Here is a 55,539-nt window from a genome sequence, read left to right as displayed (position 1 = left end):
GTGTTCGGCATCGACGAAGGCGCAAACGCCACCCAGTTTCTGTTCCTCCGCGACACAATGCAGTGTAAGCGTGGTCTTGCCCGAGCTTTCCGGGCCGTAGATCTCGACGATCCGCCCTTTGGGCAGGCCCCCGATTCCAAGCGCAATATCCAGGCCGAGCGATCCGGTTGGCGTCGCTTCAATTTCAGCGACCGGATTGTCCGCGCCGAGTTTCATGATCGATCCCTTGCCAAACTGCCGTTCGATCTGCGCCAGTGCGCTATCAAGCGCCTTTTGTTTGTCACCATCACGTTTCATGTTAAAAATGTCCGCCGTTGCCATTTGCTGCCTTCCCTTATTTCACACCAGAGAACGGGCGGCAATCATGCACGTGTTCTCTTTACGTTCCTCTTCTTACTTATGGGCACAAAATAGGAACATTTCAAGTAAACTTTTCAACAATGACTTTGCCACCAAATAGGTAACCAAAGGATTAACGGGAACAATGCTGGGTCATTTTTGATCCGACCCAGGGAAAAACCGCTTAATGCAGTTGTCGCTGAACCGTCGTTGTGAGGTCTGTCAGGGAAAACGGTTTGGGTAGGAAAACCGAATTCGGAATGCGCGCTTGATGCTCTGAGACCGAATCCTCCGCATAACCGGAAACGAAGACAACCTTCACACCCGGGCGGTCTTCCAAGGCTTTCGCGACCCATGTCGGACCGTCCATTCCCGGCATAATCACGTCGGTGACGAATACATCAACCGAAAGAGAGGTGTCTTCAAGCGTTCGAAGCGCTTCTTCAGCGTTCTCCGCTTCCAACACCGTGTAGCCACGCATCCGCAAAGCACGCGAAGCAAATGCGCGCACCGGGGCTTCATCCTCGACCAGCAAAACAATCCCGTCCTCCGATGCACCGGAAGCGCCATGCGTCGGTTTTGGCAAACCCGGCACCTGCTCGTCGCAAATCGTTTTCACCTTCAAGGACAAGTCACCCTCAGATGCGCTGGTCGAGGCAGACATATTGCTGTTTTGCCCCTCAGCAGGTTGGGGCCACGGGGCCTGCTCGGCATTTGGGGTTCGCTTTGATGCAAACATGCCGGAGGGCACGTCTTCAGGCTCAGCCTCTCCTCCTTCCGGAAGAGAGGTCTCAGTTTCAGCCGATCTCAGGCCCGGTTCTTTGTCTTGCCCACGATCTTCGGTGATCGGCTCGGGCAGTTCTTCGCCTGCCATCTCGGTCGACGACAGTGAAGGCTGCGAAGAGCTGTCTTCAAAAAGCTCGCGATCACTGCAAACCGGGAAGTAAAGAGTGAAGGTCGACCCTGTTCCCGGGATCGAATCAACAAAAATGAACCCCCCCATTTGCTTCACAATGCCATAGGCCATCGACAGGCCCAGTCCGGTGCCTTTACCCGCGCGCTTGGTCGTAAAGAAGGGTTCAAAGATCTTGCCAATCTTCTCGGAGGAGATGCCGGTTCCCTGATCTGTCACGCGGATGGTCACATAGTCCCCGGCGGGAACGGTCGCGCGATCACGAACGAGGGGGTGCTCTAGGATGACATTGCGGGTTTCGACCCGAACCAGCCCGCCTTCGTCCATGGCATCGCGGGCGTTTACCACCAGGTTCATCAAGACCTGGTCCAACTGGCGACGATCCGCACGGATCGGCAAAAGGTCCGTGTCATGGTCCAATTCCAGGGTGACTTTTTCGCCCACCAAACGGTTTAGGAGGTGGGTCAGATCAGACAGCGATTCCGTCAGCGCGAGCTTTTCGGGCCGCAATGTTTGTTTTCGCGAGAACGCGAGCAACTGGCGCACCAACGCGGCAGCCCGATTGCTGTTTTGGTTGATTTGCGACAGGTCTGAGAACTCGGGGTCGTTTTGATCACGCCCCAGCAGCAACAGATCGCAATGGCCGGAAATGGCCGTCAGAAGATTGTTGAAATCATGTGCGACCCCGCCCGCCAACTGACCGATGGCTTCCATTTTCTGGCTCTGAACAAACTGCGCTTCGAGTGTCTTAAGCTCAGTCGCATCTTGCAAAACAGCGACAAGCGCCGGTCCAGTGTCTTCCAATACCTGACCAAGCGAAATCTGCAAAAACACATCATCCGTTGGTTTGACCGCGCGCACAACTTCGACCCGCCCCAAATGGCGGCCGGCATGTGCTTCGCGCAACCATTCTGACACCGGACGCCCCAAGCCTTCGACCTGATCTGCCAGCCGCGACCCAATTGCCGCTTCGTCTGCCAAGAGCGCGCGCGCGCGTCGGTTCGCCATCGTGATAACGCCGGCTTCATCCAGCTTTACCAATGGCACCGGCAAGCGATCGATAAAGGCCCATTCTTCGGTGGTGATCGCGGGCCCGGCGGGGGGCGGCAGAAGATAGAGCTCTCGTCGACCGGCGGAGATCTCCAGATCGCAGACCAGAGCCGGGACCGGACCTTCTTTGCTGGACACCTGCATCACCGACCCTGCACGGACCGGCAGCTCGGTGAAGACCCGGTCCAAGGTCGTTTCGCGCCCGCCCAACAGGCGCCTTGCGGCTTCGTTCATGAACAGAATGGTGCCGGTTTTGGACACGGTCATCATCGGCAAGCTGATGTTTTCGCCTGTGCGCCCTGCCGGTCCCCGGTCGCCGATTTCTTCGAGCCTCCACAAAAAACCATCGTCGCCGACCTGATGCACCGACAAACGGATATGCCCGCGACGCAACACCACATCTTCACGAGCGGCCCCCTTGGCCTGTGCCTTGTTTTGCAAGCGAAGCAATACCGCAGCAGGCGAGGCAAACATGTCTTTCAGGGCCGCAGCCAGTGTGTCGCCTTGCCGCGGACCGAAATCTTCAATCGCCGAGGCGTTTTGATAGAGGATCATCCCGTCCGCATCCGTGGAAAACGAGGCGGCCGCGTCGTTGGCAAGAAAGCCTTCAACAGTCCTGAACAGTCCCCCCCGTTTTCGGGTGTGAAACAACGCCAAGACCCGCACCGTCAGCGCGAGGAACAAGAAGGTCAAACCGCAAACCAGCAAGACCAGTCCCAGGACCGGAACGCCGACAAACCAAGCCGCGCCCAGGAAAAAGACGGACAATGCCATCAAATACCCGATGCGCGGAGACAAGCGGATCGCGGCTTGCGTCAGTGGCGTTGGCGACAATACAGGATGCGACACGTTGGTCCCCTTTTCAGAATCGGTCCCCCTCTTTTCGCAAACAGAGGGTTAAACACCGATTAACAGCGCCAAGGTTAACAACCTGTAATTGTTTTTGCCAAGCTTTACTTTCGCCTAAGTCGGGCCACATAAAACCCGTCACCGCCATCAAGGGGCATAAACTGACGTTCCTCGACGCAGTCATAGGACGGGTGCTTCAGCACGAACTGCGCGACCTGCTCGTGGTTTTCCTCGACCAGAACCGAGCATGTGGCATAGGCAATCTCGGCAGTATTCCCGGCCTTTCGATGCGTCAATTCAGACAGTTTCGTCAGGATCTCAGACTGAATTTGGCAAAGGGACGACAGACGTTGGGCATCCAGCAGCCACTTGCCCTGTGGGGCGCGGCGCCACGATCCGCTGCCCGAACACGGTGCGTCGGCAAGAACAAGGTCGAAGTCTCCGAGCGTATTAAGCTTTGGCGTGGTGACCATCTTGATGTCGCACCCTGCGCGCTTGGCACGCGTGGGAAGGTCTATCATGCGAGCAGGCGCGATGTCGTGCGCGACCACATCAGCCCCAAGCGCGGCCAGCGCAAGCGCCTTGCCTCCGCCACCGGCGCAATAGTCCAGCACCCGCATTCCGGGCTGGACATTCAACGCTTCGATCACCGCCTGAGAGGCGGCATCCTGCAGCTCGACCAATCCCTCAAGAAAGGCACGTGACCCATTGATTTTACGTGGATTCTCGTTAACCAGCAATGCAGTTGATGCCAGATCATGTGGCGTGGTTGAAATCGCGTCCTGCGCCAGCAACGCCTGCACCTCTTCGCGGGTGGCGCGCGCTGTATTGACGCGTAAGAACACTGGTGCCCGGTGGCGCAACGCGTCAAGCACCGCATCGGACTGGTCCGCAAGGCTTTTGTCAAACCGCGCCAACAGCCAGTCCGGACAATCCAGCCGTTCGCCGCGTGTCAGGTCTGCCTGATCTTTCAGCGAGGCGTATTCTGCGGGCGAAAGGCGCGCCGGGGCATGACCTTCACCGGTGAACAGACTGTCCGGGTCAATTCCCTGTCCGCGCAGCAGCCCGATCATGGTGGCGCGCCCATCCTGCCCACCGCCTAGTGCTGCCGACGACCTGAGCCGCCTGAGCGCGTCGAACACATGGTCGCGAAGCGCTGCACGATCCTTGGAGCCTGCAAACCGGTGGCCACGGGTCCACCCGCTGAGCGCCTGTTCAGCAGGGGTGCCGGACAAGTAAGCGTCAAGCACCTCGATCGCGGCGGCAACGCGCGCGCCGGGCGTCACAATCCACCCCTGATGACATCAGCTTCGCATGATAAGGCCATGACTTTATGAGCCAATCCGGTAGTTTGGAGACTCCCGCGTGATCTGCACGTCATGCACATGGCTTTCCTTTAGCCCAGCCCCCGTGATCTTCACGAACGTGCAGTTCTGGCGCATCTCGGCGACCGATGCACAACCGGTATAGCCCATTGCGGCGCGCAAACCGCCAACCAATTGGTGGATCACCGCGCCAGCGCTGCCTTTATAGGGCACCTGCCCCTCGATCCCTTCGGGCACCAATTTGTCGGATGCGGCATCTTTCTGGAAATAGCGATCCGCCGAGCCGCGCGCCATGGCGCCCAGCGACCCCATACCCCGATAGGCCTTGAAGCTGCGGCCCTGATACAAGATCACCTCGCCCGGGCTTTCATCGGTGCCGGCAATCATCGAACCGACCATGGCACAGCTGGCTCCGGCCGCGATGGCCTTGGCGAAATCGCCAGAAAACTTGATGCCGCCGTCAGCGATCACCGGCACATCACCCGCGGCTGCCGCGCAATCCCCGATCGCCGTGAGCTGAGGCACGCCGACGCCCGCCACCATCCGCGTGGTGCAGATAGACCCCGGCCCGATCCCGACCTTCACGGCGTCGGCGCCTGCGTCGATCAAGGCGCGTGTGGCGTCACCGGTGGCGACATTGCCCGCGATGACCTGCACGGCGTTGGATTGCGCCTTGATCCGCTTGACCGCCGCGATCACGCCCTCGGAGTGGCCATGCGCCGTGTCCACCACCACGATGTCGACGCCGGCATCAATCAGCGCCTCGGAGCGGGCAAAGCCGCTGTCCCCGACAGAACTGGCAGCCGCAACGCGCAGTCGCCCAAGGTCATCCTTGCACGCCGTCGGGTTCAGCACCGCCTGTTCGGTGTCTTTCAAGGTCAAAAGCCCGGTCAGCTTGCCGTCCGCATCGGTGACCAGAAGCTTTTCGATCCGACGCGCTTTCATCAGGCTTTTCGCCTCTTCCAGCTCGGCAGGTTCTTGCAGCATGGCAAGGTTGTCCGAGGTCATCATCACCTTGACCGGTGTGCTGTCATCCGAGGCAAACCGCATATCGCGGTTGGTCACGATGCCGACCACCCGGCCCCCTTCGCCAACCACCGGAAACCCGGTGACGCGATAGCGTTCCTGCAGCGCCTTGGCGTCCGCCAAAGTCTGGTCCGGTGTCAGCGTTATCGGGTTATAGACAATGCCGCTTTCGAACCGCTTCACGCGGCGCACCTGTTGGGCTTGTTCTTCGATATCCAGGTTCTTGTGGATCACCCCCATGCCACCCGCCTGCGCCATGGCGATCGCCATGCGCGCTTCGGTCACGGTGTCCATCGCCGAGCTGAGCAGCGGGATGTTCAGGGCGATCGAGCGGGTCACGCGGGTGGTCGTATTCGCCGTGGACGGCAGAACATTGCTGGCGGCTGGGACCAGAAGGACGTCATCAAAGGTGAGCGCCTCGCGAATCTCCATGGGCTTTCTCCTCGGGAGTGTTCGTTTGGCACGTCGATATCTCATGGCGCGGGTGTTTTGGAAAGGGGCAATCGGGTTTTTCTGCAGCAGGCCGGTGATCGCCGACGCCCCACCCCACCCGACCCCCGCGCAAATGAGGCGTCAGGCGGCTGGAACCAAGCAACGGGTGATTTGACAAACAGGCAGCAAGGTGGCGTTGTCGGCACAAACACTTGGGCCAGAACAGCGAAGTCTCAAGAACAGCGAGGGCCAATGCATCTTTCCAAACGCATTCAAAGCATTCTGGGCGATGGCGACGATGGGTGGGGCGTGTTTTACAAAGCCCGCGCGATGTTGCGGGCCGGCATCGACATCACAGAGCTGACCATTGGCGAGCATGACATCGGCACCGACAGCTCGATCCTTGACGCGATGCACCGCGCGGCCACCCGTGGCCATACGGGCTATGCCGATATCGCAGGCGTGCCGGCGCTGCGCGATGCGGTTGCAACACGCCTTCAGGCCCGCACCGGCACCCCCACCAGCCGCGAGAACGTGTTGATCACACCGGGCGGGCAAGCCGCGCTTTTCGCCAGCCATATGGCAGTCTGCGACGAAGGCGATACGGCGCTGTTCATTGACCCGCATTATGCGACCTATCCCGGCACCATCCGATCTGTCGGGGCCAGACCCCTGGCCATCCCGACCCAGTCGTCGCGGCAGTTCCAGCCTGACCCGGATCGCCTGCGCGCATCCGCGAAGGGTGCCAAAAGCTTGCTGATCAACTCGCCAAACAATCCGACCGGCGTGGTCTATTCGCAAGACACGATGGAGGGGATCGCCGCGGTCTGCCGACACGAGGATCTTTGGCTGATCTCGGACGAAGTTTACGACGGTCAGGTCTGGCAAGGGGCTCATCTTAGCCCCCGCGCCCTGCCGGGCATGGCTGAACGCACGCTGGTGGTGGGGTCGATGTCCAAAAGCCATGCCATGACGGGCAGCCGGGTCGGCTGGGTCGTCGGGCCAGCGCCGGTCATCGAAGCTGCGGAAAACCTTGCGATCAATACAACCTATGGCGTGCCGGGTTTCATTCAGGATGCAGCGCTTTTTGCATTGCGGCAGGGCATTGCGTTTGAGCAAAAGATTGCCGCACCGTTTTGCCGTCGTCGCGCCGCCGCGGCCGCAGTGTTCAAGGATCAGGACACGGTCCGACTGATCCCCTCGGGCGGGGCGATGTATCTGATGCTGGATATCCGCGCCACGGGCTTGTCCGGAGAGGCGTTTGCGCTCAGACTGCTGGAAGAGCAACACATCGCGGTCATGCCGGGCGAAAGCTTTGGGCGGGCCGCAGCCGGGCACCTGCGCGTCGCGATGACGGTTGAAGATACGCGGTTTCTTGACGCGCTGGAGCGCCTGATCCGTTTCGCCCAGATGATCAGAAAGGATCCGATCAGATGACAGACCAGACCCGAGGCGAGGCGTTTCGCGCGCTGCACCAGAAAGGCAATCCCTTCATTCTGGCCAATGCCTGGGACATTGGCAGCGCCAAGATGCTGGCGGGGCTGGGCGCACAAGCCATCGGCACATCGTCGGCCGCGCATGCCTTCACCTTGGGTCGGCCCGACATGGGCCACGTCACCCGCGACGAGGCCTTGGCCCATGCCCAGGACCTTGTGGCGGCGGTGAATGTGCCGGTGTCAGGGGACTTTGAAAACGGCTTTGGTGATGATCCCGATACCTGCGCGCAAACTGTGCGCCTGTCCTATGAGGCCGGGCTGGCGGGGATATCAATCGAGGACACCGCCCTGCCCACCAACACGCCCTATGACCGAGCGCTTGCTGTCGAGCGGATCGAAGCCGCAGTGGCAGCGGCGCGCGCCCTGCCCGGAGATTTCGTTCTGGTGGCCCGCGCTGATGGCGTAATGAACGGGCAATATGACCTCGACGAAGCCATGACCCGGATTGCGGGGTTTGAGGCGGTGGGGGCCGATTGCCTCTATGTGCCAATGCCCGGCACCCTGGCCGATCAGGCGCGGATCTGTGACGCGACCTCGCTGCCGGTCAATGCCTTGGCGGCAGGACCGCTGGCGCAGGTCTCCCGCGCGCAGTTGGCGCAAGCCGGGGTGGCCAGAATTTCGCTTGGGTCTGCCTTGGCGCGTGTGACCCACAGGGTGATCCATGACGCATCACAGGCCATGTTCCAACAGGGAGACTTCTCGATGCTGGGCACTGGCTTGCCGGGCAGAACGGTCGACGCTTTGCTGGCTGACGCACCAAAGCGCTAAGGGCGCGTCACATCCGCGTTGTAAATCCAGCCGAAACGGCCAAACACCTTTTGCGGTGCAAGCCGACCCGCCAATCGCAGCGCCCCATGCCCCACCCGGCGCGCAAGCGGGTTGGCGTAGTGGTAGTTGCGGGCGTTCTTGTTTGCAGCCTCGACGATACGTTCGACCCGTGGGCGCCGCAGCGCTTGATACAGCGCCGGGCCTTGCTCTGGCCCTTCACTGTCAAGACAGTTTGCCAGAACATAGGCATCTTCGATCGCCATCACGGCGCCTTGCGCCATGAAAGGCAGCGTGGGATGGGCCGCGTCGCCCAGCAACGCCGTGTGTCCCCGGTGCCATTCCAAAGCGACAGGGTGACGAAACAGCCCCCAAAGATGCACGCGATCCACCCGCTCAAGAAGCGCCTGTGCATCATCACAAAAGGCTGAGAAGGCGCGGCGCAGGTTCTCGGGGTCGTCAGTGTGGTTCCAGCCCTCATCGGCCCAGGCGCTGCGTTCTTCCACAGCGACGATGTTGATCAGCGACCCATCACGTAAGGGATAGGTCACCATGTGGCGGCCCGGCCCCATGAAAATAGTTGCCTCAGCCTGTTCACGGCCTGTCGCGGGCACCACCGCACGCCACGCCACCTGACCGGTAAAGACGGGCTTGCGAACGCCGTTCAGGGCGGGGCGAAGGACAGAATGCAACCCGTCTGCTCCGACGACAAAGCCCATGGAACAGGGCGCGTCCCCCTCTATCTCGACCAGAGGATCAGCGCGCGTTGGTTTGACCGCACGCACCGTGACCCCACAGCGGATCTTGGCCCCGGCGCTTTGCGCGGCCTCGGCCAGCAGGTCAATCAAATCAGCCCGGTGAAACAGCAAGAACGTGGCATCCGGGGCGACGTTGTCAAACGCAAAGTCGATCACTTCGCGACCCGACACCCCGTCGCGCAACCAGACCCCACGCCCGCGCATGGCGCGGCGTCGCGCTGTATCACCCAGCCCCAAAGCGTCCAAAACCCGCACGCCATTGGGGCTGATCTGCAATCCGGCCCCGACTTCCGAGATCTCGGGCGCGCGCTCCAGCACCGTCACATCGGCGCCGCGCTGGGCCAGTGCAACAGCCGCCGTCAATCCGCCAATGCCAGCACCAAGCACCGTGATCTGTTGCCCTTTGATCATTCGATCCCTCCAGAATTGGTCCGACCCGCAGATACCGTTCAGAGACAAACACCCAAAAAGAAAAAAGGCGCCGGATGTCCCGCGCCTTTTTCTCATAGATCAGGTCGACACGCCATGTGACATGCGCGCACTTTGCCCGCAACAATTGCTGCCAGCGTGCGCAAAGTCACGTCGCATTCAGTCGTCGCGGTGAACCTTTTCACGGCGCTCGTGACGCTCCTGCGCCTCAAGGCTCAGGGTCGCGATCGGCCGGGCGTCAAGGCGTTTGAGCGAAATCGGCTCGCCGGTTTCCTCGCAATAGCCGTATTCGCCTTCGTCAATCCGGCGCAACGCCTGTTCGATCTTGCCAACCAGTTTGCGCGACCGGTCACGTGTGCGCAATTCCAAAGCCCGATCGGTTTCCTCCGATGCACGATCCGCGATGTCTGGAATGTTTCGTGTGTTGTCTTGCAAGCCTTCAAGCGTGTGACGGCTTTCATCAAGCAACTCTTCTTTCCAGGCCAGAAGCTTGCGACGGAAATACTCCGTCTGACGCTCGTTCATAAACGGCTCATCTTCGGCAGGACTGTAATCGTCGGGCAGGAAAGTCTCTGCTTTCATACCAACTCCCTCACTTACCGGGCTGTAACTACCTAACAACCTTGTTGCCCCTCAGGAGCCCGGCTTCTAATGGCGCTCGTTTACACCCGCATTTGGCTGTTGTCACTAGCCAATGACCAAGTTGCGGCAAGGTTTTCCCGCATTACGGGTAAACATATGAAATGAAACAAAAACACTCGGAATTGTGTGCAGGGTGGCAAGTTTGCTGCCCTCTGGCAATGCGGTCCGGTCCGGCGCGACAGGCCCGCCAACCCAACGGCACACTTGCCAAATCCAACCCGTCCCTTTACCTCGCCCGGTAATAAGCAGACGTGACCGTAAGGGGATGACAGGATGACAAAACGCTTTGAAGGCACCGAAAGCTATGTGGCGACAGACGACCTGAAGGTTGCTGTAAACGCTGCCGTCACCTTGCAACGCCCCCTGTTGGTCAAGGGTGAGCCCGGCACTGGCAAGACGGAACTGGCCATGCAGGTCGCAGGTGCCTTGGGCGCGCGGATGATCGAATGGAACATCAAGTCGACCACCAAGGCGCAGCAGGGTTTGTATGAATACGATGCCGTCAGCCGGTTGCGCGACAGCCAGTTGGGCGAAGAGCGCGTGCATGATGTGCGAAACTACATCAAGCGCGGCAAGTTGTGGGAGGCGTTTGACGCTGACGAGCGCGTCGTACTGTTGATTGATGAGATCGACAAGGCCGATATCGAGTTTCCGAACGACTTGCTGCAAGAGCTTGATAAGATGGAGTTTCACGTCTACGAAACCGGCGAAACCATTCGCGCGAAACACCGCCCGATCATCATCATCACCTCGAACAATGAAAAAGAGCTGCCGGACGCCTTTCTGCGCCGCTGTTTCTTTCATTATATCCGCTTCCCGGACGCTGATACGCTGGCCAAGATCGTCGAGGTGCACCATCCCGGCATCAAACCGCGCCTGCTGACCGAGGCACTGACACAATTCTATGAAATCCGCGAGCAGCCGGGACTGAAGAAAAAGCCCTCGACCTCTGAGGTCTTGGACTGGCTGAAGCTGCTTCTGGCCGAAGATATCGACCCTGAAGTGCTGAAACGCGATGGAGCGTCAGCGCTGCCGACCCTGCACGGCGCGCTTTTGAAAAACGAACAGGACGTGCATCTGTTTGAGCGTCTGGCCTTCATGGCCCGACGAGAGGGGCGTGGCGGGCGCCAATAAGCCCATCTGATCTTGACATTTGGACCATATGACCCTATCTTCTGCTCAACATGACAGGAGATGCACCATGCACGCCGCCCCACAACCCCTAACGCCGCCCCCGGCCCGGCCCACGACAGATCATGCTGCCGTGGCACTGAAAGCCTATGGCCGCATCGCGCAGGCATGGGGTTTGCGGCTGGAAGACGCCGCCGCGCTGGCGGATATGTCCACGTCCACGTGGAAACGTGCCCGCAACCCCGGCTTCAAGGGCGATCTGACCCGCGACCAGATGCTGCGGCTGTCCGCGCTGGTGGGGATCTACAAATCCTTGCACCTCTATTTCGACGAGGCGATTGCCGACCAATGGATCACCCTTGCCAACACCGGCCCGCTGTTTGATGGCGCCCGCCCGATTGCCACGATGATCGAGGATGGATTGCCCCAGTTCCTGCGCGTGCGCAATTACGTCGATGCACTGCGGGGCGGGATGTGACTGACGCTCTGCCGCTGCGATCTGTCAGCGACCGCGCACTGGTTCGCCTGATCCCCGCCACATATCACAAACCGCCGGTTCTGCGCGGGCTGGTGGATCATGACGGTGAAATGGCCCTGTTGGCGGAAGTCGAGGCCATGACCTCGGCCCGCCACATCGCTGAGCGCGGGCGCGATCTGGGAGTGAACCGGCTGGAACTGGCATGGGAACGCCGCGCCGCCGATCTTCGCATCTATGGCCTGACCCATGTGAACGCGGCCTTCACCTATCGGCGCGCAGGCGGCAACCGGTTCAACGACGAACATCGCGGCGCGTGGTATTGCAGTTGGAGCGCCATGACCTCGGTCGCTGAAGTCGGCTATCACTACACACGCGAGCTGTCTTACATCGGCGTTTTCGACACCAAAGCCTGCTATGTCGAGCTTCTGGCTGACTTCATCGGTGATTTCCCGGACCTGAGCCACCAGACCGACCATCCGTCGCTGCACGCTGACCCCGCTGTCGGGTATCCGCGTGGCCAAGCCTTGGCCAACAAGCTGCGGGCCGAGGGTCATCGCGGCCTCGTCTATCCATCCGTTCGCCATCCCGGCGGCACCTGTCTGGTCGCCTTCGACCCCGCTGCCGTGCAGAACGTGAGACCGGGTGCAAAATGGGAGATCACGTGGTCCGGCTCGCCCGATTATGACGTGATAGGGCTGTAGCAAACGATTCGCCAAGCCAACACGTTTTGACCAAACCAACCTAGTGTTGCGTGAGGTAGTCCACACAACATATTGTTTTCCCTCACGGCTTTCCGACCAATCCTTCGCGAAAACCACCGTTTTGCTTGGTGAAACCCGCCCCACACCCTAAGGTCGACCCCTTGCCTGGGGGGGCACAAAATAGGTGTGCGTGTATTGTTATGGGAAACAATGCTCACATTACCGTTCGACCACTGACGGCGTCTGATAGGGCTGCGTGGGATCGCCTGTGGGAAGGCTATCTGCGCTACTATGAGACCGAACTGGACGCGAAGGTCTATGAAACCACCTTCGCCCGACTTCTGTCAGAGGACCCGAACGAGTTCCACGGCCTGTTGGCATGCGTGGATGGGCAGCCTGTCGGGCTGGTTCATTACCTGTTCCATCGCCACGCATGGAAGGCTGAGAATGTGTGCTACCTGCAAGACCTTTACGCGGACCCTTCGGTTCGGGGCAAAGGTGTCGGGCGGGCCTTGATCGAAGCGGTGTATGATGCCGCTGATCGCAACGGCACGCCGTCGGTCTATTGGCTGACGCAGGATTTCAACCATACCGCACGCGCACTCTATGACCGGATTGGCGTCAAAACGCCCTTCATCCGGTATGGGAGGGCTTGACGATGCGACCGATCACAAAAACCGCGGCCTTCGCCCTGACCTGTCTGGCATTTGTCAGCTGCGCGGTGCCGGACGGATCACGCACGCGCGCCGATCAGACTGCCGGGGGAGACGAGGTCACCGCACGCCGCGTCGGTCTGCCGACCACCCTGCCCCCGATGAAAGCCTTCAGTGGCACACAGATCACCCGCCCCACGCGGGCCAACAGTGTGATTGCCGGGGATTTTCTGGACCTGTCCTTCCAATTGGAAAGCGGTCGTCCCCTGCCCGTTCTGACCCGGTTCGAAGGCCCTGTGACCCTGCGCGTCACTGGCAATGCGCCCACTTACATGATGGCCGACCTGACCCGCCTGTTGGCGCGACTGCGCATCGAGGCTGGGATCAACATCCGGCAAGTGTCCGGGTCTGAAACGGCGTCCATTACGCTTGAGGTCATCCCGAAACGCCAGCTTCAGCGCCTTGTGCCCCATGCGGCCTGTTTCGTGGCGCCCAATGTGTCCAGTTGGCAAGACTACAAGGCCGCGCGCGGCACAGCACGGCTGGATTGGGCAAAGATGCGCACCCGCACCAAGATGGCCGTGTTCCTGCCCGGCGATGTCAGCCCGCAAGAGCTGCGCGATTGCCTGCATGAAGAAGTCGCACAGGCGCTGGGGCCGGTGAATGATCTGTATCGCCTGCATGACAGCGTCTTCAACGACGATAACTTCCACACCGTTCTAACCGGCTTTGATATGCTGATCTTGCGGGCGTATTACGCGCCCGAACTGGCCTCGGGCATGAGCCGTGGCGATGTCGCTGCCCGTCTGCCGCAGGTGTTGGCGCGACTGAACCCGGCAGGCGGCACTGGTGCGCCGCGTATGGGCGGTGCGTCACCCGAAGCATGGAAGGTCGCGATAGAGGTCGCGCTGGGCGGCGGACAGTCCAAAACCCGCCGTCGTGAGGCGTCTGCGCAAGCCGTCACAATCGCGCGCAATATGGGCTGGCGAGACACGCGACTGGCGTTCAGCTTGTTTGCCTATGGTCGCCTGAACATGCGCCAGGACAGCAAAGGGGCGTTCGCCGCCTTCCGCGAGGCCGAAGCGATCTACCGCGCCAATCCCGAAACCGCGCTGCACGCGGCCCATATGGGCGTGCAACTGGCGGCCTATGCCCTGTCTGCCGGACAGGCGGAAGAGGCGATTGCCATCGTCAACTCCCACATCTCCCCCGTCATGCGCGCCGAAAACGCGGCGCTTCTGGCGACGCTGATGATGATCAAAGCCGAAGCTCTTGACCTTGCTGGCCGCGGCGCTGAGGCGCAGCTTGTCAGGCTCGACAGTCTGGGCTGGGCGCGGTATGGCTTCGGCTCGAACGAACAGGTCGGCGCGCGGCTCAGCGAAATCGCTGCCATCTCGCCGGGCTAAAGGGAACGGGGGCCGTCCAAGACCGCCCTTTTTGAAGGGTAGAGGCACATATGCTGGTCATCGCGGCGCTTATCTTCGGGGCATTGGTTGGCGTTATGCGCGCCCGCAAACGGGGCGGCAATCGGTTGGACATCGCGCAATATGCGGCCGTTCATGCCCTTGGGTTTGCCCTGATCGCCCTCTTCGCCTCGATCTTCATCAGCCGCTAGGTCCGACCGATGTTCCTGCCCTTCTTCGAAAACCTGCGCGCCAACAAGGTCCCTGTCTCGTTGCGCGAGTTTCTGGCCTTTCTCGAGGCAATGAAGGCCGGGCTGGTCACCTATGACATCGAGGGGTTTTATTATCTTGCCCGCGTTGCGATGGTGAAGGACGAACGCAACCTCGACAAATTCGACCGCGCGTTTTCGATGACATTTGAAGGGCTTGAAGCGATTTCCGCCGAGCAAATGCTGGAAGCCGTGGATATCCCGCAGGAATGGCTGGACAAGATGGCCGAGAAATTCCTGACCGATGAGGAAAAGGCCGAGATCGAGGCGCTTGGCGGGTTCGACAAGCTGATGGAAACCCTGAAAGAGCGTCTGAAGGAACAGGAAGGGCGTCATCAGGGCGGTAACAAATGGATCGGGACCGCCGGCACCTCGCCCTTCGGCGCTTACGGCTACAACCCCGAAGGCGTGCGGATCGGGCAGGACAAATCTCGCCATCAACGCGCGGTGAAGGTCTGGGACAAACGCGAGTTTCGCAATCTGGACGACTCGGTCGAGCTGGGCACGCGCAACATCAAGGTCGCCCTGAAACGCCTGCGCAACTGGGCGCGCGACGGGGCGCATGAAGAGCTTGATCTGGACGGCACCATTCGCGCCACCGCCGAACACGGCTATCTCGACGTGAAAACCCGGCCCGAGCGGCACAATGCGGTAAAAGTCCTGTTGTTTCTAGATGTTGGCGGATCAATGGACCCGCATATCAAGGTCGTCGAAGAGTTGTTTTCCGCCGCCCGCGCGGAGTTCAAGCATCTGGAATACTACTATTTTCACAACTGCCTTTACGAAGGTGTGTGGCGCGACAATGCGCGGCGCTGGACCGATCAGATCCCCACATGGGACGTGTTGCGCACCTATGGTTCCGATTACAAATGCATCTTCGTCGGTGATGCGTCGATGAGCCCCTATGAGGTCGCCTATCGCGGCGGCGCCAACGAACATTGGAATGATGAGCCCGGTCAGGTCTGGCTGGAGCGCGCGCGTGAGCAATGGCCCGACAACCTGTGGATCAACCCGCTGCCGGAGCATCACTGGCGCTATACCCAGTCAGTGCAAATGATCAGCCAGATTTTTGAGGGTCGCATGGTCCCAATGACGCTTGAGGGGATCGAGCGCGGGATGAAAGAATTGGGCCGCTAAGCGACGGAAGTTCTGCGCCCACGCGTTCAAGACCCAACCGGCAAGGAAACCGCGATGTTTTCATTTCTCAAACGCATCTGGGGCGCGGCCCCAATTGCGACGCTTATTCTGGCGGTCGCCCTGGCAATGAGCGTCTTTTTTGCCGTCCGAACAACCGCCAGCTGGATTTACTGGAACGACCCCGCCCATATCGACCAACCGATCGAGGGATGGATGACCGCCAGATACGTTGCCTATTCGTGGGATGTCCCGCGACAGGTGATGTTTGAGGCATTGCAACTGGGCCAACCGGGTGATGGTCCAAGCAGTCTGCGCCGACTTGCCGAGGCGCGCGGTATCCCGCTGGACGTTATGATCGCCGATCTGGAAGCCGCCATTGCCGCGCACCGCGCCTCTCAAGCTGACAGCGAAACCGGTGGGGGCCAATGATCACCACCGAAGCCGTCTTTGCCCTGCTCTTGGACTATGGCCCTATCGTGGTTTTCCTCTCGGCCTTTCTGTCGTGTCTCGCGCTTCCCATCCCCACCTCTCTGATGATGCTGGCCGGCGGCGCGTTTGCGGCGGCGGGGGATCTTTCGCTGGTAAATGTCATGCTTTCTGCCTTTGTGGGCGCGGTCATAGGGGATCAAACAGGCTATGCGATTGGGCGATATGGCGGGGCAAGCGCCCTGCAATGGCTGGCACGCACGCCCGCAAAACGAACCATATTGGAAAGGGCGCGCGCCTTCGTGGACAAATACGGCGGCACTGGCGTTTTTCTGTCGACATGGGCTGTTGCCCCCTTGGGGCCATGGGTCAATTTCGTGGCTGGCGCAACCGGGCTGGGTTGGGTGCGATTTGCGGTCTGGGATATTCTTGGGGAAACAATCTGGGTCAGCCTCTATGTTGGGCTGGGCTATGGGTTTGCATCCCGCATCGAAAGTCTGGCAGCCCTTCTTGGCAATATCGCGGGGCTTTTGGTCGCTGTGATCGTCGCGGTGGTGATGTTGGTCTGGATCCACGCTGTCCTGAAAGCGAAAGACGCGCAAGAGGCGCTGAAATCCGACGCCTTGTCGCGTTAATCCCTTTCCAGCGGATAAAATAGCACCCATATAACGCCTATGTTGAAGCTGATCCCCATTCTTCTGCCGATCGCGTATGGCCTTTTGCTCTACCATTTCTCGGTCTGGCGCACCCATCGCGAGTTGGACGCCCAATCGACGCGGTTGGCCGATCCGAAGCTGAAGGCGCTGACGGACCGGATGGCGGCGTCACTGGAGATCGCAGACATTCCGGTTCATATCTACGAGATTGACCCGGTGAACGGGCTGGCCGCGCCGGACGGCCGGATCTTCATCACCCGCGGGTTTTTCAACGAATATCGGCAAGGGCGCGTTACGGCCGAAGAACTGGCCAGCGTGATTGCGCACGAGCTTGGCCACGTGGCATTGGGACATGCGCGCAAGCGGATGATCGACTTTTCCGGTCAAAATGCCCTGCGCACGGTTCTGTCGATGATGATCTCGCGCTTTCTGCCCGGCGCGGGTGTCTATATCGCGCGGTTTCTGACACGGCTTGTTGCCGCAGGTCTGAGCCGCGGCGATGAATACGAGGCGGACGCCTATGCGACCGCATTGCTGATCAAATCGGGGATCGGGGCCGAGGCGCAAAAGTCACTGTTTGGCAAATTGGATACGCTGACGAAAAACCGGTCCGGCGTCATGCCCGCCTGGTTGATGAGCCACCCCAAAACAGCCGAGCGCATTGCCGCAATTGAAAAGAACGAAGCCAAGTGGGTGACCTGACCGCAACCGCAGGAAACGGTTAGAGGAGCGCGTCAAGCGCCTTGCCCAACCGTGGCAGGCGCGCCTTTTTCATCAGCCGGCGGATGGTCCAATCCTCGCCTGATAGTGTTCTTGCTTGGGTCAAAACGCGGGTTGCGATGCGCGTCATCGTCTCGGCGTCTTGATCCAGAAACTCGCGCAGGAACAGGTCAGGGCTTTCACGGCGCAGCCCTTCCTCGGCCAGCGTATGGCGGGGGAAATCGGCGTTGTTCATGGTCAACAGCACATCCGCCCCGCCTGCTATGGCGGCGGCCAGCACGTGAATGTCGTTCTCATCGGGCAGCCAGAGGCGACGCAAATCGCCGTCACGGGGCAAAACGCTGGCTTTGGGCCAGTGAGCCGTCAAGAGCGCGATCTCGGCACGCGCGACACTCTCCTGATCCCGGCCAAGCTTGGCGGCAGCGCGCGCCCATTCTTCCAGAATGCGGGGCGACCACAGGGGGGTGAAAAACCCCTCCTGCGCCGCGCCCAACACCATCTCGCGCATCACCGTCGGGTAAAGCACGCAGGCGTCGATCAGGACTTTCATGGCAGCAGCCGGAAGAACAGCGCCTTCAGGTAGCCACTTTCGGCCAGTTGCGGGTGCATCGGGTGATCTGCGCCCGCAAAGCCGGTGTAGATCAACTGGCTGGCCCGCCCGGCCCGGCCGATGCCCCGGATGGACGAGGCGCGAAACTTGTCGATTGTCGCGGCGTGCGAACACGAACACAGGGCGAGGTATCCACCGGGGGCCACCAGTGGTGCTGCCAATCGCGCAAGACGCTCATAGGCGCGCAATCCGGGTTCCAGCGCCTTCTTTGACGGCGCGAAAGCTGGCGGGTCGCAGATCACCACGTCGAACTGCGCGCCTTCTTCACCGAGGGCAGTCAGCACGTCAAACGCGTCGCCTTGTCGGATCGAGAAACGGTCACCTGCCGCCATTTGGCGTGCACCTTCCTCGGCCAAAGCCAAAGCAGGCGCTGATCCGTCGACCGCCAAAGCCGAGGTCGCACCACCTGCAAGCGCAGCAAGGCCAAACCCGCCCACGTGGGAAAATACATCCAGCACCCGCGCGCCTTTGGACAGGTTTGCGGCAAAGGCATGGTTGGGCCGTTGGTCAAAGAACAGCCCGGTTTTCTGTCCGCCTGTCAGGTCTGCCATATAGGTGGCGCCATTCATTGGCACCGCAATCGGTGCGTCGGGCGCTTGGCCCAGCAACACGCTGCTTTGCTCGTCCAGCCCTTCCAGCGCACGAGCGCGACCTGCCGCGTTTTTCAGGATCGTGGTCACGCCCGTGACATCCGCCAGCGCTGCCGCCAGATCGTTGATCAGCACATCGGCCCACGCCGCATTGGGTTGGATCACGGCAGTATCGCCGAACCGGTCGATGATCACACCGGGAAGCCCGTCGGCCTCGGCGTGGATCAGGCGGTAAAATGGCGCGTCAAACAGCGTTTCGCGGTGATCCAGCGCAGCCTTCAACCGCGCGCCCAGCCAGGCGCGATCAATCACCGCATCGGGATCACGGTCAAGCATCCGGGCGATGATCCGCGAGTTTGGGTTAAACGCGACCGTGCCCAGCGGGTCGCGTGCGCCATCCTCAAGCCGCGCAATCGCGCCTGCGGGGATGTTTTTGGTGCGGCGGTCGGTGACCACCTCGTTGTCAAACACCCACGGCGCGCCGTGCCGGATTGCGCGCGCATTGGCCTTGGGCTTTAGTCGGATCGTCGCGCGATCGGGTGTATGTGTCTGCGCCATGTGATATCATCCATGATTAGGTCGCGCCTTGCCTAGCCTGCGGTCACACGCAAGGAAACCCGTAAATCGACAGGCCCATCTCTGGGCGGAAGGTTGGGCCAGCGTGATGCCCATTCTGGCCCGCATGCAATTTGAAGGCTCGGGACCGCTTGAAATAGACGTTGTTAGCGCTATCACATTCTGATAGGAAAGCGGCGAACGGTAACGCGACGCAGCCACGACGCTCCTTTCTTGGCGCTCGCGCAAGACACAGGACAAGACACATGACCCTGAACGGCACCCTCGCAAAAGTGACAGATCGGATCGCAGAGCGATCCAAGGCCACCCGCCAACCCTATCTGGACAAGATCGCGCGCGCCGCCGAAGACGGGCCGCGCCGCGCGCATCTAAGCTGTTCGGGTCAGGCACATGCCTATGCAGGCGCCGGTCCCGATCAAGACCGGCTGGCCGAAGGGCGCGCGCCAAACCTGGGTATCGTGACGGCCTATAACGACATGCTGTCGGCCCATGCGCCCTTTGCCACGTTCCCCGACCTGATCAAGCGAATTGCCCGCGACGAAGGTGCAACCGCGCAGGTGGCAGGCGGTGTGCCTGCGATGTGCGACGGGGTCACGCAGGGCGAAACGGGGATGGAGCTGAGCCTGTTTTCACGCGACGTGATCGCGCTCGCTTCGGCCGTTGCACTCAGCCACAACACCTTTGACGCGGCGCTGTTTCTGGGCGTCTGTGACAAGATCGTGCCGGGCCTGGTGATCGCGGCGGCCAGCTTTGGGCATATTCCGGCAGTGTTCTTGCCAGCCGGGCCGATGACATCAGGCCTGTCAAACGACGAAAAAGCCAAGGTGCGCACGCAATTCGCCACCGGCGAAGTGGGCCGCAAAGAGCTGATGGCGGCCGAGATGGCGGCCTATCACGGCCCCGGCACCTGCACCTTCTATGGCACCGCAAACACCAACCAGATGCTGATGGAGTTCATGGGGCTGCACCTTCCCGGCGCGTCCTTTGTCACGCCACATACCGACATGCGCGAGGCCTTGACCGCAGAAGGGACGCGACGCGCGCTGGCGATCACAAAAGACGGCAGCGCTGGCTTCACGCCTGCCGGGCATGTGCTGGACGAAAAAGCTTTCGTAAACGGGCTGGTAGGGCTGATGGCCACTGGCGGCTCGACCAACCTTGTCCTGCACCTGCCTGCCATGGCGCGGGCGGCGGGGATCATTCTGACGCTGGAAGATTTCGCCGATATCTCGGCCATCGTGCCGTTGATGGCGCGGGTCTATCCGAACGGGCTGGCGGATGTGAACCATTTCCACGCCGCTGGCGGTCTTGGCTACATGATCGGCGAGCTGCTGGACGCGGGGCTTCTGCACCCCGATGCAAAGACCATCATGGGCGATCTGACCGCCTATACACAGGAGCCGAAACTGGACGGCGACCGGGTGCGTTGGGAACCCGGCCCGCGTGAAAGCCTGAACGACAAGATTCTGCGTCCTGCCTCTGACCCTTTCGCACAATCCGGCGGGTTGGTGCAATTGTCGGGCAACCTTGGCAGCGGTGTCATCAAGGTCTCGGCTGTCGATCCCAAACACCACCTGATCGAAGCCCCTGCCCGCGTGTTTCACGACCAAGACAGCGTCAAGGCCGCCTTCAAGGCAGGCGAGCTTGAGGGCGACTTGATCGTCGTCGTGCGCTTTCAGGGACCGCGGGCCAACGGGATGCCTGAGCTACACAGCCTGACACCAACGCTTTCGGTCTTGCAGCAACGCGGTCAGCGCGTCGCACTGGTGACGGACGGGCGGATGTCAGGGGCGTCGGGCAAGGTGCCCGCTGCGATCCATGTGGCCCCCGAAGCCGCCAGCGGCGGGCCTATCGCCCGTATCCGCGACGGTGACATGATCCGGCTGGACGCCGAGAATGGCACGCTTGAAGTTCTGACCGAAGGCGCCATGGACCGACCTGCCGTTCAGGTCGACCTGAGCGACAATACCGACGGCATGGGCCGTGAGCTTTTCGAAACCTTCCGTCGCGCAGCCAGCTCTGCGACCGAAGGCGCATCCTCGATTTCCTGAAGGAGACAATCATGACCCCGCAAGAGGCAAGCACCGCCGCTGAGAAAATCTGTCGATTGGCCCCGGTCATTCCGGTTCTGGTCGTGGATGACGTTGCCCACGCGGCGCCATTGGCTGCGGCCTTGGTGGCAGGCGGCTTGCCCGCGTTGGAGGTCACCCTGCGCACGCCCGTGGCGCTTGAGGTCATCGCCGAAATGGCGCGTGTTGACGGCGGCGCGGTTGGTGCTGGCACATTGCTGACCGCCAAGGACGTGGAAAACGCCAAGAAGGCGGGCGCAACCTTTGGTGTGTCACCCGGCGCAACCGATCGTTTGCTAGACGCGTGCGAGGCCAACGATCTGCCTCTGCTGCCCGGTGCAAGTTCCGCGTCCGAGGCTATGCGCCTTCTGGAACGCGGCTATACCGTGCAAAAGTTCTTTCCGGCAGAGGCCGCAGGTGGCGCGCCCTTCTTGAAATCTCTGTCCTCGCCCCTGCCCCAGATCCGCTTCTGCCCCACCGGCGGTGTCAGCCTGTCGAATGCAAATGACTACTTGTCCCTGCCCAACACGCTGTGCGTCGGGGGGTCATGGGTCGCACCCGGCGATCTGGTCCAAGCTGGCGACTGGGCCGCGATCACGGCACTTGCGAGAACGGCAGCAGCTTTGGGCAGTTGAAGTATTGGCACATCTGACACGCGACCCTCTCGGCTTGACACTGGGCAGGTTTCGCCAGAGCCTGACCATCTAAAAAGGGGGCCGTGCGCCATGTCAGTTGAGTTTCTTCTCACATCCCTGATCGTTGTGTTTTTGCCGGGAACGGGTGTGCTGTATACGATTGCCATCGGTCTGGGTCGCGGGTTTAAAGCCAGCATCGCAGCCGCGCTGGGGTGCACCTTCGGGATCTTACCCGCCGCCCTCGCAAGCATCATCGGACTGTCGGCTTTGTTGCACACCAGCGCCGTCGCGTTTCAGGTCATCAAATACCTTGGCGTCCTGTATCTGTTCTACATGGCGTGGTCGATCCTGAAAGACGAAAGCACGATGGATGCCTCTGATGACCGGTCGCGGAAATCCTTGCGCTCGATCGCGCTGACCGGAACGCTGATCAATGTCCTTAACCCCAAGCTATCGCTGTTTTTTCTGGCCTTTTTGCCGCAGTTCATATCCGTCAACGCGCCCAATGCCACGGTCGAGTTATCATTGCTTGCCGTGGTGTTCATGGTGATGACGTTTCTGGTGTTTGTCGGATATGGCGCTTTTGCCTCGGCGGCGCGCAGATATGTCATTGGCCGACCGACGGTGATGGTGTGGATCAAGCGGGTCTTTGCAGGGGCGTTCGGGGCGCTTGGGGCAAAGCTCGCGATGTCAGACTAGGCGATCGCGGCCCTGATCGAACACCGGCCTACCAGCCACCAAGAACGCTTTTCCACAACAGCGCACCACGGCGCGAGAACTCGGACTGTCCAAGCGCTCCGGCTGCGACCGCTTCAGGCGTGTTCCGGGCGTGGCGCAGAACGGGTGCAGCCCGCCAAGCGCTGCGCAATGCGGCGTTGCCTCGCCGATCAAGCGCACCGCGCGCGTGGGCCAGCGCCTCTAGCCCACCTTCGCACAGCGTGCGGATTGTGTCAGGGCTGGGCGCAATGTGCCCTCGCCCGGCGGCCAGAAGCGCCGGCTGTGCCATCAGCCAATTGGCGATCCCGACAGCTTCGCCCAATCCCTCCAGCGCTTGGTCCACGTCGTGATCACCAGAAAAATCGGCGATCCCCGAGGCCTGCCCCGCCGCCAGCATCAACGCGCCCGAGGTTTCACGCGCATAGGATTGGATCTGATCCACAGTCTCGCGCAGAGCACCCTGCGCGTCATCTTCGCGCGCGGCGATCATCCGCACCAAGGGGGCTGCACGGACATCGCCCCAGATCACCAGTTGCGACAGCGGCGTGGCCACGTCATGCTTCGGTGCCTCGCGCCCATCTACAGCCGCGTCAATCAGATCGCGCCAGAACTGCAGCCGGATCATCGCCACCATTGGTTCTTGCGACATATAGGGCGCGCGGGCGATTTCGAGGTTGAAGGCGTAGAGCGGAAACAGGCGCTTACGTTCCTCCACGTCGCCGGTCATGGTCGCCAGAAACCGGTCGGGGTCGCCCTTCTGCACCATCTCGGCGCAGGCGGCGATGGGGTCGTGCGGGGTGTCGGTCATGCGGGCTTGGCCCCGTCGCGCAAGAGCTTCCATGTGATCGCGTCCAGCAGCGCCTCGAAAGATGCATCGACGATGTTGGGGCTGACGCCCACGGTCGACCAGCGGTGGCCGTCGCCGTCTTCGCTGTCGATGATCACGCGGGTTTGCGCCTCGGTCCCGCCTTGGGTGATGCGCACTTTGAAGTCCACCAGTCGCAGATCGTTGATGATATCCTGATAGGGTCCAAGGTCTTTCGCCAAAGCCTTGGCCAGCGCGTTGACCGGGCCACGATCGGTACCGGACGCGTCCATGCTTTCCGACACGGACAGCTTTTTCTCGCTGCCGATTTTCACCACCACGATGGCTTCAGACAGGCTGACCGTCTGGTTGCGCTTGTTCTTGCGCCGCTCGATCGTGACCTTGTAGCGCTTTACCTCGAAAAATCGGGGCAACTGTCCCAGCACGTCGCGCGCAACCAACTCGAACGAGGCTTGCGCGCTGTCATAGGCATAGCCCTGATCTTCACGTTCCTTCACCCGGTCTAGGATTTGCCCCAGACGCGGATCGCCCGGTTCGACGTCGATCCCGGCATCCGCCAGCCGCGCGCGCAGGTTCGATTGGCCCGCTTGATTGGACATCGGCACGATGCGCGCGTTGCCCACCGTTTCGGGCGGGATGTGTTCATAGGTCGTTGGGTCTTTCAGGATCGCGCTGGCGTGCAACCCCGCCTTATGCGCAAAGGCCGACGAGCCCACGAAAGGCGAGGCTTTGTTGGGCACACGGTTCAGGATGTCATCCAATTTGCGAGATATGCGGGTCAGGCCCTGAAGGGCATCCCGTTTGACGCCCGTTTCAAACTGGCTGGCATAGGGCTCTTTCAACAACAGCACCGGGATCAGCGTGGTCAGGTTGGCGTTGCCGCACCGCTCGCCCAGCCCGTTCAACGTGCCCTGCACCTGCCGCGCGCCTGCGTCGATGGCGACCAGTGAACAGGCCACCGCGTTGCCTGTGTCGTCATGGGTGTGGATGCCCAAATGGTCGCCGGGAATGCCCGCTGCGATCACCGACTTGGTGATCTGGTGCACCTCGTGGGGCAACGTGCCGCCATTGGTGTCGCAGAGCACGATCCAGCGCGCGCCTGCCGCGTAAGCCGCCTTCAGGCACTCCAACGCGTAATCCGGATTGGCCTTGTAGCCGTCAAAGAAATGCTCGGCGTCATACAGCGCCTCGCGCCCCTGCGCGACCAGATGAGCGACTGAGGCGCGGATGTTCTCCACGTTCTCATCCAGCTCGATCCCAAGCGCGGTGGTGACGTGGAAATCATGGCTTTTGCCCACCAGACAGACCGCTGGCGTGCCCGCGTTCATCACGCCCGCCAGCACCTCGTCATTCTCGGCCGAGCGCCCTGCCCGTTTGGTCATCCCAAAGGCGGTGAAGGTCGCGCGGGTCTTGGGGGCGGCAGCGAAAAAGTCGCTGTCGGTCGGGTTCGCACCGGGCCAGCCGCCTTCGATATAGTCCACGCCGAGCGCGTCGAGCGCCTCGGCGATCTGTTGTTTTTCAGCAAGCGAGAACTGGACACCTTGGGTTTGCTGACCGTCGCGGAGCGTGGTGTCGTAGATATAGAGGCGGGCGGTCACGGGATTATCCTTTCTACAGCATCGACTGTGGGGTCACCATCAATACTAGCGATGCCCTGATTAATCCCGTTTGCTGATCTGGCTGCGCGCAACTGAATGCCAATCTCGCGTGCATCTTTCGACAAAGAGTCTGCCGCGCGCCAGTTTTCCTCTCGCCGCAGCTTCATCCAAGTCCGAACGAGTTTCATGGTCACATCGACAAACTCACTTGAGTGTTCGCCCCAGCCCACCATACTAGTAGTTGGCTGAAAATCCTTACCCTCCACCCAGTCAGTTCCATCTGGCGTTTCAAAACGGAAAGGGCTCGCCCAGTTCGCTTTGGAAATCTCGGCTAGATCAATACCCAACAATTTGGCACAGCCAATTAGTTCGGCATAATCTTCATCTCGATACTGTTGATCCAAGTAATCAATAGAGCCTGCGGTATTGAGGTCGTCAGCCAAGATATCCAGAAAATCTGGAGAGATCGTTGGAGGTTCAGCTTCACGCACAACACTCGCCCAGTCGCGAAGTTTTCTTAATGCCTCGGCCCGCTTCTTCTCCGTCCAATCCATCGGCTTGCGATAATGCGTGCCCAAGAAGACGAACCGTATCACTTCACCCGGCACGCCTTGCTCCAACAAATCATGCACCGTGAAGAAGTTGCCCAGCGATTTGGACATCTTCTTGCCCTCGACCTGCAACATCTCGTTGTGCAGCCAGTAATTAGCGAACCCCGCGTCGGGGTGGGCGCATTTCGACTGGGCGATCTCGTTTTCGTGGTGCGGGAACTGCAGGTCGTTGCCGCCACCGTGGATGTCGAACGACGCGCCCAGCAGGTCGTGGCTCATGGCAGAACACTCGATATGCCAACCCGGACGACCTCGACCCCACGGGCTGTCCCAACCCGGCAGATCATCGGTGGAGGGTTTCCACAGCACGAAGTCCATCGGGTTCTTTTTGTAAGGCGCGACTTCGACCCGCGCACCGGCGATCATGTCATCGACCGAGCGGCCCGACAGGCGGCCATAGTTCTTATAGCTTTCGACCGCGAACAGCACATGGCCCTCGGCCTCATAGGCGTGGCCCTTGGCGATCAGATCCTCGATCATCGCAACCATCGGCCCTATGAACTCGGTCGCCCGCGGCATCTGGTCCGGCTCCAACGCACCAAGCGCGCCCATATCGTGTAGATACCAGCCGATGGTCTCGTCCGAGCGTTCATGCACCAGCTCTTCCAATGTGCCTTCGGCCCCAGCCTCTTTGCGCTGCAGCGCGGTTGCGTTGATCTTGTCATCCACGTCGGTGAAGTTGCGCACATAGGTCACGTGATCCGCGCCATAAACATGGCGCAGCAGGCGATAGAGCACATCGAACACCACAACAGGGCGCGCATTGCCCAGATGGGCGCGGTCATAGACGGTCGGCCCGCAGACATACATGCGGACGTTTTTCGGGTCGATCGGGGTAAAGACCTGCTTTTCCCGCGCCATCGTGTTGTAAAGTTTGATGTCCGTCATAATGTCCTCGCAAGTCTGCGCACAGGTATTCCCACAGAATTATCCCGAGCGGGCTTACCAAGTTCCTGACATGTATGGAATAGAAGAACGGCCCGCCTGAGTGTCTCAGCAGGTAATGCAGCAGATAATGTTGATGCCCAAGGGCTTTACTGTCCGTTTCATGGGCTGCACGCTAGCACCCTTCCCAGCGCCTGCCAAGCGGGTTATCGTGATCTTATGACCCGTAAAGCTGTGAACAAGATATGCGAAGCCCTGCCCGGCGCGGAATGGTCCGAGCCGTTTGGGCCGGGCCATGACGTGTGGAAGGTGGGTGGCAAAATTTTCGCAGCGATTGGCGCCGAAACCCCCGGCGTATCGGTCAAGACACCCGATGTTGAAACGGCGACGATGCTGATCGAGGCAGGCGTGGGCCGCAAAGCCCCCTATTTCCATCGCTCATGGGTTCTGATCCCGTTTGACGCGGGCAAGGACGAGTTGACCCACCGCATCCAACGGTCTTATGCGCTGATCCGGGCCAGCCTGACGAAAAAGACGCAAGCCAGCCTCGCCCCTTTTACGATCGACGATTAGGCTTGTGCCGCGTTGGTTTTCACCGCCAACACACCCTTGGTCCACATCTGCATCACCTTATAGACAATCGGCGCGATGATCAGTGTCGCCGCCACAAGGGTGAGCCCCGCGAAGATGCGCAGCGGTTCGCTGCTCAAAAACCCTGCCGCGATCTGCATCAGTGTCGCAAAGGCGGCCAACGGGAAGGTGAAGGCGCTCCACAACGGGCTGAACCCGGCGGCGGTCATCCAGCGGGCGCGTAGGATAAGGGCGCTCAGGATCATGATGGCGAACACGCTTAGCACCATGGCAACCTGCGTCTGCCCCACCAAAAACGCCACCGTGCCAAGCACACTTGCGGGCGCTAGGTGGATGGCCAGAAGCGGGCGCAGCGGTGCGGGCACGCTGACGCGCATCATTTGCACAAGGCTCGCCCCCCAGATCGCGAGCGCCGCCGCAAGGCAGACCCAAAAGATAAAGGACGAGGCCGCCATCAACCCAAGCGGCACCGCCGCCAGAGGGCTCAGGATGAACCCGACGAAGGTCAGGTGCCAGATTGGTGTAACGGTTCTGGCTTCGACCGGACCCGTGATCAGCAAATGGGCGACACGCAACGCCACGAACAGATGCGCCAGAAAGGCCGCGATCAACACCGCCCCGGCGATCACCGTGGTATGGGCGACCAGAGTTGCAGCCAGCAAATAGCCCGACAGAACCATCGCCGCGATCCCGGCCCGCCCCGGCAACACCCGAAGATCTTCGACAAACGTGCCGGACCTTTGCATGAGCTTTGCGATGTAAGCCGCTAAGCTAAATAGATAAAGAAGCGTCGTCGCGCCCAGAATAAGGTCTCCGATCGCCTGCGGCGCGCCAAACCCTTCGACCGCTCGACGCCACGCCAGACCCAAGCCAAACGCCCCCATGATCGAGGTGAAGACTGCAGGCGGCATGCGCTGGAACATCCGCGTTTTTGGCGGGATGGGTGGCGGTGGCGGAAAATATGGGGCTTTGGCTTGCGTCATCGGGCGCTCCTTGAACGTCGTATCGCCCCTTTAGCCTGTGAAACCCGCCGGGGGAAGCCCTGACCACGGGTCCGATTGCCGCATCACAGCGCCTTGGTGACCTAAGGGGCGTCGTGCGTCACACCCTTACAGCTGCGCGAGCTGCGTCCAGATTGCGCTGAACCGCGCTGCGCAACAACGTCGCATCAGACCCCACACCCAGAAACGTGACGCCCATCTGCGCATAACCCGCAAAATCTGCGCTGTCGTAGTGCAAGATGCCGGCAGCCTTGCCCACAGAACGAATGCGCGCAATCGCGGTCGCAATCGCCTGCTTTACCTCGGGATGGGATGGGTTTCCCCTGTGCCCCATGTCGGCGGACAGGTCCGCAGGACCAATAAAGACCGCATCGACACCATCGGTCGCGGCGATCTCGTCAATGTTATTAAGGGCTTTGGTGGTTTCCGCCTGCACGATCAGGCACACCTCGTCATTGGCGTTGGCAAGATAGTCGGTGCACTGGCCAAAACGAGCCGCGCGGGCAACCGCCGCCCCCATGCCGCGCTTCCCGTCCGGCGCATAGCGGGTCGCGGCCACCATTTGCGCCGCGTGCTCGGAGGTATCGACCATCGGCACCAAAAGGCTTTGTGCGCCTAGGTCCATCACCTGCTTGATCACCCAGTCTTCCCCGATCGGCACCCGCACGATGGGCGACAGGGCAAATTGCCCCAAGACCCGCAGCTGAGCCTGGATCATCGTAGGATCATAGGGCGCGTGTTCGCCATCGATCAGCGCCCAGTCATATCCTGCCCCGCCCACGATTTCAGTGGCAGACGGACTGGCAAGATTAAGCCACAGACCGATTTGCATCTCGCCCGCCGCCAGCGCGCGTTTGAGTTTGTTTTCCGGTGCGCGCATGACGGCCTCCATTTGCTTAACATATCAAGGAACAGGCTAGGTTGCACATGGCCCTGTATCAAGCCCTAAGCCCCTTGGTGCTATTGCAGATAGTCGGACCGTTGCAATCCGTATTTCGCCATCTTCTCGTTCAAGGTCCGGCGCGGCAGGCACAGCTCGTCCATGACCCCCACGATCGAGCCCTTGTGGCGCCGCATCGTATTGTCGATCAACATCCGTTCGAACGCCTCGACATATTCCTTGAGCGGCTTGCCCTCGGTGGTCATCACCGGTTGCACATCGTCATGATCCGACATCAGCAGTGACGAGATCGTGCCTGTGCCACGACGCGACTGAAGCACCGCGCGTTCGGCGATATTGATCAACTGGCGGATGTTGCCCGGCCATGGCGCCTGCAACAACTGTGCGGCTTCCTGGGCGCTGACGGTGGGCGCCGCGCAGCCGTATTCTTCGGCGAACTGGTCGGCGAAACGGGTGAAAAGCATCAAGATGTCCTCGCCGCGCTGTCGCAGCGGGGGCAAGGTGATCTTCATCGCGGCAAGGCGGTAAAACAGGTCCGGACGCAGGCAGTCTTCGCAGGTCTTGCCCTGCTCTTGCAGGTTGCTGATCGCCACGACACGGGTTTCGGCAGGGCTGCCCTGGTCGTTCATCCAACTCAAAAGACGCGCCTGAAGCCCCATTGGCAGCGCCTCGATATCTTCCAGCACCAATGTGCCGCCGCGGGCCTCTTCGACAAGCGGCTGAGCGCCGCCATCATCCATTGGGCCAAACAGCCGGCGCGCGCATTCCTCTTCGTCCTGACCTGCGCATGAGGTCACGACAAACTTCTTACCCGCCTTCGCGCCGACCGCATGCAACGCATGTGCCACCAAGGTCTTGCCGGTGCCGGTTTCCCCGTCGATCAGCACATGGCCATCCGATTGGCCGATATCCAGAATATCCTCGCGCAGGCGCGACATGACCGGCGAGGCGCCGATCAGTTTCTTCATGATGGTCGAGCCATCGCCAAGCTCGCGGCGCAAGGCACGGGCATCCAGCGCAAGGCGACGCTTGTGGGTCGCAGATTTCGCCAGGGTGGTTAGCTGGTCGGGGTTGAAGGGCTTTTCCAGAAAGTCATAGGCCCCGACCCGCATCGCCTCGACCGCCATCGGCACATCGCCGTGGCCGGTGATCATGATGACGGGCAAGGTGCTGTCCAAGCTCATCAGCTTTTTCAAAAACCCCATGCCATCCATGCCCGGCATACGAATGTCCGAGATGATGACGCCGGGATAATCCGGGCCGATCACCTTCAACGCATCCTCTGCCGAGGCATAGGTTTCGGTCTCGAACCCTGACAGCGACAACCATTGTGAAATGGACTGCCTCATATCCTGTTCGTCATCTACGATCGCGATCTTCATTGCCTGTGCCATGGCGGTCTCCTGCGCTCTTCTTTTGTCTTGCCTATAGTCTTGGCTGCCTTACTCGGCGGCTTCGATCTCTGCCTCTTCCTGCTTCAAGATAGGAAGTTCAACTTCAAATACAGCGCCCCCGTCCTGGCCATTGCGCGCCGTCAGGCGGCCGCCAAGGTCGGTCACGATGCCCGAAGAAATGGCCAGTCCCAGCCCGACCCCATCTCCGGGTGCTTTTGTGGTGTAGAACGGTTCAAACAAGTTATCCAGATCGTCCACCCCGTCGCCATTGTCCCGCACGGTGATCAGAACATAGTCGCCACGGCTGACAATGATGTCCACCTGCGGCTGAGCCACAGCCTTTGTCGCATCCAATGCGTTGCGCAAGAGGTTGATCAACACCTGCTCCAGCCGCAACCGGTCGCCCATCACCATCACCGGGTCGCGCGGGATATTGCGGGTGATACGCACATCGCGGCTTTTCAGTTGAGGTTCCATCATCGACAGCGCGGTCGACACGCTTTGGCGCACATCCATCGCTTCAAACGCATCCCCGCCCTTGCGGGCATAGCTTTTCAACTGGCGGGTGATGGCGCCCATCCGTTCGATCAGATCGTCGATCCGCTGGAAGCTCGACAGGGCCTCGTCGGGGCGTTTGCGTTGCAACAGCAGCTTCGCGCCCGCCAGATAGGTCTTCATCGCCGCAAGCGGTTGGTTCAATTCATGACTGACCGCCGCCGACATTTCACCAAGTGCGGCCAGTTTCGAGCTTTGCGCCAGCGTCTGTTCGGCCACCTGAAGATGTTCTTCTGCCCGCTGGCGTTCCGCGATTTCGCGTTGAAGCGCATCATTCAGCTGCCTGAGTTCCGCCGATTCCTGTGCAAACAGCATTGATCGCCACTGGGCCCGGCGGCTGATCAGATAGAAGGTCAGCGACAAAAGCATGGCGAACGCCATGATTTCCAGCGACAAAACCGCATTCACCTTCTCGCGCACTGACGCGTAGGAGGTGAAAGACGCGATCCGCCAGCCCTGAAACGGCACGCGCGCCTCGTGGCGCATCACCGCTTCGCCCAGAAACAGCACTTCGGATGGCAAGCCGGACCAATCGCTGACATTGCTGACGCTACGGCGGATGGCATCTGTCGCCGAAACGGTCGCCAGCGCCTCACCTTCGGGTTTGCCCCGCCAGCGCGGCTCTGTGGCCAGAATCACGCTGCCTTCGCTGTTGGTGACCAGCACGGCATCCGAGATCCCCGACCAACTGTTCTCGAACTTGCGAAGGTCGACGCCGACGACAATGACCCCGATCACCCCGTCGCTGTCTTCGATCTTGCGCGAATAGGCAAACTCATAAGCGCCCGCCTCGGTGCGCACGGTGGTGAAAACGGTGTCTGAACTGCGCAGGGCGTCAACATAATAAGAGTTGGTGCGATGCTGAGAGCCAAGCGTTTCGCGGTTGGTCGCAGCCACGGCCCGCCCGTCCTTGTCCAGCAACAAAAGCGAGGCGGCTTCAATTTCGTCGCGGTAGGAAATCAACCGCGCGGTGCTTTGTGTATAATTTGCTGAGTTCAGGGCGTTGATCAACGCCGGGTCACGCGACAGCAACAGCGGCACGACAGAGTTTCGTTGCAATTCGCTAATCAGGTTGCCCGAATATAGCGCCACGCGAAGCTCTGCCCGGTTGCGCGTGGTTTCGGTATAGCGTTCGGTCAGCCACCGGTTCGAGAAGAAGACCACCAGCACCGCAAAGGAAATCAGCGCAACGAGCACGAGGCGCGCGCGCAAACTGACCCCGGTGCTTGGGGTCAAAACCGGCTTGGTCTTAGGGTCCGACATGTCTCAACGATAGGCCCGTAGGGCCTGCGCCACAATCACGCAGCAACGACGCTATCAACCAACGAGCGGAACATTGCCACCCCGTCCGTCCCGCCGTGGTTTACGTCAACCGCGCGTTCGGGGTGCGGCATCATGCCAAGAACGCGACGGTTCTTGGAAACCACGCCAGCGATATCGCCGGTCGAGCCATTGGGGTTGTCCACATAGGTGAACGCGACCCGACCTTCGTCGCGCAACTGCGTCAGTTTTTCGGCGGTGACGGTGTAATTGCCATCATGGTGGGCCACCGGCACGGTGATTTTCTGCCCAAGCTCATAGCCGGAGGTAAAAGCGCAATCTGCTTTTTCCACCTGTAACTCAATCGGTTTGCAGATGAACTTAAGGTTGGAATTGCGCATCAAAGCGCCCGGCAGGATGCCGGTTTCGGTCAGCACCTGAAACCCGTTGCAGATGCCAATCACATAACCGCCCCGTTCGGTGTGCCGGATCAGGGAGCGTGTAATCGGCGATTGTGCCGCAATCGCGCCGCACCGCAGATAGTCCCCGAAGGAAAAGCCGCCCGGAACCCCGACAATGTCCAGATCACCCGGCAGGTCGGTATCCTTGTGCCAGATCATCGACACCTGTGCGCCCGCGCGTTCAAACGCCACTGCCAGATCGCGGTCGCAGTTGGAGCCGGGAAAGACGATGACACCGGCCTTCATCACTGCACCTCGCCCGAAAGCACGTTGATCGTGTAGTTTTCGATCACCGTGTTGGCCAAAAGCTTTTCACACATCTTCTTGATGTCATCCTCGGAAGTGCCATCGGCCAGATCCAGTTCGATCACCTTGCCCTGACGCACGGCTTCAACACCGTCGAACCCAAGATTGCCAAGCGCGCGGCGCACAGCCTCGCCCTGCGGGTCCAGAACGCCAGTTTTCAACATCACATCAACACGTACTTTCATCGGGGCAAATCCTTAGTTGATCAGGGTCGGTTTGGTAGGGGCGTGGGTCACATTGGTCGGCAGAACGCCCAGACGGCGCGCCACTTCGGTATACGCGTCGGCCAGATCGCCCAAATCACGGCGAAACACGTCTTTGTCCAGCTTTTGGCCGCTTTCCATGTCCCACAGGCGGCAGCTGTCGGGGCTGATTTCATCCGCGACGATCAGGCGCTGGTAGTCGCCCTCGTAGACGCGGCCAACTTCGATCTTGAAGTCGACCAGTTTGATTCCAACGCCATACATCACGCCCGACAAATAATCGTTCACCCGCAGGGCCATCGACACGATCTCGTCCATTTCGGGCTGGCTGGCCCAGCCGAACGCGGCGATGTATTCCTCGGGCACCAGCGGGTCGCCAAGGCTGTCGTCCTTATAGGAAAATTCGACAATCGGACGGGGCAACGGCGTGCCCTCTTCCATGCCCAGTCGCTTGGCCATCGACCCGGCAGCGACATTGCGCACGATGATCTCTAGCGGCACAATCTCGACCGCGCGCACCAGTTGTTCGCGCATGTTCAGGCGTTTGATGAAATGGTTGGGAATACCCAGATGCGTCAGGCCCGTCATGAAAAACTCGCTCAGGCGGTTGTTCAACACGCCCTTGCCGTCGATCACATCTCTTTTTTCGGCGTTGAACGCGGTGGCGTCATCTTTGAAATACTGCACGATCGTGCCGGGTTCAGGACCTTCATAAAGAACCTTCGCCTTGCCTTCATAGAGTTTCTTGCGACGTGCCATGGGATCTCCGTAGCTCTGTGCGGGGGGCTGCCTCCGGGCGAGCCCCTGCCCGCGCGACTCCCGCCTTCGCCCGCCCTATACGTGAAACCCCCACCCTGAGCAAGAATATCGCCTAACTTGCGCGAATTCGCGACATTGAGAGCGCTAGCGGGGTTGCGATGGGTGCTGTGCGTTGGCATATCTGTATCCAACAGCGCCGTTCGGCCCGCCGAAGGCAACAGTCCATGAACAAGGGAATGCCATGACCACCTTTGATGATCGCGAAAACGCGTTTGAGGCCAAATTTGCCCATGATGAAGAAATGATCTTCAAGGCAGAAGCTCGCGCCAACAAGAAACTGGGCCTTTGGGCAGCCGAAAAAATGGGCAAAACCGGCGACGACGCCGACGCCTATGCCCGCGAAGTGATCAAGTCGGATTTCGAAGAGGCCGGACACGAGGATGTCGTGCGTAAGGTCACCGGCGATCTGAACACTGTCAGCGCCGATGAAGTGCGTGCCAAACGCGCCGAATTTCTGGCCGTTGCGAAAGGCGAGCTTGCTGGTCAGGCCTGACCGCTTACTGACCCTGCAGCGTGTCACGAACCAGACAGGGCGCGCCGCTGAGGTCGCGCCCTGTCTTGTTTCAGCATCGCGCGGCGGCGCCGATTGGGCAGAGATATGGCTCGTTAACACTCTTTTCGTGTCTATGAGGGAAGGTGTCCCAATGGGCCGATCAAGGGGTTAGATATGCGAAGCGACGGACACCAACGACAATCGAACGCCACGACGCGCGCACCTGCCCGCGTCGACGGTGATCCGTCGCGCCGCGTGCCCCACCCTTCGCAACCCCGAAATGTTACGCAAGCGTTGTCGCAGGGCAACGCAAACGGGATTGACTTGCGCAAGCTTGCCATGCGCCAGACGTTGCCAGTGGCGCTTGCCTTTGGCCTCGTCGTTCTGATGTGGGACAAAATCGCGCAGCTGGACATCGGCTATATCCATGCCTCGCTTAAAACTGTCGGAGCGCTTCAATGGGCAGGTGCTGCTGTGTTCTCGGCGCTCTCTTTCTGGGCATTGGGCCGGTATGACCGGGTCGTGCACCGGTTGATCGGATCTCCGATTGCGTCAGGCGATGCGCAGCGCGCAGGGGTGACCGCTATTGCACTCTCACAAACCGTGGGCATGGGGGTGATTTCGTCGGCATTTGTGCGCTGGCGCATGCTGCCTGAAATCTCTTTCCTACAAGCGATGCGGATATCGGTGATCGTGTCGATCTCGTTTCTTTCGGGCCTCGCGGTCGTTGCGTCATTGGTGGCCCTGACAGTTCCCATGACCTTGCCGTGGGCAGGATGGCTGGCTTGGATCGTGTTGGCGACAGCATGCGCTTTCGCAGTTCTCACCGTGTTTCGACCCCGTCCATTCAGCGGCATTCACCTGCCCCCCTTGCGAGCAATGGGCGCGTTTCTGGGCTTGGCGTTTCTTGACACAGCCGCAGCCGGCGCGGCCTTGTGGATGGTGCTGCCCGAAGGCTGCGACATCGGGATCGTGCCCTTGGTTGCAGCCTACTTGATTGCGCTGGGGGCGGGACTCGTTTCCGGCACGCCCGGTGGCATGGGCGCGTTCGAAATCACTTTGCTGGCGCTGTTGCCTGAGCTGGGACAAGAACCCCTTCTGGCGGCAGTATTGGCGTTTCGCGCCGTTTACTACGCGGTGCCAGCCATATTGGCTGCGCTCGTAACCATACGCGGACCGCGCCGGGCGCGCGCGCGCGCACCCGCTGAAGCCACCGCAAGCCTTCACCCGGTTGCACAAGCGCCCCATTTGCCCGCACAAGTCGCTGAGGTCTTGCGCGAAGCCCCACGTGCCGAAGCCGGATTGCTGCGTCAGGGCCGTCTGTCGCTGATCGAAACAGCCCAGGGCCAGCCCGCCGCCATTGGGGCTGCATCGGGGCAGAGCCTGATCATGCTGTCCGACCCCTTGATTGCCAGCGATTCCCACCTCGCCTTCTTCAAAGAACTGCACGGTTTGGCTCGGCGCTGCTATCTTTCGCCCTTCCTCTACAAGATCGGCGCGCGAACCGCGTCATCTGCGCGGGCGCTCGGCTGGAACGTCCTTCCGATCGCGAAAGAGGCGTGGCTCAATCCCCAAACCTTCACACTGGACGGCGCCGCAAAGCGCCAATTGCGCCGGAAGCTGCGCGCCGCCAGTAAAGCGGGCATCGCGATCACCGAAGCTGGCGCGGATTTGCCGCTGTCTGATATGGAACGGATCGCCCGGAACTGGTCGGAGGCACGCGGTGGTGAGCGCGGATTTTCCATGGGGGTGTGGCACCCAGAGAGCCTGCCTCATTCCCGGGTATTCCTGGCCCATCATCAGGGGCGACTGGTTGGCTTTATCACCCTACACTCCAATCAGAACGAACAGGTGCTGGATCTGATGCGCCCCGCACATCATGCGCCAGATGGAACGATGCATGCGCTTTTGACACAAGCGATCGAATGTGCAGCTCAGATGAACTGCCCACGCCTTTCACTTGCCGCGGTGCCACTAGGTCCACATCCTGAAGAGCCCTTGCTGTTTCGCCACGCGCGCCAGGCGCTTGACAGATCCTGTCGGGCCGACGGGCTGCGCCAGTTCAAATCCGCCTTTGCCCCGTCGTGGGAAACGCTGTATGCGGCGGCGCCCAGCAGGCTAAGCCTTGGGCTGGGGGCCGTGGATGTCGCCCGCGAGATCTGCCGCAAAATCGAACGCCCGACCTCCTTTCGGTGGCCTTGGCAGGGCAAGCGCGCGCCAACACCGCTTAATCGGCGGTCGTCACCGCAATAGGTTTGCGCCGGCGCTAGATCCATGGCAGTTAGCGTCAGAATTCCACACCGACCTGCGGAGAACCGAAAATGGCGGATGCGCTGACCAAACTCATGACCGAACGCGACTGGCTGATGGCTGATGGCGCAACGGGGACGACCCTGTTCAACATGGGCCTGACCTCTGGCGATGCGCCCGAGCTTTGGAATGTAGAGCAGCCAGACAACATCCGCGCGCTTTATCGCGGGGCCGTCGAGGCGGGGTCCGACATCTTTCTGACCAATACATTTGGCGGCAACGCCTCGCGCCTGAAGCTGCATGACGCGCAGAACCGGGTGCGTGAACTCAACAGCGCAGGTGCTGCATTGGGGCGCGAAATCGCTGATGCTTCGGGGCGCACGGTCGTCGTTGCCGGGTCGATCGGGCCGACCGGTGATATCATGGAACCGATGGGCAGTCTGACGTTTGACAGCGCTGTCGAGATGTTTCACGAGCAGGCCGAAGGGCTGAAGGAGGGCGGCGCCGACGTTCTATGGGTCGAAACGATCTCGGCGCCCGAAGAATACAAGGCGGCCGCCCGCGCGGCTGAACTTGCTGACATGCCGTGGTGCGGAACGATGAGCTTTGACACGGCCGGGCGAACGATGATGGGTTTGACCTCGGCCGATCTGGCGCAGATGGTCGAAACCCTGCCGAAGCCTCCGCTGGCCTTCGGTGCCAATTGCGGCGTCGGCGCATCGGATCTTCTGCGCACCGTTTTGGGGTTCGCAGCGCAAGGCAGCGAACGCCCGATCATCGCCAAGGGCAACGCGGGCATTCCCAAATATGTTGACGGTCACATCCACTATGATGGCACGCCTGAATTGATGGCTGAATACGCGGTTCTGGCGCGTGATTGTGGCGCTACGATCATTGGCGGCTGCTGCGGCACGACGCCGGATCATTTGCGCGCGATGCGCGCGGCGCTTGAAACACGGCCCCGCAGCGACACCCGCCCAACACTTGACCAGATCGCCGCCGCTCTGGGCGGGTTTTCTTCGGCGTCTGACGGGACAGGTGACGATGCAGCCACCCGACCTGCGCGCCGAACACGCCGTCGCAGCAGCACTTAAACCTGCACCACCGGTCACCGATTTTCCTGCAAGCTTTGCGACGCTGGCTGCAACGCTGGCTGCGACACTCAGGTGACGGGCGGCGGGGTCGGAAGCATTGCCTGAAATAATGCAGTGCGTCTTGCGGCACTGCGGTGCCCTGTTGCAACGGTTCAGAACAAGGACAGTTGATCACCCGGTGCAGGCGGCACCGCAAACAGATCACACCGCAGGGGCGGCAAAGCCCTGCCAACCCCCGCCCGTTTGCAGGCCAAGGCAAACCGGCGTTGCAACAGCATCGCAGACGCCCCCTGCCCGACCATTCGTGCACCAAAGGTCGGGTCATAGGCGCGACCGCCACGCATGTCACGCATCCGCGCCATCACACGCGCGGCCCGGTCTGGCAGGTGATCGTGCAACCAGTCTTCGAACAACCCGGCGACCTCACCCGGCAATCTGAGCAATATATAGCTGGCCGCGGTGGCGCCCTGCCTGCTTGCGGCGGCAATCACCGCCTCAACCTCATGATCAGTCAGGCCCGGCACGACCGGCGCCACCATGACCCGAACGGGTATGTCCGCCGCTGCCAGACGCCCGATCATCGCCAGCCTGCGTTGCGGCGAGGGAACGCGCGGCTCCATCTTGCGCGCCAGACCACCACAGAGCGTCGACAGTGACACCCCGACATGGACCAATCCGCGGCGTGCCATGGGCGCTAATAGGTCGATGTCGCGTTCGATCAAAACGCCCTTGGTCACGATTGTTACCGGATGGTTGAACCGCGACAGAACCTTGAGCACGCCGCGCATCACGCGATAGCGTTTCTCGATCGGTTGATAGGGGTCGGTGTTGGTGCCGATCGCCAAGGGTGACACACGGTAGCGCGGCGCGGACAGCTCGGCCGTCAAGCGTTTTGGCGTATCGGGGCGGGCGATCAGCTTGGTTTCGAAATCCAGCCCGGCTGAATATCCAAGATAGGCATGGGTCGGGCGGGCAAAGCAATAGATGCAGCCATGTTCGCACCCGCGATAGGGGTTCAGTGTGCGATCAAAAGACAGATCGGGGGATTGCAGACGATTGATCACCCGGCGCGGACGCTCGATCGCCACCTGAGTGCGCAGGGTTTGGGGCTGGTCTTGATGCCAGCCATCGTCAACGCCAACCCGCTGATAGGGCTCGAACCGGCCAGCGTCATTGGTCAAAGCCGCGCGCCCTTTGCGGGCAGACGTGCTGATTTTTTGGTCATGGTCCGTCATAGCGCGACAATAAGAACGTTTAGGGAACATATGAAGCAGTTTCACTATTTCACCGCGAATTATTCATTTGCCAATAGGTCGGTCAAAGGGCAATCAATGTCGCAATCGGTTCAGACCAGCGGCATTTTTTCGGCGCATCTGGAAAAAAGACACAAGACCTTCAGCAAGGGAACGGCAGCTATGTCCGACCAAGAAGACGATATCATCCTGAGCGAGCTTAACGACGAAGAGCTTGTGCAGCAGATGCATGATGACCTGTATGACGGGCTCGCGGAAGAAATCGCGGAAGGTGTGAACATCCTGCTTGAACGCGGGTGGGAGCCTTACAACATTCTGACCGAAGCCCTTGTTGCAGGCATGACCATTGTGGGTCACGACTTCCGTGACGGCATCCTGTTTGTGCCCGAGGTGCTGCTGGCCGCAAATGCGATGAAGACGGGCATGGCAATCTTGAAGCCGCTGCTGATCGAAACCGGAGCGCCGCGCATGGGCAAGATGGTGATCGGCACCGTAAAGGGCGACATTCACGACATTGGCAAGAACCTGGTGTCAATGATGATGGAGGGCGCGGGGTTCGATGTTATCGACCTGGGCATCAACAACTCTGTCGACAGTTATCTGGCGGCGTTGGAGGCGGAAAAGCCCGACATTCTTGGCATGTCCGCCCTGCTGACCACCACAATGCCCTATATGAAAGTGGTCATCGACACATTGATCGAAAAGGGCATTCGGGACGAGTATACCGTTTTGGTCGGCGGTGCGCCTCTGAACGAAGAGTTTGGCAAAGCCATCGGGGCAGACAGGTATTGCCGCGACGCCGCTGTGGCCGTCGAAACCGCCAAAGAGTTCATGGCGCGCAAGCACAACCAACTTGCCGCGGGCTAAACACTTCGCATTATCACAGACGGCCCTGCCCCGGTTCTTCCTGTGGCAGGGCCTTTTCTTTTCCACCCCGCATCCCCAAATTGAACCTATGAGCACCACGCGTTTCATTCTGTTGGTCACTTTGGTGATCTTATCTGGCGGGTTGACCGTGCTTGTGGCCGGCATGGCCTCCGCATCGGGCAAGCTGGACGGTCAGATCGCAATGGCGGTCTTGCCGCTGGTGATATTGGCCTCGATCGCATGGCGCGCGCTGAGCAGCAGGCCCCCCCAATGAGTTTGAGCGACACAGCCCTGACCCAGGACGGCCTGCCCCCGACCCAACCCGATGCGCGGGTTCTGATCCTTGCCTGCGGCGCGCTGGCCAATGAAATTCTGGCGCTGATCAAGCTGAATGGTTGGACCCATATCAGCCTGACCTGCCTGCCTGCGATCTTGCACAACACGCCAGATCGCATCCCGGACGCGGTTCGGGCTGCGGTCGAAAAACATCAGGCGGATTTCGACAGGATCTTTCTGGCCTATGCCGATTGCGGCACTGGCGGCGCGCTGACCGCCTTGTGCGATGAGATGGGGATCACCATGATCAAGGGGCCGCATTGCTACAGCTTTTTTGAGGGCAATGCGTCCTTTGCCATCCGTGCCGAGGACGAGATTGACACCTTCTATCTGACGGATTTTCTGGCACGCGGGTTTGAGAGCTTTGTCATCAAGCCCCTTGGCCTCGACCGTCACCCTGAACTGCGCGATATGTATTTCACCCACTACCGGCGTTTGATGTATCTGGCGCAGACCGACGACCCGGCGCTGGACACCATGGCACGCGCTGCCGCCGAGCGTTTGGGGCTGGCCTATGAACGGCGATTCACAGGTTTTGGCGATCTGGCAACCGCTTTGGAAGACGTCGCCCGGCCCGACCAAGCGACCTGACTGGCCCACGCCGCGCCCTGACTGCGCTGCAATCAGCCGGGCTTATCGGGTGTCGTCACGGGTCAGCAAGCGGCAGCAGCAAGCTTGCGAATGCGTTCGACCATGGCGCGCACCCCGTTGGAGCGTTGCGAAGACAGGTGTTCGTTCAACCCAAGACGCCCCAATTCAGCGCTCGCATCTACCGCGCCGACCTTGTCCACCGGCAAATCGTTATACAGCGCGCCCAGAACGGCAATCAGTCCCCGCACAATCATCGCATCGCTATCGCCCCGAAAGCGGAAGGTGTGACCTTCGATTTCGGGGTGCAGCCAGACCTGACTCGCGCAGCCTTCGACCTTCGTTGCGGGGACTTTCAGCGCCTCGTCCAAAGGCGCCATGGCCTTGCCCATGTCGATGACCATCCCGTATCGGTCTTCCCAATCATCCAGAAACTCGAAATCTTCGACGATCTCTTCAAATGCTGCGCTGGCCATGCGATGCGATCCTTCTGTGTCACTTCGTTTCAGTTAGGGTGATCCGCCCCAAAGGTCCAGACCCTGCCCGTGTGGCAGTGATCTCTTTTCAAAGCCGCGCACATGGGCTAACCCTTTGAACAGAAGATAAGGAGCGATCATGACCCTGCGCCGTTTAACCCTGCCTGCCCTGCTGACCAGTCTTGCGTTCGGGCTTAGCGCCTGTGGTGGAGCTTCGAACCTGAACCCGTTCAACTGGTTTCAGTCCGGCGGCACCGAACAGGTCGCCCTGATTCCCGAAGGTGGCTTTCTTGAAGATCAGGATTACCGCGGACTGGTGGCGCAAGTGGTCGAACTTCAGATTTTGCGCAGCACCGGCGGGGCGATCGTGCGTGCAAAGGGTCTGCCGCCGCGTTTGGGCTATTGGGACGCAGAACTTGTGCCTGAGAATTTTGAGCGGCCTGAAAACGGCGTTCTGACCTACATGTTCCGCATCACCGAACCGCCCTATCACACCCTACAGGGGCGTCCCAAACAGCGCGAAATCTTGGTGGGCCGGTTCGTGTCGGACACAAAGCTGGCGGGCGTGCGCACCATCCGCGTTGTCGGCGCCTCAAACAGCCGCAGCGCCAGCCGCTAGTGTGACGGCCCCGGCCTGACCGGGTCCGAATGCTGAGGGCGCGGCACGTGCGCGACTAGACCTCGAACACCTCGACCCGTTGGCCCTTGGCTGCCAAGGCAAGCTTACCTTCACACAAACGCAGCGCGTCATGGCCAAAAACCTCGGCCCGCCAGCCGGTCAGTGTCTGAACATCCCGCTTGCCGGCCGCCAACGCGTCCAGATCAGCCGCCGAGGCAATCAACTTCTGTGCGACTTTTTCCTGCTCGCAACGCGCTTTCAAAAGCACCCGCAGCAGGTCGGCCAAGGCCGGATTCACCTGCAGCTTTTCGCGAGAATTCTCTGACGCGCGCGGCAGATCTTCTTGCGCCATTTCAAGCCCGGCTGTGACAGCCTTCAAAATACCCTCGGCAATCTCACCTTTCCGGGCCTCGCGCAGCAACAACCGCGAGCGTCCAAGCTCTTGCATATTGCGCGGCTTGGTCGAGGCAAGCTCCATCAGCGCATCATCCTTCATCACACGGTTACGCGGGACATTGCGCGACTGTGCATAGGCTTCGCGAAACCGGGCGAGCTCTTTGGCAATTCCCAGAAAACGCGCGGAATTTGTCCGGGTTTTCAATCGTTTCCACGCATCCTCAGGATGGATGGTATAGGTCGCCGGGTCGGTCAGGATCGACAGTTCTTCTTCGACCCAACGACCACGCCCCGAGCTTTCCAGTTGGGCTGCAAGGTGCTCATAAATACCGCGCAGATGGGTCACATCCCCGATGGCATAGGTCTTTTGGGCGTCCGTCAAAGGGCGGCGCGACCAGTCGGTAAAGCGGCTGGACTTGTCCATTGGCGCCTTTGCGATCTTGCGAACCAGCGTCTCATATCCCGCCTGATCGCCGAACCCGCAGACCATCGCGGCCACCTGGGTGTCAAACAAGGGCTTCGGAAAGACGCCCGCTTCGACAAAGAAAATCTCAAGATCCTGCCGCGCGGCATGAAAGACTTTGACCACGCTTTCATCGCGAAACAGGTCATAGAGCGGGTCGAGCGACAGACCATCCACCAGCGGGTCGACCAGCACGGCATCTTCGTCTGCCTCACCCGGCACGGCCAACTGCACGAGGCAAAGCTTGGAATAATAAGTCCGCTCGCGCAGAAACTCAGTATCGACCGTCACATAAGGGTGCGAAGCAGCACGGGCGCAGAAATCGGCCAACGCCTCGGTCGTGGTAATCGTGATCATACAGGGTCTTTCTGCTCGTTTCCGGGTCCCGTTAGGGTGTTTTGACGGGTTTACGGCGAATAGGTGAAAAAGGGAAGCCTCGGGGTGTGGGGTCAGGGCAAGCGCACCGGCGTTCTGTCGCCGCTGGCAAATCGGCGCAGCACGGCGGGGTAGAGCAGATGTTCCTGCACCAATACCCGCGCGGCCAGCGTGTCGGCGCTGTCACCCGGCTGGATCGGCACGCGGGCTTGACCCAAAATGGGGCCGCCATCCAGTTCTGCCGTGACCTCGTGCACCGAACAGCCGCCTTCCGCGTCGCCCGCGTCAATGGCGCGTTGGTGCGTGTTCAGCCCTTTGTATTTTGGCAATAGCGACGGGTGGATGTTCAGGCAGCGCCCGGACCATTTCCCCGTGAAGCCTTCGGTCAGGATGCGCATGAAGCCTGCCAGACAGATGATGTCAGGGCGCGCCTGTTCCAGCACATCGTTCAACGCGGCCTCGAACCCCGCGCGGTCGCCTTTGAAGTTGCGATGATCCACCACGGCAGTCGGCACGCCCAGATCGCGGGCTTTCTGCAAGCCACCTGCATCCGGCACATTGGACAGAACCAGACAGGGCCGCGCCGGATGGTCGCCGGTCATCGACTTGACCAGCGTCACCATATTCGAGCCGCCGCCAGAAATCAGGATGGCGACCCGCTTATGCGCCCCGCCCGTGTCGTTCACAGAAGCGACCCCAGATAGCTGACGCCGTCGCCCGATTGGATGCGGCCCATTTGCGTGACACGCTCGCCCGCTTGGGTCAGCTGTTCGGTCAGGGCGGTGGCCTGTTTGGCATCGACGACCAGCACCATACCCTGCCCTGAATTGAAGGTTTTCAGCAACTCGGCCTCAGACATCTGACCGGTTTGCGCCAGCCATTTGAACACCGGCGGCAAGTCCCACCCGTCCAGATCAACCAGCGCGCCCAGCCCTTCGGGCAGCACGCGTGGCAGGTTTTCGGTCAGGCCGCCGCCTGTGATATGGGCCAGCGCATGCACGCCCCCTGCCCGCACGGCTTCCAACGCCTGGCGCACGTAAAGCCGTGTCGGGGCCAACAGTGCCTCGCCCAGCGTGATCTGCGCATCCCACGGACAGTCCGCGTCCCAGCCAAGGCCCGAGACCTCGACCAGCTTGCGCACCAGCGAATAGCCGTTTGAATGAACGCCGTCGGAGGCCAAACCCAACAGCACGTCGCCTTCTTTGACACCCTTCGGCAAATCCTCGCCGCGTTCCATCGCGCCGACCGAGAAGCCGGCCAGATCGAAATCGCCATCCTCATACATACCAGGCATTTCAGCCGTCTCGCCACCGATCAGCGCACAGCCGGACAGCTCGCAGCCCTTTGCGATACCTTCGATGATCCGCGCGGCCTTGTCGGTTTCCAGACGGCCTGTTGCGAAGTAATCAAGGAAGAACAGCGGCTCGGCGCCCTGACACACAAGGTCATTCACGCACATGGCGACCAGATCAATCCCGATCGTGTCCACGTTGCCGGTGTCAATCGCGATGCGCAGCTTGGTGCCCACGCCATCGGTGGCGGACACCAACACAGGGTCTTTGAAGCCCGCACCCTTCAGGTCAAACAGCGCGCCGAAGCCGCCCAACCCCGCCATCACGCCCGGACGGTTGGTGCGTTTGGCGGCGGGTTTGATCCGTTCAACCAATGCGTTGCCCGCGTCAATATCCACGCCTGCGTCGGCATAGGTGATGCCCTTGGATGCGTCGCTCATCTGGTCCCCCGATTGACCTGCATAAAAACTGCGCCTGCGATAGCTTAAGGGGGGCAAAGAGTCCACGCCTCGCTTGACGCCGCGCACCAGTTTGCTAGCAAGGGCGCACGATGAGAATACAGTGGGCCTGTAGCTCAACGGTTAGAGCAGAGCGCTCATAACGCTTTGGTTGCAGGTTCGAATCCTGCCAGGCCTACCAAATTTGCGCCGAAAGCCACCAAATGGTGCCAACACGTGCGGCGGTCATCGGCTAAAGCGGCAAGACAAATTCGACTTTCAGCCCGCCCATTTCCGCGCTGTCGCCCAGTCGCAGATGCCCGCCATGACTGCGTGCAATATCATTGGCAATCGCAAGCCCCAACCCAACGCCCGAGCCTTTGTCCTGGTTGCGGGCCTTGTCCAGACGCGCAAAGGGTTTCAGCGCCTCTTCGCGCGCGTCCGGCGGGATGCCCGGCCCATCATCTTCGACCACAAAACGTATGTCCCCGCGCCCCTTGGACACGGACAGGCGGGCATGAGAGCCATAGCGTGTGGCATTGCCCAACAGGTTTTCCAACGCCCGTTCGACCGCCGCACGACGCATCATCAACGGGTCGAGCTCTTCGATCACGTCCAGATCCACAGAGTGTCCGGCGCGCTCTGCATTGTCGACCAGATGGTGCGCCAGTTCGTCGGGCTTGACCGGTTCGGGCGCGTCTTCCAAAGCGTCGGCGCGCGCAAAGCTCAGAAAGGCGTCGACCAGTTGCTCCATATCCGCCACGTCGCGTTCAAGATCGGCGCGACTGTCGTCTTCGATCATCGACAAGCCAAGCCGCAACCGTGTCAGCGGTGTGCGCAGATCGTGACTGACGCCCGACAACATCAGCGTGCGTTGCTCGATCTGGCGGTCGATCCGGGCGCGCATGTCCAAAAATGCCTTCCCCGCAGACCGCACTTCGGTCGCCCCAGCCAACCGGTAGGGCACCACCTGCCCCTTGCCGAACGCCTCGGCGGCGCGGGCAAGCCGACGGATCGGGCGCAACTGGTTGCGCAAGAACAGATAGGCAATCAACGTCATCAATATCCCGGTGGCCAACATCAGAACCAACAACTGGTGCGGGTTCGACGCTGAAACCCGTTCTCGCGAAAACCCCATGCGCATCGGACCGTGCCGCGTGTCAAACCCCACGATAACCCCGAACCGGGACGAGGTCAGATCGACACCGGTCAAACTGGGCAAGCCGGCCTTCAGGGTCCGTTCAACCCGCGGACCGGTGAAATCGGTGCGTCCGATGCGCGTGTCCACAGGCGCACCGGGCAGTTCAACCCAGATCGCCAAGGGCGCGGCCACCGGGCGCACGGCCGCATTGGCGGCGTCTGGCGTTGGCGCGGCGTTCACCTCGGCGACCAGAAACGACAGCTCTGCGACGACCGCGCGGGTCATCTGCACTGTGATCCGGTTGAAATGGCGCTGAATAAAGACCACCGACACCACCAGTTGAAGCGTCACGATCGGCACAATCAGGATCAGCGCGGCACGCCCATACAGCCCGCGCGGCATGAAACGCTTGAGCCAGACGAAATCAAAGAACGAAGGTTTGGAGATATGAGCCATGCGCGAACCCTATGCCGCGTCAGCTTGCTTGCCAAGCCGCGAGCGCGCGGCCTTACTGTGCAAAGGATTCGCCAGCAAGAAGGCTGCAATGGCACACGATCACGTTTTGGAAGACCGCCCGCCCGCCGGGGTGATGTCACAGCTGGAACCGGGCATCCGCCGGATTATAGCTCCGAACCCCTCGCCCATGACCTATTGGGGCACCAATACGTTCGTTCTGGGCGAAGGCGACGTGGCCGTCATTGACCCCGGCCCCGCAGACAAGACCCACCTGCGCGCCCTTCTGGATGGGCTCGAGCGCGGCGAACGGATCACGCAAATTCTGGTGACGCATTCCCATCTGGACCACTCCCCGCTGGCCGGCCCGTTATCAGAGGTGACCGGTGCCAAAGTGCATGCCTTCGGGGACGCCGTCGCAGGGCGCAGTGCGGTGATGACAGAGCTTGTCGCACGCGGCCTTGCATCTGGTGGCGAAGGCGTCGATGCCGCGTTTCGGCCCGATATCTACCTGTCGGATGGGGAAATCTTTACCGCAGGCGGGTGTCAGGTTGAGGCCATCTGGACCCCCGGACACTTTTCCAACCACCTGAGCTTTACCGCACAAGACGCTGTTTTTACAGGAGATCACATCATGGGATGGGCCAGCTCATTGGTTTCACCGCCGGATGGAGACCTGACGGCTTTCATGTCATCGTGCCAAAAGCTCGCCCAACGACGCGACCGGATCTATTATCCGGCACATGGCGCCGCGATCGACACGCCCGCCGCCCGCATCGCGTGGCTGATTGGCCATCGAAAGTCACGCGAAGCCAACATTCTTGACCTTCTGTCCGACGGCCGCCCCGCGACCATCCCCACCCTGACCAAGGCAATCTATACCGAAACGCCGAAGGCCCTGATCCCCGCAGCCGAACGCAACGTCTTCGCCCATCTAATCGATCTGGCCACCCGCGAAATCGTCGCCGCGAGGCCACAGCTTGACGCTCGTGCAGAATTCCTGCGGATCGCGTGAAAAAAACATCAAGCCCTCTTGCGGCCCTGAATCACTCTTGCTATATCGCCCCTCATGTTCCGGCGTAGCTCAGCGGTAGAGCAGTTGACTGTTAATCAATTGGTCGTAGGTTCGATCCCTACCGCCGGAGCCAAATTTACCAGCTATAGCAAGCACTTAAGCGGCCCCTCTCGCGGGGCTGTTTTGCTATTGGCGGCTCGTACTAGCGCTATGCTAGCCGCCTAGCACGAGTCATAGCGCAGTCAGCAAAAGCGCCCCGCAACCCATGCTGCGAGGCGCTTGTCGGTTCGGGCAGCGAAGGAACACCGCCGCCGACTGGTCCCGATGGTTTTACGTCCGTCGGTTTCCTCAAGGACGTGCGGCTGGCAAGGCCGCGTCCTCGTGGGCCACTCCAATCACGCGGTTATTGGCTGCGTCTGTGCCCCTTCGGGGGCGCTTTGCACTCGTCGCACATCCTCACCCTGACCACATCGTCAGACCAGAATCGCGTCGAGCACTTCATGCACACGCGCCAGCCGACCATGCGGACGACGCGCGGCGGGTTGTGGTCAAGGTCGAGGACAGGTTCCCGTCGCTTGCATCCGTCGAAGCGCCAAGCCTCAAACCTCGGTTCCCTGAACCCCGAGGCCTCCCTACCAGCGCCGTTTGCAGCGCGGGCTTTGCGGGTGCCGCCCTTACCCCCTTGGCCCGGTGCGGCCTGCGGCTGTGGGGGCGGCTGTAGCGGCGGCTCGCCCCGGTGCCAGCGCACCAGCCACTCTGGCTCGTCCGTCATCGCCACAAGCGCCATACCTCATCGCGCGCCCACCGCTTGAGGCAGGCCAGCACCCCGCCCGTGCCGTTCTCCCCGAACATGTCGGTGCGGTCGAGGTTGTTCGCTTCAACCGAGTCCCGGAACTCCGCCTCGAACTCGGGTGTCCCGAACCGCGCGATAGGATGGTTGTCACGCGCATCCTTCAGCGTCTTGGCCTGACGGAGGAGGTGGCGGGCGCTTGGCATGTGGTCAACCCTCGCCCTTCAGCACGCGCAACGCTTCACCGAGGCGCAACGCGGCAGCGAGGTTCGCGTCACTGCGGGCTTGCCGATCTTGGGCCGCCTCCAACTGGTGCTGGCGAAGCACCTTCTGCTCGTCGGGCGTAATGGTGTTGTCTGGGTCGTGGCGCGAGGTCTCGCGGCGATAGGCCCGCCCGTTGGCATAGGTGATGGCGCCACCGTCACTGTGGTCATATTCGACAGGTCGTGCGTTTGAGAATGGAATGCTCGGTGCGGGTCGTCTCATTGCTTTCTCCGCTCCCTGATGGTCGGCCAATCCGCCAGCGACAGGAACAGCTCACGGGCATCCCGCCGCACCTCGGGGTCGTCGGATGCAAAGGTGAGGTTGTGGACCTCGGACATGAAGATCGCGTGTTCCAGCGCTTCCTCGCTCTCGTAGGGTAGCAGTTCGATTGGACCGGCCATGTAGTCTGCCATCGACAGCGCCCAGTTGACGGCGCGCTGGTAGTTGGCGAGCGGCTGGACGCAGAGCAGGCGGCGCGGCCCGGTGCTGCCGTGCAGGAATGTGGCCACAACCGTATCCGTCGCCAGCGGTCTGCCGACATGCACTTGGTTCCGTTTGGTCTCGATGTAGCTCATCGGCCCCCCTCGCGGTCTCGTTTCAGCGCTTCCAGCTCCTGCGCCAGTTCCTCGGTCAGGCGGGCTTCGTTCAACGTGCCGATGGCGGAAATGATCTGCTGCCCCACGTCCGGGGGCACCTGACCGGCAGCGACACCGGCCAGCACCGCCTCGATCTGCTTCGTCATCGGCGCTTCGGGGTCGAAGTCGAACTCGACCGTCTGCGACTTGCTGCGCAGGTTTGGCGCGATGCGGTTGAGGACATGACCACAGGCCGTCATATCGCCAGCCTTTGCCGCGTCCAGCACGACGCGCACAACGTCCAGACCTTCCTCGTTCAGAGCGCGGGCGATCTTGTCGCTCTTGCTGAGCGATCCCTTCGGGCGTCCGGCAGGGTTGCCGCTGACCCCCTTGGGCCAGCGACCGCCGGGCGGGGCAGGATCAGGCACGAAGCCTTCCATCCAGCTAGGTTTGATTACGTCTGCCATTGGCACCTGCATCAACAGTTTCGGTTCAGGGGTCAGGCGTGCTTCCGGTAGACTTTGGCGGAGGCGTTGCGTTTCCGCCGGTAGGCATCCGGTCCTTCGGTGCGGAAACCGACGGTCTTGCCGTCCGGGCCGGGGATGGGGACTTGGACACCGCCCACCGCGCGGATCGCCTCTTTCAGGACGCGAGGTCCGTTGATTTCGAGGTAGTCGCGGGCAGCGGTCATCGCGCGGACGCGCTTCGCCACGACTGGCTGCCGCACTTCGTGATACTCGCGCAGGAGGACGCTGTGGATTTCGGGCGTCAGGCCCGACAGCATCGCAGGCCCGCCAAGTGCAGCACATGCCACCTCGTCGTCGCCGTTCTTGATCGCCTGCCGCACGAGGTCGATACGGTTCGGGGCGACCTTCAGGTGCGCCCGGATTTCGGTGCTGACGACCGCTCCAGCCTTCTCCTTCACTGGGGCGACCAGTTGCGCCTCGTAGGCCTTGATGGTCTTGCCCATCGCGGCAAGTGTGCCGTCGAGCTTGCGCGTGACGGCCTCCAGCTTCGCCATTGCGTGGTCGTCGGTCTTGAGCAGCGCGGCAGGCTCGGTCAACGTCGGGTCGGAAAACGCGGCCTCCCGAACGTCATAGATCGAGCCTAGGTAGGTGTGGGCCGCCTCCAGCGCCTCTGCGGCGGGATTGACGAAGACGCGCGTATCGTCGTCCACGTCGCTCATAGATGTGATGTTGTCGGGGTGAAGGCTCAGCGGAACCCTCGTATCAACGTCTGCCATGTTGTCCTCTTGATGCCTGAGGGAAGCCTGTTGCGGCTCCCCATAGGCTAGGACGCTACCTGTTCTTCGCGAAGTTCAGCAACGAAATCATGCACTTGGATACGAAATGCCCCATATTCCAAGTAAGTGGGTCGAGCCTGTCGGCACTTTTCGCTTGCGCCCTCGGGGTGAAGTGTCGGGCTTGGGGTGTCTGTAACTTATGGGGGAAGCAGACATGAACGACATGACCACAGTGAAGCCGCGCAGCATCCGCCCGGCACGCCCGAAACCGCTGCCTCTCTACCTTCGCGCGGAATGGCGCACCGACATGCCAACACCAGCCCCGGCGGATGGTGCTGCGCTGCTGGCGCAGGCACGGGCCGGGCGCATACGCGCGCTGGCCGCGTGCAAGCCCGCCCGCAGGTTGGCGGCGCTCAAGCCGGTGGTGGAGGCGGTATGGGCAAGCCCGAGCTTCCGGGAGCGGATCGAGGCTATACAGGCTCGCCGGGAGGGAGGTGTGGCCATAGCTGCCGAGTAGCGCTCGCTAGCCGCCGGGCTACAGCGACAACAGCCACGGGCCGGGTGCTACCCCGGCCCGTTTGCATGAGCGCGGCTGTGCTGCCGCTGTGTGCGCTCCCGTCACTCCCTTTGGACTAGCCCGGTCGTCACCGTCGATGCTAAATGGAACAGGGGTTCGCGGGCGGCTCTTGCCAGTCGAATTGTTCACAGTGAGAATTGAAGCACGAAATTGATGAGGGAATTGCATGGACGTTAATGAGCTTGTTGGGCTGGCCAATTGGATGAACGAGCACGTGAACCCGGCTATGTCGGTCTATGAACAGTTGGCTAGTTCGATGGAGCAAAATGCGACCAACGGGAACAAGGTGCCACTACGTGAGCACCTGGACGCCGTGCAGCAAGCCCTGCTCGACATGCCCGTATCGCAATTGAGCTATCAACAGACTGACCTCTTGGACGACATGGAAGTCGGCGACCTGCTCGGCGAGAAGGGCTGGCGCTTCGTTGAACGCACCGTGAAGGAAGGCAACTACGATCCAGCCAGTGCCGCCGCTGACATTCGCAAGGCCAAGCAGCGCCTTGACAGCGCACTCCAACAATTCAAGCAGACGCGTCAGTCGCTATCCGCAGTCGGCATCACAGGCGAACCGGACTACGAGGCATCCGACAAGGTGACGGTTCGCGTCCGCTTCAAGGATGCTGTCGAGATCGAAAACGTGACCCAGCTCAAAAAGTGGTCCGCCGAATGGTATGATATCTCTCGTGGCTTGGCGATGGCGGCAGGTGAGCGGCCAGAGGATGTTGAAGTAAAGGGGGCGACCACAGGCTCACTGATTATCGTCCTTGGAACGACTCTCACTGTGGCGACCATCATCGCCCTAATTATGAAGCAAATTGCTTCCACGGTGAAATCGTCCATGGAGATTGCGCATACTCTCCAAGACTGGAAAATGCGTAAGGTGGCGGATGCTGAGGTCGAGCGAGTGCTCCTCGCGCGGCGCAAGAGTGTCGAGGATGGTGGCGTTCAAGACGCCCTCGAACTGGTCAAAGAGAAGATCGGCGCGCGCATTGCAGGCGACGTTGAGAACGCGCTCAAGAAGTCCATCGAAAAGATGTTTCGGTTCACGTCCAAAGGCGGTGAGGTGGATATGTTGCCCCCGCCCGAGCCCGCAGATGACGAGGAGTTGGACGATGCGGTAGCTGAAGCCATCAATACGATCACCGAGAACGTCGAAGAGATGCGCACGCTCAAGGCTGCCACACAGCTACTGATCGAGGACAAGGCAAACGACGCACCAGACGATGACGCGGACGAGGGTGAAGCGGGCGAATGACTGTTCGAGGCTAGCAACCGGCTAGGCGGCTCCCGATAACCACATGCCGACCTGACCCATTCCCGCCTGTTTACGCCCGTTTAGCAAATGCTGGCGGGCATATACGGAATATGCGGGTCGGCTGAACTGACCGAAATTACCAAATTAGCAGCATTACTGCATTACTCTTATACCCTTTACCGCTCGTAAGGCAGAGGCCACCCTATGTAATGGAGAGAACAGCATAACCAATGGTAATATAGTAATTTGAGTAATTTTATAGGTAAGTGTTTGTTTCCCTTCCCGATTCAAATTAGCCAGCCACGGTAATAATTACTGCGGCTGGCAGCAGAGCTAGTTCATGTGGTCATAGTCCGGGAGGCGAATAACGCGAAACGCTTTACCGTGAAAGCCGTAGGCATCAACTACCTTGTCCTTGGCAACTTCCATAAGGTAGCCGTTGCCAATCATAGAAGCGATGCACTCTTCCAGTGCGCGGGTTGCGCCCAGCTTGTGGTTATAGAAGGCAGCGGCCTTGGCCGTTCTCACTTGCAGGTAGTTCCGCGGGACAATGCTGTTCTGCCGCATGGAGTCAGGCACCTTGTAGCTCTCCGGCACCTCGTTGAGCAGGTATTCCGTGAGCATACCGACCAGCTTGCGCTCCCGTGCATCGTCACCGCTGCCAACATCGCCACCATCAAGCCGCTTGGTGAAGGCTGCCGTGTCGCGCAGCACAAGGTTGATGGCCCACCGCGCGTGCGCGAGGGTGATGAGCGGTGCGCGCGTGCCGTAGCTGTCAGCGACCGCCAGCAGCGCTGCAATACGCAGCACCTTGAGGCCCGCCCGGTTCCACATCTGGCGGCGTGACTCGTCGCTGCCGCACGCCTCAATGAGAGGGTCGCACACGTCGGCATCGAACAGTTCCAGCTCCACGGCCGCCGCTGGCGTTCGCTGCACGAGGTGGTAGAGGTCCCGCTGTTCCATCAGGGACGACATCGACATGAGGTTCAGCACTGACTGCACGAGCTGATGCGGCGGCTCCTTGGCAGGCGACAGGTTCTTGGGCGGTCGCTCGCCGCTATACTCGATGATCGTGAACCTCGACATGAACCCGTCTTCCATCATCCCCGTGGTGAGGGATTCGAGGAACGTCCCGGGCGTGGTTTCGCCAACAAGGCTGTAGCTGGCACCGAAGATGGATTCGACATTGTTGTCGGTAGCGCTGTAGCTGAGGCCCCCGGCCACCGAGGTCGGGGCGGACTTCGCATAGAGGTTGGTCCACTGGGTGCGGAGCGATTGCAGGGGGCCGTTGCGGCTGTCCTCGGCCAGTTGCTTGAACTTCCTGCCAAGCTCGCCGCTGACGTTGACGAAGCAAGGGTTGTTGACGAGCGCCTTAATCAGGGCAGGCCCAGACGCATACTCGGTGAAGTCAGCGCACTCCCGAATGTGCGGGTCCATCTTCCGGCACGTCGCAACGATCTTGCTGATGCCGCTGTGCATTGCTTCCTTACCAATGGCAGACCGAGCGACGAGGACCAGATACAGGTTGAGACCCGATTCAGGGATATGCCACTGACGACCGCAAATGCCAGCCAACAGACCGAGCGTCCCGACGACCGCCACTTCCTTCACCGGACGCAGCGCAGCGCCGTGCATGTAGCGGGCGATTTCACCGGCGAACCCCGGCGGCCAGTCCAGTGGCGCGGGCGTGGGCGGGCGCAGCGTGGTCACCTTGCGCCGCCGTGGTGCAGCGTGCGCCCCGTCGTCCCAGAAGATCCCGATGGACGCCCGTGCCTTCTTGCGTGCTTCCGCTTCCTGCTCCGGGGTCAGTTCGGGGGCTTCCGGTGCAGCAACCGCAATCGCCTGCCGCGCCTGCCGGGCGATGCCAAGCAAGTTCAGCCCCGTTCCCAAGTCCCAGGAGTTGCCGGGAGGCTGATACGTCGCCCAGTCGGTGTCGCCGGTCGTATCGAGGTGCAAGCCTTCGTTGCCGCTCTCAGCGGCCTGTCCCATACTGCTCATCAGCAGGTTCCTTTCATCTGCATTCTGCTACTTGTCCTGATGACTGAGGGGATCGGGTCGCGCCGGTCCCCTTTTTCGTGGGCACGGCTATGACCGTGCTGGTTTGCGGGCGTGCCCGAGGTGGGCGCACCCTTGCTGCGTTGCGCGTATTGGCGGTGATCCGACTTGTTCATGGTAAACGGGTCGGCTCAGACAGCGGTGTCGCTGGTGCTGCGCTTCTCGCCCGATGCCAACCACGCGAGCACGTCAGGCTCAGCATACCAGCACCGCCGGGTGCCCTTCGGGTTGAAGTAGCGCGGGCCGGTGCCCCGCAGACGCCATTGGTCCACTGTCACGGGGTGAACCCCGATCAGTTCGGACACCTCAGCGGCGGAGAGTGGGCGGTTGCGAGGGACGTATGCGAACTGGGCGCACAGCTCCTCGAAGGTCGGTTCTTTGTGGGCCATATAAGTGACTCCGGCGACAAGTGTTGGCTTGCGCTGTGGTCACCAGCACCAGATCATGCCGAATGCCGATCTGGCAGTGTCCGATGCCCTGGGGGACTGGCTACCCTTGCTTCACCGGCTCTCGGAGACAGTATTCTTCGCGTGCCCCGTCTCCGGCACGATGTATGGCAAAACTAGCTTAGCTGTCGCACAGTCGGCAAGCGCGAATTGCCATTCTCAGGCCACAATTTGCACATTGATATAGGTCACTTAGCACCCATCAATGAAAACGGCGAGGATTGTAGAGCGAATGGAACTAATCAGCAGAGAGGAAGCGCGGTCGAAAGGGCTGAAACGCTTCTATACGGGCGAACCCTGCAAACATGGTCACATAGATGAGCGCTACGTTTCGACTGGCTATTGCGCCGAGTGTCATCGTGTCAGCTATCGCGTCGGATATGTGAAGCGGCGCGATGGGAATCCGTCCGATAGCTTTGCTGAATGGGCAATCGCACACCCTGAGCAAGTCAAGCCTTTGGAAAAGGCAGCATCCCCGACATTTGGTGGCGTGGGTTCCGCCCGAAAGTGGCTGAAAAAGCACCGTTCCAAGTCGAGGTAACGTGTTGCCTCGCTAATTCTTGGCTACACCGCGATCCCG

General features: G+C 60.8%; 57 protein-coding genes and 2 tRNA genes (1 of these 59 cut by a window edge). 28 read left to right on the top strand and 31 right to left on the bottom strand.

All coding sequences use genetic code 11. The annotated features are described in order from the left end of the window. The 4 genes from recA to guaB all read right to left on the bottom strand — a co-directional run. Positions 1-321: the 5' end (the start) of a recombinase RecA gene (recA, locus tag Q0864_RS05105; RefSeq protein WP_298566679.1), read on the bottom strand. The gene continues 756 nt to the left of window position 1, outside the view; 321 of the gene's 1,077 nt are visible here — the first part of the coding sequence; it begins with the start codon at positions 319-321; the stop codon falls past the left edge of the window. Between the two features lie 202 nt (positions 322-523). Continuing rightward, positions 524-3,151: an ATP-binding protein gene (locus tag Q0864_RS05100; protein ID WP_298566677.1), complete on the bottom strand. Its 2,628-nt coding sequence runs from the start codon at positions 3,149-3,151 to the stop codon at positions 524-526. Positions 3,152-3,255: 104 nt separating this feature from the next. Then, complete coding sequence (locus tag Q0864_RS05095; protein WP_298566676.1) at positions 3,256-4,437, bottom strand: RsmB/NOP family class I SAM-dependent RNA methyltransferase; 1,182 nt, start codon at positions 4,435-4,437, stop codon at positions 3,256-3,258. Positions 4,438-4,482: 45 nt separating this feature from the next. Then, entirely contained in the window at positions 4,483-5,934 is a 1,452-nt protein-coding gene (gene guaB, locus Q0864_RS05090; RefSeq protein ID WP_298566675.1) for an IMP dehydrogenase, read from the bottom strand. Positions 5,935-6,186: 252 nt separating this feature from the next. Here guaB and Q0864_RS05085 point away from each other — a divergent pair, with 252 nt between their 5' ends. Together Q0864_RS05085 and Q0864_RS05080 are read left to right on the top strand one after the other, a co-directional pair. Continuing rightward, a complete protein-coding gene (locus Q0864_RS05085; protein WP_298566674.1) occupies positions 6,187-7,371 on the top strand; it encodes a pyridoxal phosphate-dependent aminotransferase in 1,185 nt (394 codons plus the stop codon). After that, positions 7,368-8,198 carry an isocitrate lyase/phosphoenolpyruvate mutase family protein gene (locus tag Q0864_RS05080; protein WP_298566673.1) on the top strand — a complete coding sequence of 277 codons (831 nt, stop codon included), beginning with the start codon at positions 7,368-7,370 and terminating at the stop codon, positions 8,196-8,198. The genes Q0864_RS05085 and Q0864_RS05080 overlap by 4 nt, the downstream gene beginning before the upstream one ends. On the opposite strand, the gene Q0864_RS05075 is transcribed toward Q0864_RS05080, so the two are convergent. Beyond that, positions 8,195-9,364 carry an FAD-dependent oxidoreductase gene (locus Q0864_RS05075; protein WP_298566672.1) on the bottom strand — a complete coding sequence of 390 codons (1,170 nt, stop codon included), beginning with the start codon at positions 9,362-9,364 and terminating at the stop codon, positions 8,195-8,197. The genes Q0864_RS05080 and Q0864_RS05075 overlap by 4 nt on opposite strands. A gap of 177 nt (positions 9,365-9,541) precedes the next feature. Continuing rightward, a complete protein-coding gene (gene dksA, locus Q0864_RS05070; protein ID WP_298566671.1) occupies positions 9,542-9,964 on the bottom strand; it encodes an RNA polymerase-binding protein DksA in 423 nt (140 codons plus the stop codon). Between the two features lie 333 nt (positions 9,965-10,297). On the opposite strand from dksA, the gene Q0864_RS05065 reads away from it, so the two are divergent. The 10 genes from Q0864_RS05065 to Q0864_RS05020 all read left to right on the top strand — a co-directional run bounded on the left by Q0864_RS05065 (position 10,298) and on the right by Q0864_RS05020 (position 17,580). Further along, positions 10,298-11,158, top strand: a complete 861-nt coding sequence (locus tag Q0864_RS05065) for a MoxR family ATPase (protein WP_298566670.1) — start codon at positions 10,298-10,300, stop codon at positions 11,156-11,158. 67 nt (positions 11,159-11,225) lie between these two features. Further along, a complete protein-coding gene (locus tag Q0864_RS05060; protein ID WP_298566669.1) occupies positions 11,226-11,633 on the top strand; it encodes an antitoxin Xre-like helix-turn-helix domain-containing protein in 408 nt (135 codons plus the stop codon). Beyond that, entirely contained in the window at positions 11,630-12,334 is a 705-nt protein-coding gene (locus Q0864_RS05055; RefSeq protein WP_298566668.1) for an RES family NAD+ phosphorylase, read from the top strand. The genes Q0864_RS05060 and Q0864_RS05055 overlap by 4 nt, the downstream gene beginning before the upstream one ends. Before the next feature lie 200 nt (positions 12,335-12,534). Further along, positions 12,535-12,990: a GNAT family N-acetyltransferase gene (locus tag Q0864_RS05050; protein ID WP_298566667.1), complete on the top strand. Its 456-nt coding sequence runs from the start codon at positions 12,535-12,537 to the stop codon at positions 12,988-12,990. Between the two features lie 2 nt (positions 12,991-12,992). Continuing rightward, the gene (locus tag Q0864_RS05045) at positions 12,993-14,393 is read left to right on the top strand and encodes a DUF2927 domain-containing protein (protein WP_298566665.1); all 1,401 of its coding nucleotides are present in this window, start codon (positions 12,993-12,995) and stop codon (positions 14,391-14,393) included. Positions 14,394-14,443: 50 nt separating this feature from the next. After that, entirely contained in the window at positions 14,444-14,602 is a 159-nt protein-coding gene (locus Q0864_RS05040; protein WP_247035921.1) for a hypothetical protein, read from the top strand. A gap of 9 nt (positions 14,603-14,611) precedes the next feature. Further along, entirely contained in the window at positions 14,612-15,796 is a 1,185-nt protein-coding gene (locus tag Q0864_RS05035) for a VWA domain-containing protein (protein ID WP_298566664.1), read from the top strand. Between the two features lie 54 nt (positions 15,797-15,850). Continuing rightward, the gene (locus Q0864_RS05030) at positions 15,851-16,225 is read left to right on the top strand and encodes a hypothetical protein (protein ID WP_298566663.1); all 375 of its coding nucleotides are present in this window, start codon (positions 15,851-15,853) and stop codon (positions 16,223-16,225) included. Further along, complete coding sequence (locus Q0864_RS05025; protein WP_298566662.1) at positions 16,222-16,857, top strand: DedA family protein; 636 nt, start codon at positions 16,222-16,224, stop codon at positions 16,855-16,857. Before Q0864_RS05030 ends, Q0864_RS05025 begins: the two co-directional genes overlap by 4 nt. A gap of 39 nt (positions 16,858-16,896) precedes the next feature. Further along, entirely contained in the window at positions 16,897-17,580 is a 684-nt protein-coding gene (locus Q0864_RS05020) for a M48 family metallopeptidase (protein WP_298566661.1), read from the top strand. A gap of 19 nt (positions 17,581-17,599) precedes the next feature. On the opposite strand, the gene Q0864_RS05015 is transcribed toward Q0864_RS05020, so the two are convergent. Continuing rightward, entirely contained in the window at positions 17,600-18,148 is a 549-nt protein-coding gene (locus tag Q0864_RS05015) for an RSP_2648 family PIN domain-containing protein (RefSeq protein ID WP_298566660.1), read from the bottom strand. Continuing rightward, positions 18,145-19,356, bottom strand: a complete 1,212-nt coding sequence (locus Q0864_RS05010) for an RSP_2647 family RNA methyltransferase (RefSeq protein WP_298566658.1) — start codon at positions 19,354-19,356, stop codon at positions 18,145-18,147. The genes Q0864_RS05015 and Q0864_RS05010 overlap by 4 nt, the downstream gene beginning before the upstream one ends. A gap of 263 nt (positions 19,357-19,619) precedes the next feature. On the opposite strand from Q0864_RS05010, the gene edd reads away from it, so the two are divergent. The 3 genes from edd (at position 19,620) to Q0864_RS04995 (ending at position 22,777) form a co-directional block, all read left to right on the top strand. Further along, positions 19,620-21,425: a phosphogluconate dehydratase gene (edd, locus tag Q0864_RS05005; RefSeq protein ID WP_298566657.1), complete on the top strand. Its 1,806-nt coding sequence runs from the start codon at positions 19,620-19,622 to the stop codon at positions 21,423-21,425. 11 nt (positions 21,426-21,436) lie between these two features. Next, the gene (gene eda / locus Q0864_RS05000; protein WP_298566656.1) at positions 21,437-22,078 is read left to right on the top strand and encodes a bifunctional 4-hydroxy-2-oxoglutarate aldolase/2-dehydro-3-deoxy-phosphogluconate aldolase; all 642 of its coding nucleotides are present in this window, start codon (positions 21,437-21,439) and stop codon (positions 22,076-22,078) included. 90 nt (positions 22,079-22,168) lie between these two features. Continuing rightward, entirely contained in the window at positions 22,169-22,777 is a 609-nt protein-coding gene (locus Q0864_RS04995; protein ID WP_298566655.1) for a LysE family translocator, read from the top strand. Between the two features lie 28 nt (positions 22,778-22,805). On the opposite strand, the gene Q0864_RS04990 is transcribed toward Q0864_RS04995, so the two are convergent. From Q0864_RS04990 to cysS, 3 genes are read right to left on the bottom strand one after another with little or no spacing between them, the layout of a single operon-like run. After that, positions 22,806-23,603, bottom strand: a complete 798-nt coding sequence (locus Q0864_RS04990) for a squalene/phytoene synthase family protein (RefSeq protein ID WP_298566654.1) — start codon at positions 23,601-23,603, stop codon at positions 22,806-22,808. Then, the gene (cimA, locus tag Q0864_RS04985; protein WP_298566653.1) at positions 23,600-25,219 is read right to left on the bottom strand and encodes a citramalate synthase; all 1,620 of its coding nucleotides are present in this window, start codon (positions 25,217-25,219) and stop codon (positions 23,600-23,602) included. Before cimA ends, Q0864_RS04990 begins: the two co-directional genes overlap by 4 nt. Next, positions 25,216-26,718, bottom strand: coding sequence for a cysteine--tRNA ligase (gene cysS / locus Q0864_RS04980; RefSeq protein WP_298566652.1), 1,503 nt, complete (start codon positions 26,716-26,718; stop codon positions 25,216-25,218). Before cysS ends, cimA begins: the two co-directional genes overlap by 4 nt. Before the next feature lie 216 nt (positions 26,719-26,934). On the opposite strand from cysS, the gene Q0864_RS04975 reads away from it, so the two are divergent. Next, positions 26,935-27,288: an MmcQ/YjbR family DNA-binding protein gene (locus Q0864_RS04975; RefSeq protein WP_298566651.1), complete on the top strand. Its 354-nt coding sequence runs from the start codon at positions 26,935-26,937 to the stop codon at positions 27,286-27,288. Here Q0864_RS04975 and Q0864_RS04970 read toward each other — a convergent pair. From Q0864_RS04970 to purC, 7 genes are all read right to left on the bottom strand, one after another. Next, positions 27,285-28,289 (bottom strand): tellurium resistance protein, encoded by a 1,005-nt coding sequence (locus Q0864_RS04970; RefSeq protein WP_298566649.1) that lies wholly within the window; start codon positions 28,287-28,289, stop codon positions 27,285-27,287. The genes Q0864_RS04975 and Q0864_RS04970 overlap by 4 nt on opposite strands. A 118-nt stretch (positions 28,290-28,407) precedes the next feature. Further along, positions 28,408-29,187: an HpcH/HpaI aldolase/citrate lyase family protein gene (locus tag Q0864_RS04965; RefSeq protein WP_298566648.1), complete on the bottom strand. Its 780-nt coding sequence runs from the start codon at positions 29,185-29,187 to the stop codon at positions 28,408-28,410. 80 nt (positions 29,188-29,267) lie between these two features. Then, positions 29,268-30,602: a sigma-54 dependent transcriptional regulator gene (locus Q0864_RS04960; protein WP_298566647.1), complete on the bottom strand. Its 1,335-nt coding sequence runs from the start codon at positions 30,600-30,602 to the stop codon at positions 29,268-29,270. Positions 30,603-30,650: 48 nt separating this feature from the next. Then, a complete protein-coding gene (locus Q0864_RS04955) occupies positions 30,651-32,420 on the bottom strand; it encodes an ATP-binding protein (protein WP_298566646.1) in 1,770 nt (589 codons plus the stop codon). A 35-nt stretch (positions 32,421-32,455) separates the two neighbouring features. Beyond that, the gene (gene purQ, locus Q0864_RS04950; RefSeq protein ID WP_298566645.1) at positions 32,456-33,124 is read right to left on the bottom strand and encodes a phosphoribosylformylglycinamidine synthase subunit PurQ; all 669 of its coding nucleotides are present in this window, start codon (positions 33,122-33,124) and stop codon (positions 32,456-32,458) included. Further along, a complete protein-coding gene (gene purS, locus Q0864_RS04945; RefSeq protein ID WP_298566644.1) occupies positions 33,124-33,369 on the bottom strand; it encodes a phosphoribosylformylglycinamidine synthase subunit PurS in 246 nt (81 codons plus the stop codon). Before purS ends, purQ begins: the two co-directional genes overlap by 1 nt. A gap of 12 nt (positions 33,370-33,381) precedes the next feature. Beyond that, positions 33,382-34,146, bottom strand: a complete 765-nt coding sequence (gene purC, locus Q0864_RS04940) for a phosphoribosylaminoimidazolesuccinocarboxamide synthase (RefSeq protein WP_298566643.1) — start codon at positions 34,144-34,146, stop codon at positions 33,382-33,384. 241 nt (positions 34,147-34,387) lie between these two features. Here purC and Q0864_RS04935 point away from each other — a divergent pair, with 241 nt between their 5' ends. From Q0864_RS04935 to bmt, 3 genes are all read left to right on the top strand, one after another. Continuing rightward, entirely contained in the window at positions 34,388-34,699 is a 312-nt protein-coding gene (locus tag Q0864_RS04935; RefSeq protein WP_298566641.1) for a DUF1476 domain-containing protein, read from the top strand. Between the two features lie 174 nt (positions 34,700-34,873). Further along, complete coding sequence (locus Q0864_RS04930; RefSeq protein ID WP_298566640.1) at positions 34,874-36,952, top strand: phosphatidylglycerol lysyltransferase domain-containing protein; 2,079 nt, start codon at positions 34,874-34,876, stop codon at positions 36,950-36,952. Between the two features lie 68 nt (positions 36,953-37,020). Further along, the gene (gene bmt / locus Q0864_RS04925) at positions 37,021-38,043 is read left to right on the top strand and encodes a betaine--homocysteine S-methyltransferase (RefSeq protein WP_298566639.1); all 1,023 of its coding nucleotides are present in this window, start codon (positions 37,021-37,023) and stop codon (positions 38,041-38,043) included. A gap of 152 nt (positions 38,044-38,195) precedes the next feature. Here bmt and Q0864_RS04920 read toward each other — a convergent pair whose 3' ends face one another. Beyond that, positions 38,196-39,278 (bottom strand): PA0069 family radical SAM protein, encoded by a 1,083-nt coding sequence (locus Q0864_RS04920; RefSeq protein WP_298566638.1) that lies wholly within the window; start codon positions 39,276-39,278, stop codon positions 38,196-38,198. Between the two features lie 180 nt (positions 39,279-39,458). Between Q0864_RS04920 and Q0864_RS04915 the strand changes: the two genes are divergently transcribed. From Q0864_RS04915 to Q0864_RS04905, 3 genes are all read left to right on the top strand, one after another. Next, the gene (locus tag Q0864_RS04915) at positions 39,459-40,163 is read left to right on the top strand and encodes a B12-binding domain-containing protein (RefSeq protein WP_298566637.1); all 705 of its coding nucleotides are present in this window, start codon (positions 39,459-39,461) and stop codon (positions 40,161-40,163) included. Between the two features lie 88 nt (positions 40,164-40,251). Next, positions 40,252-40,437 carry a hypothetical protein gene (locus tag Q0864_RS04910; RefSeq protein WP_298566636.1) on the top strand — a complete coding sequence of 62 codons (186 nt, stop codon included), beginning with the start codon at positions 40,252-40,254 and terminating at the stop codon, positions 40,435-40,437. Beyond that, on the top strand, positions 40,434-41,090 hold the full coding sequence (locus Q0864_RS04905) for a DUF1638 domain-containing protein (RefSeq protein WP_298566635.1): 657 nt from the start codon (positions 40,434-40,436) through the stop codon (positions 41,088-41,090). The genes Q0864_RS04910 and Q0864_RS04905 overlap by 4 nt, the downstream gene beginning before the upstream one ends. Before the next feature lie 62 nt (positions 41,091-41,152). Here Q0864_RS04905 and Q0864_RS04900 read toward each other — a convergent pair whose 3' ends face one another. Then, positions 41,153-41,563 (bottom strand): SufE family protein, encoded by a 411-nt coding sequence (locus Q0864_RS04900; protein WP_298566633.1) that lies wholly within the window; start codon positions 41,561-41,563, stop codon positions 41,153-41,155. Positions 41,564-41,702: 139 nt separating this feature from the next. Here Q0864_RS04900 and Q0864_RS04895 point away from each other — a divergent pair, with 139 nt between their 5' ends. Continuing rightward, on the top strand, positions 41,703-42,182 hold the full coding sequence (locus tag Q0864_RS04895; protein WP_298566632.1) for a hypothetical protein: 480 nt from the start codon (positions 41,703-41,705) through the stop codon (positions 42,180-42,182). Positions 42,183-42,237: 55 nt separating this feature from the next. Here the strand turns inward: Q0864_RS04895 and rnd are convergent, their stop codons facing one another. From rnd to purM, 3 genes are all read right to left on the bottom strand, one after another. Continuing rightward, complete coding sequence (gene rnd / locus Q0864_RS04890) at positions 42,238-43,398, bottom strand: ribonuclease D (RefSeq protein ID WP_298566631.1); 1,161 nt, start codon at positions 43,396-43,398, stop codon at positions 42,238-42,240. 92 nt (positions 43,399-43,490) lie between these two features. Next, positions 43,491-44,102 (bottom strand): phosphoribosylglycinamide formyltransferase, encoded by a 612-nt coding sequence (purN, locus tag Q0864_RS04885; RefSeq protein ID WP_298566630.1) that lies wholly within the window; start codon positions 44,100-44,102, stop codon positions 43,491-43,493. Then, a complete protein-coding gene (purM, locus tag Q0864_RS04880) occupies positions 44,099-45,148 on the bottom strand; it encodes a phosphoribosylformylglycinamidine cyclo-ligase (protein ID WP_298566629.1) in 1,050 nt (349 codons plus the stop codon). Before purM ends, purN begins: the two co-directional genes overlap by 4 nt. 123 nt (positions 45,149-45,271) lie before the next feature. Between purM and Q0864_RS04875 the strand changes: the two genes are divergently transcribed. After that, positions 45,272-45,347 (top strand) — tRNA-Ile (locus Q0864_RS04875). 51 nt (positions 45,348-45,398) lie between these two features. Here the strand turns inward: Q0864_RS04875 and Q0864_RS04870 are convergent. Continuing rightward, positions 45,399-46,742 carry an ATP-binding protein gene (locus Q0864_RS04870; RefSeq protein WP_298566628.1) on the bottom strand — a complete coding sequence of 448 codons (1,344 nt, stop codon included), beginning with the start codon at positions 46,740-46,742 and terminating at the stop codon, positions 45,399-45,401. An 88-nt stretch (positions 46,743-46,830) separates the two neighbouring features. On the opposite strand from Q0864_RS04870, the gene Q0864_RS04865 reads away from it, so the two are divergent. Further along, entirely contained in the window at positions 46,831-47,754 is a 924-nt protein-coding gene (locus Q0864_RS04865) for an MBL fold metallo-hydrolase (RefSeq protein WP_298566627.1), read from the top strand. 58 nt (positions 47,755-47,812) lie between these two features. Beyond that, positions 47,813-47,887, top strand: a tRNA-Asn gene (locus Q0864_RS04860). A 635-nt stretch (positions 47,888-48,522) separates the two neighbouring features. Here the strand turns inward: Q0864_RS04860 and Q0864_RS04855 are convergent. From Q0864_RS04855 to Q0864_RS04835, 5 genes are read right to left on the bottom strand one after another with little or no spacing between them, the layout of a single operon-like run. Next, the gene (locus tag Q0864_RS04855) at positions 48,523-48,750 is read right to left on the bottom strand and encodes a hypothetical protein (protein WP_298566626.1); all 228 of its coding nucleotides are present in this window, start codon (positions 48,748-48,750) and stop codon (positions 48,523-48,525) included. Between the two features lie 4 nt (positions 48,751-48,754). Next, entirely contained in the window at positions 48,755-49,030 is a 276-nt protein-coding gene (locus Q0864_RS04850; RefSeq protein WP_298566625.1) for a hypothetical protein, read from the bottom strand. Beyond that, positions 49,027-49,383, bottom strand: a complete 357-nt coding sequence (locus Q0864_RS04845; RefSeq protein WP_298566623.1) for a hypothetical protein — start codon at positions 49,381-49,383, stop codon at positions 49,027-49,029. The genes Q0864_RS04850 and Q0864_RS04845 overlap by 4 nt, the downstream gene beginning before the upstream one ends. Then, positions 49,380-49,850, bottom strand: coding sequence for a DUF5681 domain-containing protein (locus Q0864_RS04840; RefSeq protein ID WP_298566622.1), 471 nt, complete (start codon positions 49,848-49,850; stop codon positions 49,380-49,382). Before Q0864_RS04840 ends, Q0864_RS04845 begins: the two co-directional genes overlap by 4 nt. Positions 49,851-49,882: 32 nt before the next feature. After that, entirely contained in the window at positions 49,883-50,626 is a 744-nt protein-coding gene (locus Q0864_RS04835; RefSeq protein WP_298566621.1) for a hypothetical protein, read from the bottom strand. A gap of 214 nt (positions 50,627-50,840) precedes the next feature. Between Q0864_RS04835 and Q0864_RS04830 the strand changes: the two genes are divergently transcribed. Continuing rightward, the gene (locus tag Q0864_RS04830; protein ID WP_298566620.1) at positions 50,841-51,143 is read left to right on the top strand and encodes a hypothetical protein; all 303 of its coding nucleotides are present in this window, start codon (positions 50,841-50,843) and stop codon (positions 51,141-51,143) included. Positions 51,144-51,369: 226 nt separating this feature from the next. Continuing rightward, complete coding sequence (locus tag Q0864_RS04825; protein ID WP_298566619.1) at positions 51,370-52,458, top strand: hypothetical protein; 1,089 nt, start codon at positions 51,370-51,372, stop codon at positions 52,456-52,458. 333 nt (positions 52,459-52,791) lie between these two features. Here the strand turns inward: Q0864_RS04825 and Q0864_RS04820 are convergent, their stop codons facing one another. Further along, positions 52,792-54,456, bottom strand: a complete 1,665-nt coding sequence (locus tag Q0864_RS04820; RefSeq protein WP_298566618.1) for a DUF3987 domain-containing protein — start codon at positions 54,454-54,456, stop codon at positions 52,792-52,794. A 188-nt stretch (positions 54,457-54,644) separates the two neighbouring features. Next, a complete protein-coding gene (locus Q0864_RS04815) occupies positions 54,645-54,902 on the bottom strand; it encodes a hypothetical protein (protein WP_298566616.1) in 258 nt (85 codons plus the stop codon). Positions 54,903-55,539: the final 637 nt, after the last annotated feature.

Origin of the sequence: uncultured Aliiroseovarius sp. (genome assembly GCF_947497285.1) — a bacterium.
Classification (GTDB): Bacteria; Pseudomonadota; Alphaproteobacteria; order Rhodobacterales; family Rhodobacteraceae; genus Aliiroseovarius.
The sequence above is the reverse complement of the archived record's forward strand: the minus strand, read 5'-3'. Positions and strand labels throughout refer to the sequence as shown.

Excerpts from the sequence above, each read along its gene's own strand:
- Q0864_RS04995 (WP_298566655.1), top strand. The coding sequence starts at position 22,169 with ATGTCAGTTGAGTTTCTTCTCACATCCCTGATCGTTGTGTTTTTGCCG.
- Q0864_RS05015 (WP_298566660.1), bottom strand. The coding sequence starts at position 18,148 with ATGAAAGTCCTGATCGACGCCTGCGTGCTTTACCCGACGGTGATGCGC.
- Q0864_RS04975 (WP_298566651.1), top strand. The coding sequence starts at position 26,935 with ATGACCCGTAAAGCTGTGAACAAGATATGCGAAGCCCTGCCCGGCGCG.
- purQ (WP_298566645.1), bottom strand. The coding sequence starts at position 33,124 with ATGAAGGCCGGTGTCATCGTCTTTCCCGGCTCCAACTGCGACCGCGAT.
- Q0864_RS05030 (WP_298566663.1), top strand. The coding sequence starts at position 15,851 with ATGTTTTCATTTCTCAAACGCATCTGGGGCGCGGCCCCAATTGCGACG.
- Q0864_RS04965 (WP_298566648.1), bottom strand. The coding sequence starts at position 29,187 with ATGCGCGCACCGGAAAACAAACTCAAACGCGCGCTGGCGGCGGGCGAG.
- Q0864_RS04845 (WP_298566623.1), bottom strand. The coding sequence starts at position 49,383 with ATGAGCTACATCGAGACCAAACGGAACCAAGTGCATGTCGGCAGACCG.
- Q0864_RS04825 (WP_298566619.1), top strand. The coding sequence starts at position 51,370 with ATGGACGTTAATGAGCTTGTTGGGCTGGCCAATTGGATGAACGAGCAC.
- Q0864_RS04870 (WP_298566628.1), bottom strand. The coding sequence starts at position 46,742 with ATGGCTCATATCTCCAAACCTTCGTTCTTTGATTTCGTCTGGCTCAAG.
- Q0864_RS05050 (WP_298566667.1), top strand. The coding sequence starts at position 12,535 with ATGGGAAACAATGCTCACATTACCGTTCGACCACTGACGGCGTCTGAT.
- Q0864_RS04955 (WP_298566646.1), bottom strand. The coding sequence starts at position 32,420 with ATGTCGGACCCTAAGACCAAGCCGGTTTTGACCCCAAGCACCGGGGTC.
- Q0864_RS05065 (WP_298566670.1), top strand. The coding sequence starts at position 10,298 with ATGACAAAACGCTTTGAAGGCACCGAAAGCTATGTGGCGACAGACGAC.
- purM (WP_298566629.1), bottom strand. The coding sequence starts at position 45,148 with ATGAGCGACGCATCCAAGGGCATCACCTATGCCGACGCAGGCGTGGAT.
- Q0864_RS04970 (WP_298566649.1), bottom strand. The coding sequence starts at position 28,289 with ATGACGCAAGCCAAAGCCCCATATTTTCCGCCACCGCCACCCATCCCG.
- Q0864_RS05040 (WP_247035921.1), top strand. The coding sequence starts at position 14,444 with ATGCTGGTCATCGCGGCGCTTATCTTCGGGGCATTGGTTGGCGTTATG.
- Q0864_RS05075 (WP_298566672.1), bottom strand. The coding sequence starts at position 9,364 with ATGATCAAAGGGCAACAGATCACGGTGCTTGGTGCTGGCATTGGCGGA.
- Q0864_RS04900 (WP_298566633.1), bottom strand. The coding sequence starts at position 41,563 with ATGGCCAGCGCAGCATTTGAAGAGATCGTCGAAGATTTCGAGTTTCTG.
- Q0864_RS05060 (WP_298566669.1), top strand. The coding sequence starts at position 11,226 with ATGCACGCCGCCCCACAACCCCTAACGCCGCCCCCGGCCCGGCCCACG.
- Q0864_RS04960 (WP_298566647.1), bottom strand. The coding sequence starts at position 30,602 with ATGGCACAGGCAATGAAGATCGCGATCGTAGATGACGAACAGGATATG.
- Q0864_RS04910 (WP_298566636.1), top strand. The coding sequence starts at position 40,252 with ATGAGCACCACGCGTTTCATTCTGTTGGTCACTTTGGTGATCTTATCT.
- Q0864_RS04905 (WP_298566635.1), top strand. The coding sequence starts at position 40,434 with ATGAGTTTGAGCGACACAGCCCTGACCCAGGACGGCCTGCCCCCGACC.
- edd (WP_298566657.1), top strand. The coding sequence starts at position 19,620 with ATGACCCTGAACGGCACCCTCGCAAAAGTGACAGATCGGATCGCAGAG.
- Q0864_RS04820 (WP_298566618.1), bottom strand. The coding sequence starts at position 54,456 with ATGAGCAGTATGGGACAGGCCGCTGAGAGCGGCAACGAAGGCTTGCAC.
- Q0864_RS04830 (WP_298566620.1), top strand. The coding sequence starts at position 50,841 with ATGAACGACATGACCACAGTGAAGCCGCGCAGCATCCGCCCGGCACGC.
- rnd (WP_298566631.1), bottom strand. The coding sequence starts at position 43,398 with ATGATCACGATTACCACGACCGAGGCGTTGGCCGATTTCTGCGCCCGT.
- eda (WP_298566656.1), top strand. The coding sequence starts at position 21,437 with ATGACCCCGCAAGAGGCAAGCACCGCCGCTGAGAAAATCTGTCGATTG.
- Q0864_RS04930 (WP_298566640.1), top strand. The coding sequence starts at position 34,874 with ATGCGAAGCGACGGACACCAACGACAATCGAACGCCACGACGCGCGCA.
- Q0864_RS05010 (WP_298566658.1), bottom strand. The coding sequence starts at position 19,356 with ATGGCGCAGACACATACACCCGATCGCGCGACGATCCGACTAAAGCCC.
- cysS (WP_298566652.1), bottom strand. The coding sequence starts at position 26,718 with ATGACGGACATCAAACTTTACAACACGATGGCGCGGGAAAAGCAGGTC.
- dksA (WP_298566671.1), bottom strand. The coding sequence starts at position 9,964 with ATGAAAGCAGAGACTTTCCTGCCCGACGATTACAGTCCTGCCGAAGAT.
- Q0864_RS04935 (WP_298566641.1), top strand. The coding sequence starts at position 34,388 with ATGACCACCTTTGATGATCGCGAAAACGCGTTTGAGGCCAAATTTGCC.
- Q0864_RS04850 (WP_298566625.1), bottom strand. The coding sequence starts at position 49,030 with ATGAGACGACCCGCACCGAGCATTCCATTCTCAAACGCACGACCTGTC.
- bmt (WP_298566639.1), top strand. The coding sequence starts at position 37,021 with ATGGCGGATGCGCTGACCAAACTCATGACCGAACGCGACTGGCTGATG.
- Q0864_RS04895 (WP_298566632.1), top strand. The coding sequence starts at position 41,703 with ATGACCCTGCGCCGTTTAACCCTGCCTGCCCTGCTGACCAGTCTTGCG.
- Q0864_RS04840 (WP_298566622.1), bottom strand. The coding sequence starts at position 49,850 with ATGGCAGACGTAATCAAACCTAGCTGGATGGAAGGCTTCGTGCCTGAT.
- Q0864_RS05025 (WP_298566662.1), top strand. The coding sequence starts at position 16,222 with ATGATCACCACCGAAGCCGTCTTTGCCCTGCTCTTGGACTATGGCCCT.
- Q0864_RS04855 (WP_298566626.1), bottom strand. The coding sequence starts at position 48,750 with ATGCCAAGCGCCCGCCACCTCCTCCGTCAGGCCAAGACGCTGAAGGAT.
- Q0864_RS04815 (WP_298566616.1), bottom strand. The coding sequence starts at position 54,902 with ATGGCCCACAAAGAACCGACCTTCGAGGAGCTGTGCGCCCAGTTCGCA.
- Q0864_RS05085 (WP_298566674.1), top strand. The coding sequence starts at position 6,187 with ATGCATCTTTCCAAACGCATTCAAAGCATTCTGGGCGATGGCGACGAT.
- Q0864_RS05045 (WP_298566665.1), top strand. The coding sequence starts at position 12,993 with ATGCGACCGATCACAAAAACCGCGGCCTTCGCCCTGACCTGTCTGGCA.
- Q0864_RS04990 (WP_298566654.1), bottom strand. The coding sequence starts at position 23,603 with ATGACCGACACCCCGCACGACCCCATCGCCGCCTGCGCCGAGATGGTG.
- Q0864_RS05020 (WP_298566661.1), top strand. The coding sequence starts at position 16,897 with ATGTTGAAGCTGATCCCCATTCTTCTGCCGATCGCGTATGGCCTTTTG.
- Q0864_RS04865 (WP_298566627.1), top strand. The coding sequence starts at position 46,831 with ATGGCACACGATCACGTTTTGGAAGACCGCCCGCCCGCCGGGGTGATG.
- purS (WP_298566644.1), bottom strand. The coding sequence starts at position 33,369 with ATGAAAGTACGTGTTGATGTGATGTTGAAAACTGGCGTTCTGGACCCG.
- Q0864_RS05080 (WP_298566673.1), top strand. The coding sequence starts at position 7,368 with ATGACAGACCAGACCCGAGGCGAGGCGTTTCGCGCGCTGCACCAGAAA.
- Q0864_RS05035 (WP_298566664.1), top strand. The coding sequence starts at position 14,612 with ATGTTCCTGCCCTTCTTCGAAAACCTGCGCGCCAACAAGGTCCCTGTC.
- purC (WP_298566643.1), bottom strand. The coding sequence starts at position 34,146 with ATGGCACGTCGCAAGAAACTCTATGAAGGCAAGGCGAAGGTTCTTTAT.
- Q0864_RS04915 (WP_298566637.1), top strand. The coding sequence starts at position 39,459 with ATGTCCGACCAAGAAGACGATATCATCCTGAGCGAGCTTAACGACGAA.
- guaB (WP_298566675.1), bottom strand. The coding sequence starts at position 5,934 with ATGGAGATTCGCGAGGCGCTCACCTTTGATGACGTCCTTCTGGTCCCA.
- Q0864_RS04835 (WP_298566621.1), bottom strand. The coding sequence starts at position 50,626 with ATGGCAGACGTTGATACGAGGGTTCCGCTGAGCCTTCACCCCGACAAC.
- Q0864_RS04920 (WP_298566638.1), bottom strand. The coding sequence starts at position 39,278 with ATGACGGACCATGACCAAAAAATCAGCACGTCTGCCCGCAAAGGGCGC.